At 40.3% G+C, this 57,671-nt stretch carries 56 protein-coding genes and 1 other RNA gene (2 of these 57 only partly in view); 35 read left to right on the top strand and 22 right to left on the bottom strand.

Annotated elements, in window-relative coordinates:
• Nucleotides 1–1,319 carry the 3' portion of a saccharopine dehydrogenase family protein gene (locus ACEQZT_RS10830; RefSeq protein WP_370089443.1) on the top strand. 28 nt of this gene lie to the left of the window's left edge, so only the last 1,319 of its 1,347 coding nucleotides appear in the window; its start codon lies beyond the left edge, outside the window; the stop codon is at nt 1,317–1,319.
• 2 nt (nt 1,320–1,321) lie between these two features.
• Here the strand turns inward: ACEQZT_RS10830 and ACEQZT_RS10825 are convergent, their stop codons facing one another.
• From ACEQZT_RS10825 to ACEQZT_RS10815, 3 genes are read right to left on the bottom strand one after another with little or no spacing between them, the layout of a single operon-like run.
• Entirely contained in the window at nt 1,322–1,951 is a 630-nt protein-coding gene (locus ACEQZT_RS10825; protein WP_370089442.1) for a hypothetical protein, read from the bottom strand.
• A 34-nt stretch (nt 1,952–1,985) separates the two neighbouring features.
• Nucleotides 1,986–2,441 (bottom strand): ribonuclease HI, encoded by a 456-nt coding sequence (gene rnhA / locus ACEQZT_RS10820; RefSeq protein WP_370089441.1) that lies wholly within the window; start codon nt 2,439–2,441, stop codon nt 1,986–1,988.
• Nucleotides 2,438–3,007: a MarC family protein gene (locus ACEQZT_RS10815; protein WP_370089440.1), complete on the bottom strand. Its 570-nt coding sequence runs from the start codon at nt 3,005–3,007 to the stop codon at nt 2,438–2,440. The genes rnhA and ACEQZT_RS10815 overlap by 4 nt, the downstream gene beginning before the upstream one ends.
• A 180-nt stretch (nt 3,008–3,187) precedes the next feature.
• Here ACEQZT_RS10815 and ACEQZT_RS10810 point away from each other — a divergent pair, with 180 nt between their 5' ends.
• From ACEQZT_RS10810 to ACEQZT_RS10800, 3 genes are read left to right on the top strand one after another with little or no spacing between them, the layout of a single operon-like run.
• Nucleotides 3,188–4,495, top strand: coding sequence for a tetratricopeptide repeat protein (locus ACEQZT_RS10810; protein WP_370089439.1), 1,308 nt, complete (start codon nt 3,188–3,190; stop codon nt 4,493–4,495).
• Nucleotides 4,496–4,551: 56 nt separating this feature from the next.
• On the top strand, nt 4,552–5,460 hold the full coding sequence (locus ACEQZT_RS10805; RefSeq protein ID WP_370089438.1) for an MBL fold metallo-hydrolase: 909 nt from the start codon (nt 4,552–4,554) through the stop codon (nt 5,458–5,460).
• A 33-nt stretch (nt 5,461–5,493) separates the two neighbouring features.
• Nucleotides 5,494–5,901: a BLUF domain-containing protein gene (locus tag ACEQZT_RS10800; RefSeq protein WP_370089437.1), complete on the top strand. Its 408-nt coding sequence runs from the start codon at nt 5,494–5,496 to the stop codon at nt 5,899–5,901.
• A 26-nt stretch (nt 5,902–5,927) separates the two neighbouring features.
• Here the strand turns inward: ACEQZT_RS10800 and murA are convergent, their stop codons facing one another.
• The 5 genes from murA to ACEQZT_RS10775 form a co-directional block, all read right to left on the bottom strand.
• Entirely contained in the window at nt 5,928–7,235 is a 1,308-nt protein-coding gene (murA, locus tag ACEQZT_RS10795) for a UDP-N-acetylglucosamine 1-carboxyvinyltransferase (protein ID WP_370089436.1), read from the bottom strand.
• A gap of 84 nt (nt 7,236–7,319) precedes the next feature.
• Nucleotides 7,320–8,015, bottom strand: a complete 696-nt coding sequence (locus ACEQZT_RS10790; protein WP_370089435.1) for a DUF4290 domain-containing protein — start codon at nt 8,013–8,015, stop codon at nt 7,320–7,322.
• A gap of 40 nt (nt 8,016–8,055) precedes the next feature.
• The gene (locus ACEQZT_RS10785) at nt 8,056–8,475 is read right to left on the bottom strand and encodes a DUF5362 family protein (protein ID WP_370089434.1); all 420 of its coding nucleotides are present in this window, start codon (nt 8,473–8,475) and stop codon (nt 8,056–8,058) included.
• A gap of 1 nt (nt 8,476) precedes the next feature.
• On the bottom strand, nt 8,477–8,890 hold the full coding sequence (locus ACEQZT_RS10780; RefSeq protein WP_370089433.1) for a RidA family protein: 414 nt from the start codon (nt 8,888–8,890) through the stop codon (nt 8,477–8,479).
• A 63-nt stretch (nt 8,891–8,953) separates the two neighbouring features.
• Nucleotides 8,954–10,246, bottom strand: a complete 1,293-nt coding sequence (locus tag ACEQZT_RS10775; RefSeq protein WP_370089432.1) for an aminopeptidase P N-terminal domain-containing protein — start codon at nt 10,244–10,246, stop codon at nt 8,954–8,956.
• Between the two features lie 38 nt (nt 10,247–10,284).
• On the opposite strand from ACEQZT_RS10775, the gene ACEQZT_RS10770 reads away from it, so the two are divergent.
• Together ACEQZT_RS10770 and ACEQZT_RS10765 are read left to right on the top strand one after the other, a co-directional pair.
• Nucleotides 10,285–11,475 carry a S8 family serine peptidase gene (locus tag ACEQZT_RS10770; RefSeq protein ID WP_370089431.1) on the top strand — a complete coding sequence of 397 codons (1,191 nt, stop codon included), beginning with the start codon at nt 10,285–10,287 and terminating at the stop codon, nt 11,473–11,475.
• Between the two features lie 13 nt (nt 11,476–11,488).
• Nucleotides 11,489–12,208: a hypothetical protein gene (locus ACEQZT_RS10765; protein ID WP_370089430.1), complete on the top strand. Its 720-nt coding sequence runs from the start codon at nt 11,489–11,491 to the stop codon at nt 12,206–12,208.
• Here the strand turns inward: ACEQZT_RS10765 and ACEQZT_RS10760 are convergent.
• Entirely contained in the window at nt 12,186–12,779 is a 594-nt protein-coding gene (locus ACEQZT_RS10760; RefSeq protein WP_370089429.1) for a DUF2179 domain-containing protein, read from the bottom strand. The two genes, ACEQZT_RS10765 and ACEQZT_RS10760, sit on opposite strands and share 23 nt — an antisense overlap.
• Before the next feature lie 128 nt (nt 12,780–12,907).
• Here ACEQZT_RS10760 and ACEQZT_RS10755 point away from each other — a divergent pair, with 128 nt between their 5' ends.
• Entirely contained in the window at nt 12,908–13,237 is a 330-nt protein-coding gene (locus ACEQZT_RS10755; protein WP_370089428.1) for a YciI family protein, read from the top strand.
• Nucleotides 13,238–13,401: 164 nt separating this feature from the next.
• On the top strand, nt 13,402–14,634 hold the full coding sequence (locus ACEQZT_RS10750) for an RNA polymerase sigma factor (RefSeq protein WP_370089427.1): 1,233 nt from the start codon (nt 13,402–13,404) through the stop codon (nt 14,632–14,634).
• Nucleotides 14,635–14,653: 19 nt separating this feature from the next.
• Here ACEQZT_RS10750 and ACEQZT_RS10745 read toward each other — a convergent pair whose 3' ends face one another.
• A complete protein-coding gene (locus ACEQZT_RS10745; protein WP_370089426.1) occupies nt 14,654–15,925 on the bottom strand; it encodes a hypothetical protein in 1,272 nt (423 codons plus the stop codon).
• 127 nt (nt 15,926–16,052) lie between these two features.
• On the opposite strand from ACEQZT_RS10745, the gene ACEQZT_RS10740 reads away from it, so the two are divergent.
• Genes ACEQZT_RS10740 through ACEQZT_RS10730 form a run of 3 tightly spaced genes read left to right on the top strand, consistent with a single transcriptional unit; the run spans nt 16,053 to nt 19,743 of the window.
• Nucleotides 16,053–17,291: a M16 family metallopeptidase gene (locus tag ACEQZT_RS10740; protein WP_370089425.1), complete on the top strand. Its 1,239-nt coding sequence runs from the start codon at nt 16,053–16,055 to the stop codon at nt 17,289–17,291.
• A 17-nt stretch (nt 17,292–17,308) separates the two neighbouring features.
• Nucleotides 17,309–17,947 carry an O-methyltransferase gene (locus tag ACEQZT_RS10735; protein WP_370089424.1) on the top strand — a complete coding sequence of 213 codons (639 nt, stop codon included), beginning with the start codon at nt 17,309–17,311 and terminating at the stop codon, nt 17,945–17,947.
• Entirely contained in the window at nt 17,944–19,743 is a 1,800-nt protein-coding gene (locus tag ACEQZT_RS10730) for a LysM peptidoglycan-binding domain-containing protein (RefSeq protein ID WP_370089423.1), read from the top strand. The genes ACEQZT_RS10735 and ACEQZT_RS10730 overlap by 4 nt, the downstream gene beginning before the upstream one ends.
• Here ACEQZT_RS10730 and ACEQZT_RS10725 read toward each other — a convergent pair.
• The gene (locus ACEQZT_RS10725) at nt 19,737–20,309 is read right to left on the bottom strand and encodes a hypothetical protein (protein ID WP_370089422.1); all 573 of its coding nucleotides are present in this window, start codon (nt 20,307–20,309) and stop codon (nt 19,737–19,739) included. The genes ACEQZT_RS10730 and ACEQZT_RS10725 overlap by 7 nt on opposite strands.
• Before the next feature lie 53 nt (nt 20,310–20,362).
• On the bottom strand, nt 20,363–21,481 hold the full coding sequence (gene dnaX / locus ACEQZT_RS10720) for a DNA polymerase III subunit gamma/tau (protein WP_370089546.1): 1,119 nt from the start codon (nt 21,479–21,481) through the stop codon (nt 20,363–20,365).
• An 87-nt stretch (nt 21,482–21,568) separates the two neighbouring features.
• On the opposite strand from dnaX, the gene ACEQZT_RS10715 reads away from it, so the two are divergent.
• The 3 genes from ACEQZT_RS10715 (at nt 21,569) to ACEQZT_RS10705 (ending at nt 24,050) form a co-directional block, all read left to right on the top strand.
• Nucleotides 21,569–22,081 (top strand): hypothetical protein, encoded by a 513-nt coding sequence (locus ACEQZT_RS10715; RefSeq protein WP_370089421.1) that lies wholly within the window; start codon nt 21,569–21,571, stop codon nt 22,079–22,081.
• Between the two features lie 73 nt (nt 22,082–22,154).
• Nucleotides 22,155–22,555: a transfer-messenger RNA gene (ssrA, locus tag ACEQZT_RS10710) on the top strand.
• 256 nt (nt 22,556–22,811) lie between these two features.
• Nucleotides 22,812–24,050 carry a site-specific integrase gene (locus ACEQZT_RS10705; protein WP_370089420.1) on the top strand — a complete coding sequence of 413 codons (1,239 nt, stop codon included), beginning with the start codon at nt 22,812–22,814 and terminating at the stop codon, nt 24,048–24,050.
• Here the strand turns inward: ACEQZT_RS10705 and ACEQZT_RS10700 are convergent.
• On the bottom strand, nt 24,040–24,255 hold the full coding sequence (locus ACEQZT_RS10700) for a hypothetical protein (protein ID WP_370089419.1): 216 nt from the start codon (nt 24,253–24,255) through the stop codon (nt 24,040–24,042). The two genes, ACEQZT_RS10705 and ACEQZT_RS10700, sit on opposite strands and share 11 nt — an antisense overlap.
• Nucleotides 24,256–24,379: 124 nt before the next feature.
• Here ACEQZT_RS10700 and ACEQZT_RS10695 point away from each other — a divergent pair, with 124 nt between their 5' ends.
• The 4 genes from ACEQZT_RS10695 to ACEQZT_RS10680 all read left to right on the top strand — a co-directional run bounded on the left by ACEQZT_RS10695 (nt 24,380) and on the right by ACEQZT_RS10680 (nt 26,834).
• Nucleotides 24,380–25,135, top strand: coding sequence for a hypothetical protein (locus ACEQZT_RS10695; protein ID WP_370089418.1), 756 nt, complete (start codon nt 24,380–24,382; stop codon nt 25,133–25,135).
• Nucleotides 25,125–25,748: a DUF5675 family protein gene (locus ACEQZT_RS10690; RefSeq protein WP_370089417.1), complete on the top strand. Its 624-nt coding sequence runs from the start codon at nt 25,125–25,127 to the stop codon at nt 25,746–25,748. Before ACEQZT_RS10695 ends, ACEQZT_RS10690 begins: the two co-directional genes overlap by 11 nt.
• Nucleotides 25,741–25,941, top strand: coding sequence for a hypothetical protein (locus tag ACEQZT_RS10685; RefSeq protein ID WP_370089416.1), 201 nt, complete (start codon nt 25,741–25,743; stop codon nt 25,939–25,941). Before ACEQZT_RS10690 ends, ACEQZT_RS10685 begins: the two co-directional genes overlap by 8 nt.
• Nucleotides 25,942–26,123: 182 nt before the next feature.
• Nucleotides 26,124–26,834, top strand: a complete 711-nt coding sequence (locus ACEQZT_RS10680; RefSeq protein WP_370089415.1) for a hypothetical protein — start codon at nt 26,124–26,126, stop codon at nt 26,832–26,834.
• A gap of 415 nt (nt 26,835–27,249) precedes the next feature.
• Here the strand turns inward: ACEQZT_RS10680 and ACEQZT_RS10675 are convergent, their stop codons facing one another.
• Nucleotides 27,250–27,717 carry a hypothetical protein gene (locus ACEQZT_RS10675; RefSeq protein WP_370089414.1) on the bottom strand — a complete coding sequence of 156 codons (468 nt, stop codon included), beginning with the start codon at nt 27,715–27,717 and terminating at the stop codon, nt 27,250–27,252.
• On the bottom strand, nt 27,717–28,709 hold the full coding sequence (locus ACEQZT_RS10670) for a helix-turn-helix transcriptional regulator (RefSeq protein WP_370089413.1): 993 nt from the start codon (nt 28,707–28,709) through the stop codon (nt 27,717–27,719). Before ACEQZT_RS10670 ends, ACEQZT_RS10675 begins: the two co-directional genes overlap by 1 nt.
• Nucleotides 28,710–28,800: 91 nt before the next feature.
• On the opposite strand from ACEQZT_RS10670, the gene ACEQZT_RS10665 reads away from it, so the two are divergent.
• From ACEQZT_RS10665 to ACEQZT_RS10630, 8 genes are all read left to right on the top strand, one after another.
• Complete coding sequence (locus tag ACEQZT_RS10665; RefSeq protein ID WP_370089412.1) at nt 28,801–30,039, top strand: DUF2130 domain-containing protein; 1,239 nt, start codon at nt 28,801–28,803, stop codon at nt 30,037–30,039.
• 124 nt (nt 30,040–30,163) lie between these two features.
• Entirely contained in the window at nt 30,164–32,647 is a 2,484-nt protein-coding gene (locus ACEQZT_RS10660; RefSeq protein WP_370089411.1) for a site-specific DNA-methyltransferase, read from the top strand.
• The gene (locus ACEQZT_RS10655) at nt 32,644–36,282 is read left to right on the top strand and encodes a BPTD_3080 family restriction endonuclease (protein ID WP_370089410.1); all 3,639 of its coding nucleotides are present in this window, start codon (nt 32,644–32,646) and stop codon (nt 36,280–36,282) included. The genes ACEQZT_RS10660 and ACEQZT_RS10655 overlap by 4 nt, the downstream gene beginning before the upstream one ends.
• Nucleotides 36,282–40,250: an AAA domain-containing protein gene (locus ACEQZT_RS10650; RefSeq protein WP_370089409.1), complete on the top strand. Its 3,969-nt coding sequence runs from the start codon at nt 36,282–36,284 to the stop codon at nt 40,248–40,250. The genes ACEQZT_RS10655 and ACEQZT_RS10650 overlap by 1 nt, the downstream gene beginning before the upstream one ends.
• The gene (locus tag ACEQZT_RS10645) at nt 40,247–41,608 is read left to right on the top strand and encodes a hypothetical protein (protein WP_370089408.1); all 1,362 of its coding nucleotides are present in this window, start codon (nt 40,247–40,249) and stop codon (nt 41,606–41,608) included. The genes ACEQZT_RS10650 and ACEQZT_RS10645 overlap by 4 nt, the downstream gene beginning before the upstream one ends.
• Entirely contained in the window at nt 41,601–43,040 is a 1,440-nt protein-coding gene (locus tag ACEQZT_RS10640) for a phosphatidylserine/phosphatidylglycerophosphate/cardiolipin synthase family protein (RefSeq protein WP_370089407.1), read from the top strand. The genes ACEQZT_RS10645 and ACEQZT_RS10640 overlap by 8 nt, the downstream gene beginning before the upstream one ends.
• A 10-nt stretch (nt 43,041–43,050) precedes the next feature.
• Nucleotides 43,051–43,629: a hypothetical protein gene (locus tag ACEQZT_RS10635; RefSeq protein ID WP_370089406.1), complete on the top strand. Its 579-nt coding sequence runs from the start codon at nt 43,051–43,053 to the stop codon at nt 43,627–43,629.
• Complete coding sequence (locus tag ACEQZT_RS10630; protein ID WP_370089405.1) at nt 43,626–44,732, top strand: Card1-like endonuclease domain-containing protein; 1,107 nt, start codon at nt 43,626–43,628, stop codon at nt 44,730–44,732. Before ACEQZT_RS10635 ends, ACEQZT_RS10630 begins: the two co-directional genes overlap by 4 nt.
• 31 nt (nt 44,733–44,763) lie before the next feature.
• Here ACEQZT_RS10630 and ACEQZT_RS10625 read toward each other — a convergent pair whose 3' ends face one another.
• The 4 genes from ACEQZT_RS10625 to ACEQZT_RS10610 form a co-directional block, all read right to left on the bottom strand.
• Nucleotides 44,764–45,408: an ATPase gene (locus ACEQZT_RS10625; protein WP_370089404.1), complete on the bottom strand. Its 645-nt coding sequence runs from the start codon at nt 45,406–45,408 to the stop codon at nt 44,764–44,766.
• Complete coding sequence (locus ACEQZT_RS10620; protein WP_370089403.1) at nt 45,405–45,803, bottom strand: hypothetical protein; 399 nt, start codon at nt 45,801–45,803, stop codon at nt 45,405–45,407. Before ACEQZT_RS10620 ends, ACEQZT_RS10625 begins: the two co-directional genes overlap by 4 nt.
• Nucleotides 45,804–45,842: 39 nt before the next feature.
• The gene (locus ACEQZT_RS10615) at nt 45,843–46,115 is read right to left on the bottom strand and encodes a helix-turn-helix domain-containing protein (RefSeq protein WP_370089402.1); all 273 of its coding nucleotides are present in this window, start codon (nt 46,113–46,115) and stop codon (nt 45,843–45,845) included.
• Nucleotides 46,116–46,203: 88 nt separating this feature from the next.
• Entirely contained in the window at nt 46,204–47,025 is an 822-nt protein-coding gene (locus tag ACEQZT_RS10610) for an RteC domain-containing protein (RefSeq protein ID WP_370089401.1), read from the bottom strand.
• Between the two features lie 221 nt (nt 47,026–47,246).
• Here ACEQZT_RS10610 and ACEQZT_RS10605 point away from each other — a divergent pair, with 221 nt between their 5' ends.
• The 3 genes from ACEQZT_RS10605 (at nt 47,247) to ACEQZT_RS10595 (ending at nt 49,491) form a co-directional block, all read left to right on the top strand.
• Entirely contained in the window at nt 47,247–47,825 is a 579-nt protein-coding gene (locus ACEQZT_RS10605) for a hypothetical protein (protein WP_370089400.1), read from the top strand.
• An 80-nt stretch (nt 47,826–47,905) separates the two neighbouring features.
• On the top strand, nt 47,906–48,220 hold the full coding sequence (locus tag ACEQZT_RS10600; RefSeq protein WP_370089399.1) for a helix-turn-helix domain-containing protein: 315 nt from the start codon (nt 47,906–47,908) through the stop codon (nt 48,218–48,220).
• Nucleotides 48,221–48,222: 2 nt separating this feature from the next.
• A complete protein-coding gene (locus tag ACEQZT_RS10595; protein WP_370089398.1) occupies nt 48,223–49,491 on the top strand; it encodes a type II toxin-antitoxin system HipA family toxin in 1,269 nt (422 codons plus the stop codon).
• Nucleotides 49,492–49,600: 109 nt separating this feature from the next.
• Here the strand turns inward: ACEQZT_RS10595 and ACEQZT_RS10590 are convergent, their stop codons facing one another.
• Entirely contained in the window at nt 49,601–50,428 is an 828-nt protein-coding gene (locus tag ACEQZT_RS10590; RefSeq protein ID WP_370089397.1) for a lysophospholipid acyltransferase family protein, read from the bottom strand.
• Between the two features lie 139 nt (nt 50,429–50,567).
• Between ACEQZT_RS10590 and ACEQZT_RS10585 the strand changes: the two genes are divergently transcribed.
• The 4 genes from ACEQZT_RS10585 (at nt 50,568) to ACEQZT_RS10570 (ending at nt 54,259) form a co-directional block, all read left to right on the top strand.
• Nucleotides 50,568–52,130 carry a capsule assembly Wzi family protein gene (locus tag ACEQZT_RS10585; RefSeq protein WP_370089396.1) on the top strand — a complete coding sequence of 521 codons (1,563 nt, stop codon included), beginning with the start codon at nt 50,568–50,570 and terminating at the stop codon, nt 52,128–52,130.
• 65 nt (nt 52,131–52,195) lie between these two features.
• Nucleotides 52,196–52,927 carry a class I SAM-dependent methyltransferase gene (locus ACEQZT_RS10580; RefSeq protein WP_370089395.1) on the top strand — a complete coding sequence of 244 codons (732 nt, stop codon included), beginning with the start codon at nt 52,196–52,198 and terminating at the stop codon, nt 52,925–52,927.
• Between the two features lie 97 nt (nt 52,928–53,024).
• Complete coding sequence (locus ACEQZT_RS10575) at nt 53,025–53,798, top strand: AMP nucleosidase (protein WP_370089394.1); 774 nt, start codon at nt 53,025–53,027, stop codon at nt 53,796–53,798.
• 71 nt (nt 53,799–53,869) lie between these two features.
• Nucleotides 53,870–54,259, top strand: coding sequence for a hypothetical protein (locus ACEQZT_RS10570; protein ID WP_370089393.1), 390 nt, complete (start codon nt 53,870–53,872; stop codon nt 54,257–54,259).
• 44 nt (nt 54,260–54,303) lie between these two features.
• Here the strand turns inward: ACEQZT_RS10570 and ACEQZT_RS10565 are convergent, their stop codons facing one another.
• Together ACEQZT_RS10565 and ACEQZT_RS10560 are read right to left on the bottom strand one after the other, a co-directional pair.
• Nucleotides 54,304–55,188 carry a DUF72 domain-containing protein gene (locus tag ACEQZT_RS10565; RefSeq protein WP_370089392.1) on the bottom strand — a complete coding sequence of 295 codons (885 nt, stop codon included), beginning with the start codon at nt 55,186–55,188 and terminating at the stop codon, nt 54,304–54,306.
• A gap of 109 nt (nt 55,189–55,297) precedes the next feature.
• Complete coding sequence (locus ACEQZT_RS10560; protein WP_370089391.1) at nt 55,298–56,161, bottom strand: SDR family oxidoreductase; 864 nt, start codon at nt 56,159–56,161, stop codon at nt 55,298–55,300.
• Nucleotides 56,162–56,176: 15 nt separating this feature from the next.
• Here ACEQZT_RS10560 and ACEQZT_RS10555 point away from each other — a divergent pair, with 15 nt between their 5' ends.
• A complete protein-coding gene (locus ACEQZT_RS10555; RefSeq protein ID WP_370089390.1) occupies nt 56,177–56,740 on the top strand; it encodes a nitroreductase in 564 nt (187 codons plus the stop codon).
• Nucleotides 56,737–57,671, top strand: partial view of an aspartate aminotransferase family protein gene (locus tag ACEQZT_RS10550; protein WP_370089389.1) — the 5' portion only. 394 nt of this gene lie beyond the right edge of the window; the window shows 935 of its 1,329 coding nt (coding positions 1–935); the start codon lies at nt 56,737–56,739; the stop codon falls past the right edge of the window. The genes ACEQZT_RS10555 and ACEQZT_RS10550 overlap by 4 nt, the downstream gene beginning before the upstream one ends.

Genomic DNA, 57,671 nt, shown 5'->3' with positions numbered 1-57,671 from the left:
GCAAATCTTCAACCGCACTTATCAATTATTTACTGGATCATGCCAATGAGCAACAGTGGAAAATCACCATTGCTGAAAAGGATCTTGAGCTGGCAACTTCAAAAATTAAAGGGAACTCACAAGCCAAGGCTGTACCCTTTGATGTATTTGATGCAGAATTACTAAATAATCTGGTAGGTGCGAATGATTTAATAATCTCGATGCTTCCGGCCTCTCTACACATTCATGTGGCCAGAAAATGTGCCGAACTCAAAAAACATTTTCTTACAGCATCCTACCTCACTGAGGAGATCAAAGCTCTCCACGGTCAGTTTGAATCTGCCGGTAAGCTAATGATAATGGAAATGGGACTTGATCCGGGAATTGACCATATGTCTGCCATGAAAGTGCTGGACGAACTCCGCGCCGAAGGATACGAACTTACAGGCTTTGAAACATTTACCGGGGGACTTGTAGCAGAAGAGTCTGTCGGAGACAATCCATGGAAGTATAAGTTTACCTGGAACCCTAGAAATGTGGTTTTGGCTGGTCAGGGTACGTGCAAGTTCATTCAGGAAGGAAGGTACAAGTACATCCCTTATCAAAAACTTTTCAGGCGAACCGAAGCAATCTACATTCCCGATTATGGATATTTTGAAGGGTATGCAAACAGGGACTCACTGGCTTACCTTGATGTTTATAACCTGAGAGGAATTAAGACTTTATATAGAGGAACACTACGCAGGCCAGGATACTGCGCTGCTTGGGATGTTTTTGTGCAGCTGGGCGCTACTGATGACACTTACCAAATGGAAGGTGTATCTGAGATGACCCACCGTCAATTCATCAATTCCTTTCTATCATACAATCCAAAAGATTCCATTGAGCTGAAGCTGGCACACTACCTGAATTTGGATTTGGATAATGGGATCATGTTCAAACTGAAATGGCTTGGAATGTTTGAAGATCAGCTGGTTGGATTAAATCAGGGAACACCGGCGCAGATTTTGGAGCACATTTTGAAAAAGAAATGGACGCTGAATCGGGAAGATAAAGACATGATCGTGATGTGGCACAAGTTCAACTTTCTTTCCGATGGAAAGCCACGTCAGATCGAATCCAGCATGGTAGCTCTTGGCGATGACGATTTAAATACTGCCATGTCAAAAACAGTAGGCCTGCCTCTGGCCATAGCAGCCAAACTAATTCTTCAGGGAAAAATCAATTTGAGTGGGGTGCATGTGCCTATCAAGAAAGAAATATATGAGCCTGTATTGGACGAGCTCACAACTACAGGTCTTGTATTTAATGAGCGTGAAGTAGAACCTACGTTCTATTGATACTACTTGATTACGTGTGCCTTCACAACTGAATCAATCTCAGCCATAACCAAATCAATTTCGGAAATGTCGTTTTCCAAATGATTATCTATTAAGCGCTGAAGGTGCGCAGCGATCTTGATTTCATCTTCCTTCTGCTGACCTCTGGCAAAGCGAATGGAATTTTGAAGGTGATCCATGGCATGGTGGATGGTTATTCTCGCTTCTTCTTTCTTACCCTCCCGAATAAATTGTTCTGAAACCCTCAACGAAGCAAATGCCAAAGAATTCATTGCATCGGCAAAAGCCTCATACATAAGGTCATCATTGATATCCTCAGCCTTGATGTGACTTTCCACTATTTCCAGATCACTTATAGCCACCTCAATCGCTCCAGTACTGATGCTATCTCCATCCTTTTCCAGAAGCTTCATCATTTTGATGGCATCTTCCAAAAATTTGATTGCAGTTAGTGATTTATGATCCTGCAGGGTTCTATCTGCTGTGTTCATTAGCAAGTCGGGTTCAGTTGCTAAATCAGTCAAATTTGGATTTTCCATTTTCAAGTCGCGCTGTACTTTAAAATAGATAACCATTGACCCTACAACGATCACTGCGAACAGGAAATAAAAACCACCTTTGTTAAAATTCATGATGTCTGGATTATGCTCTGACTAAAATAAGAGATTATGTTTTATCTTTTTCAAACGCTGCGTCTACTTTCAGGTTTTTTCGTTCAGCGGCCTCTACAGCCAGTTGATCACAGCGCTCATTCTCCGGATGACCGGCATGTCCCTTCACCCATTTAAACCGAACATCGTGAGGAGCAGACGCTTTTAGGTATCTCTCCCAAAGATCCCGGTTCTTTTTTCCTTTAAAATCTTTTACCACCCAACTCTTCAGCCAGCCCTTTGTTACTGAGTCTACTACGTATTTGCTATCAGACACTACGAGCACCTTCCACCCCGGCTTTTTGATAGCCTCCAACCCTGCTATTACTGCTAGTAGCTCCATTCTATTATTTGTCGTTAGACGAAAGCCTTCCGATAGTTCTTTTTCCTTATCTCCAAATCGAAGGATTGTACCATAGCCACCAGGGCCAGGGTTGCCCTTTGCTGCACCATCTGTATACATCGTAATCATGCCAAAAGGTGATTTTTGAAGATTTTGATTGCAATGGCAAGCAACACAATACCAAATACTTTTCTCAGGATATTAAAACCCGCCTTACCAATCTTTCGCTCTAGCCAACCGCAGGTCTTCAACACTATGTATACAAAAACCAAATTGACCGCTATACCCACCAAAATATTTGCTGTGCTGAATTCTGCCTTTAAGGAAACCAATGTAGTCATCGTACCCGCCCCTGCTATCAATGGAAAAGCAATCGGAACAATAGATGCACTTTTAGACTCTTCAGGATCAGCTCTGAAAAACTGACGCCCTAAAATCATCTCCATCCCTAACAGAAACATAATTATAGCTCCTGCTATGGCAAATGAGTTGATATCAATCCCAAAGAGTTTCAGAATGCTTTCGCCCAAAAAAAGGAAGATCACCATGATAATCCCGGACACGAGAGTGGCCTTTTCAGACTGCACATGACCAAATTTCTTCCTCAAGTCAATGATGATAGGAATACTCCCTAGAATATCTATCACAGAGAAGAGAATAAGCGAAACACTAATAATTTCTTTAAAATTGAACATTCGATTGATTTAATAAGATGATATTTAACACAAAACTAATGTGATCGATAGCCGTAATAGCATAAAAAATTATTCATTTTGCAAATCATTTTTATGAGCGCCCTGCAAAAATCAATTGGCATTGTTTTCGCCTGAATAATTTTGACTAAAGGCAAAATCTGAAATACAACTCAAAAGGACATGATTAAATCTACATTTTTTGCACTACTCGTGCTTATATCTTCTTTATCCCTGGCACAGGAAGGCTGGAACTGGCCAGAAGATCCGAACATGAAAAGCCAGGCAATGGAAAAACAAGCATACTATAAGCTTTTAATTGCTCAAAGCAAATTTGCTGAGGCAATGAAGCCTCTAAACTGGCTATACGAAAACAACCCCAACCTTAATCCTTCTATATACATCCAGGGTGTAGATTGTATTGAAGATATGCTAAAGAAGACTACAGATAAAGGTCGGAAGGAGCGTCTACAAGACTCCTTACTTTGGATGTATGACCAGCGAATCAAGTATTTTGACAATGCTGCATCCACCATGGACAGAAAAGCATACGAAGCGTTCAAAATGCACTACAGAACACCATCAAAGTACCCAATGCTTTATGATCTCTATTCCAAGGCTTTTGAAATGAATGGACCTGAAATTTCAACTTTCAACTTAAATCCATTCATGCTGTTAGCTAAGAATTACCATGAGTCAGCCCCGGATAAGATGCCAGCAGAAAAAGTATTGGATATTCACACCCAGATATCAGACATCATCGAACAAAAAAGAAAGAATGGTGAAAGTCCGGATAAATTAGACAAGGAACAGGCAAAAACAGATGCATGGCTAAGCTCAATCCCTGGCATTCTTACTTGTGAATTTATAGAAGCTCAGCTGGTTCCAAAATTTAGAGCGAATCCAACCGACCTAAATACAGCCAAAAAAATATTCAAGTATTCTGTAGAGGCGAAATGCACAGATCAGCCTTACTTTCTGGAGGCCAGTGAGCCGGTATTCAAGGAGCAACCCTCATTTGCGTTGGCTAGCGCAATAGGCAACAAATACCTGGCCAGCGGTGAAGTGAATAAAGGGCTTCAATACCATGAAGAAGCTGCAAAGCTTGCCTCTTCAAATGAGGGAAAGTATGACGCCTTGATGGGGCAAGCCGTAGCACACAGTAAGCTTGGCAACAAATCGAGAGCAAGATCACTAGCGTACGAGGCACTGAGTGCAAAGCCCGGAAGCTCAGAAGCTTATAATCTGATAGGCAACTTGTACTTTACGAGCTACGATGACTGTCGTGGTGACAAAAGCAAAGTTCGAGACAGAGGTGTATTCCTTGCCGCTTACAAAATGTATGAGAAAGCTGGTAACAAGTCTCAAATGGCTGCATCGAAAGAACAGTTTCCATCCATTGAAGAAATTTTCAATGAAGGAATGGAAGAAGGGCAGTCCATTACCGTGGGTTGCTGGATCAACGAGTCAGTCGCTCTGCAGCGGAGATAAAATCTTTTCTTAAATGAGAAGTCTCGCCTCTGGTGGGGCTTTTTTATTTTTATTAAATGAAAGCATTCGGAGTTGCAATTCTTCTCGTACTGTCTCTGACACTACCTGGCCAACATATCATCGTGCTGGGCACTGCTCAGGATGGAGGGTTTCCGCACATCGGATGTCAAAATGAGTGCTTGAGAGCGCACAGCAACCCTAATCTTTCCCGATACGTGACTTCACTGGCGTTGGTAGATCCCGAGAGCAAACAATGGTGGATGTTTGAAGCCTCACCGGATTTAGACAAACAATTCCAATATTTTCGTAACCTCACCGATGGACAATATCCCTATCTACCATCAGGCATATTTGTGACTCATGCGCACATCGGCCACTACACCGGACTCATGTTTCTAGGAAAAGAGGCGCTAGGTGCCAGCGGGGTAAAGGTCTATGCCTTACCAAAAATGATTGAGTTTCTGAAAAATGATGGGCCATGGAGTCAGCTGGTAAACTTTGAAAACATTGACCCTGTTTCCATGGTCGAAGATCAATCCCTTGAATTGGGTGCATCGATTGAAGTCACAGCCTTCACCGTCCCTCATCGTGATGAATATTCAGAAACAGCCGGCTTTAAAATCATCACTCCAAGAAAAGGGTACATTTTCATTCCCGACATTGATAAGTGGCACAAATGGGACAGAGATATCGTGGAAGTGGTGAAAGATCCTAAAGTGGACTATGCATTTATAGATGCCACATTTTTCAAGGATGGGGAGCTACCCAACCGTCCGATGAGCGAAATGCCACATCCGTTTGTTCAGGAGACCATGCTCCTGTTTGATAAACAACCAGATAGCATAAAAAGCAAGATTAAATTCATACACCTCAACCATACTAATCCACTTCTGTTTGACAAACGTGCAAGAAATGAAGTCAACAGAAATGGCTATGGGGTGGCGGAACAGGGAAAAAAGTATTAAATTAATACTCATACAACATCACCACCGCCTATTATGTATGAGTTAGTTTACCATTCGATTGCTAAACCAGGGATCACAAATATTGACATTGCAGACATCCTGATTATCTCCAGAGCCAGAAATAAAGATAATGATGTGACTGGATGCCTGATTTTCTTTGATGGGAGATTTATTCAGATCCTGGAGGGTGATGAAGTTGCTGTTCGAGAAATCTATGCAAGTATAGAAAAAGACCACAGACACTTTAAGGTGACTCTTCTATACCATGGCACGAAAAAGAACCGTGATTTTAATGACTGGAATATGGGTTACTTTAAAGGTGAAAATTCGAAAATGCAATCAAAATTCAACCTTGATAAAAAGCTGCTAGATGAAAACTCTGAAACTACAATAAAGACCGTAAAGGGATTTTGGAAGGACATTAAGCCCATAATGGAATAAAATCATAGATAGCCCTTTCCCAAAAACTAGCTCACCCGTTCAATCTTAGCTCCTAGAGCATTTAGTCGATCATCAATAAACTGATACCCACGATCGATCTGATCAATATTATGAATGATGCTCACGCCCTCGGCAGACATAGCTGCAATCAGCAATGAAACCCCAGCACGAATATCCGGTGATGTCATGGTGATACCACGAAGCGGGTATGCCCGATCCAGGCCTATCACGGTGGCTCTGTGCGGATCACAAAGGATGATCTGTGCGCCCATATCAATCAGCTTATCTACGAAGAATAACCGACTCTCAAACATCTTCTGATGAATTAAAGCTGTGCCTCTGGCTTGAGTTGCTGTCACCAAAATCACACTTAAAAGGTCAGGTGTAAGTCCCGGCCAAATTGCATCTGCAATGGTAAGAATAGACCCATCGATGTAAGACTCGATTTCATAATGATCCTGCGCCGGTACATGAATATCATCCCCTTTAAAGTCCATTTTTATACCCAACCTGCGGAAGGTATCAGGGATGATGCCCAACTCTTTGATTTGGGCATTTTTGATGGTAAGGTCTGAGCCCGTCATGGCGGCCATACCAATGAAACTCCCCACTTCGATCATATCCGGAAGCAGAGTATGCTCTGTGCCGTTTAGTGACTTGACACCTTCGATCCTTAGTAAATTCGATCCCACACCTTCGATGTTTGCTCCCATCCTGTTGAGCATTTTGCAGAGTTGCTGTATGTATGGTTCACAGGCAGCATTGTAGATGGTAGTCAACCCTTCAGCCATCACGGCTGCCATAATGATATTGGCAGTTCCGGTCACTGAGGCTTCATCCAGCAGCATATATGCACCCTTCAAATTGGTGCCATCCACGGTATAGAATGAAGTTTTTGAATCGTAGTTGAACTTGGCGCCCAGCTTTTGAAAGCCTACAAAGTGCGTATCCAGTCTTCTCCGGCCGATCTTATCACCACCGGGCTTGGGCATTCTACCGGTTCCAAATCGAGCCAACAGTGGCCCCAGAATCATGATCGATCCTCTAAGTGCCGATGCTTTTTCCTTAAAGTCGTTAGTGTTTAAAAAGTCGAGATTGATATTGGCAGCCTTGAATGAGTATGACTCACCTCCAAGATCGGAAACCTCCACGCCTAAGTCTGCAAGTAGTTCGATCAGTTTCAGCACATCCCTGATTTGAGGGATTTTATTGATCACGACTTTCTGATCTGTCAGAAGTACTGCTGAGATTATTTGAAGCGCTTCGTTTTTAGCTCCCTGAGGGATTATTTCACCGTTTAGCCGGTGACCGCCTTCTACCCGAAAAGATGACATTATCGATTTGAAAATTTGATGATTTACTAATTGTTTCGATTGGGCAACTAAGCTATCGAAACCATCCTCAAATCAAAAATGGAATTAATTTCTTCTTCGATTATTTCCGCCTCCTCTATTGTGAGGACCATTTCTTCGCTGACCGCCTTTTCCACCTTGATTGTTTCTTCGGCCTTTATTATTGTTATTGCTGGTTCTTCTGCCAGAATGTTTCTTGTCAGAATCGAACAGGCCTAGCTCCTTCACCGTCTCAATATTGATGTCTAGTTTATTATCAGACATTCTTTTGATGTTTTTCAGGATTTGCTCGTCCTCTATGCTTTCTTTATTCCATGTCTGGAAAAATCCTTTCATCAATCGACCAATCGCTACCACAGCTCCTTCTTGCTCCTTAGGGTCTTCCATGGCAACAGCCTGATCAATCAGCAACTCAACACTTCGACCATAGTGACGAAATTTGATTTCGTTTGAGTAGTATTTTAATCGCTCAGGTTTTCTATCTAAAACAGATGGATCCGGCTTAGGAAACGGTCCTTCTATATCCAACTCGAAGTTGGATATAATGTGAAGGTCATCCCACACCTTTTGATCACTCTCGTTATCATTACCCAAATCAGGATTGATCATCTTCATCAGCTCTACCAGCGTAGCTGCCTTCTTGTTCCGCTCTTCCTTCTCTTTGATAGTTTTAAGGTGTGCAACAAGGTTCTGCACATTCCTTCCGTATTCTCTCAATTTCAGCTGCACTCGCTGAGTGTTGTATTCCAATGATGTTTCCATAATTCTATTAAGCCTCAAAAATAGGTAATTCAGGGTTAGGTCAAAGCATTCCGCCCATTACACCTCCCATAATCATAAACAAAATGGCTAGTGCGTAAAGTGAAAGTACCACAATGGTCAATATGCCCATGAAAACAAACAGCCTCTTCATGTTAGCATAAGCCTCTGAACATTCCGATTGATCATTGGCCTTTATGCCGTTCCTAACTTGTGTACTAAAGCGAAACAAGTATAGTGACGGGAAAATATAAAGAAGAGAAAATAAAATGTAGACAATGCCTACACTTCCTCCAAGACCTGGATAAACCCCTCCAAATGCTCCTCCAAACATGGCAAGCCCTGCTAAAACGATAAAGCCACTCATAACAAAACCAACTATCGAGAGGAATTTTCCCCATCTGGCTGTTTCTAAAAAATTGGCTTGATCGGCGCTAGTAAGTTTCAATTGATTTTCTTCCATTTTACTCTTTTATTGTTGCTATACACTTCAACTCAATCGCGATGGGTGTGGGCAGTGAACTGATCTCTACGGTCGTCCTACACGGCTGATTGTCTTTGAAGTACTCAGCGTAGATTTTATTATAGATTTTAAAGTCATCTTTCATATTGGTGAGGAAAACAGTCACATCCACCAAATCATCCCAGCCTGCACCTGAGGCCTCCAGAATAAGCCTTACATTCTTAAATACAGAGTGACACTGCTCAGCTATATCGTAGCTGATAATTTCTCCATTTTCGTCTAACTCTACGCCCGGGATCTTTTTAGTGCCTCTTTCTCTCGGTCCCACTCCTGACAAAAAAAGTAAATTTCCTACCTTTCTTGCATGAGGGTAAAGTCCCACAGGCTCTGGTGCCTTGTCTGAATCAAATTTCATTTTCAAGTTTTTTAGTTTAATAGTCAATAGTCGACAGATCACCTATCGACTGTAAACTGTGGACTATTTGCTATTCATTATCTCCTCAATCTCCTCCGCCTCGATCGGAATGTTTTCCATCAAGTTGATGTGACCATTCTTCGTGATCACAATGTCATCCTCCAAACGAATGCCGATGTTTTCCTCTGGGATATAAATCCCCGGCTCCACCGTAAACACCATCCCCGGCTCAAACTTTTTGTAAATAGACGCCACGTCATGAACATCTATTCCGATATGATGAGACGTGCCATGCATAAAGTACTTTTTGTATGCTGGCCACTCCGGGTTTTCATTTTTGATGTCCTCAGTGGTGATCAACCCTAGATCAACCAGTTCCTTCTCCATCAACTTTCCAACCTCAGCATGATATTCAGGAATTCGATTTCCGGGCTTCAACAATTTTGTTGCACCATTCTTCACCCGAAGAACTGCATCGTATACCGCTCTTTGCCGATCGGTGAATTTCCCATTCACAGGAATGGTCCGTGTCATGTCGGAGCTGTAATTGGCGTACTCCGCTCCGACATCCATCAGCAAAACATCCCCATCTTTCAACTGCATTCTATTTTCAATGTAGTGAAGCACGCACGAATTACCTCCACCACCGATTATAGGCGTATAAGCAAATCCTTTCGATCTGTTTCTTACAAACTCATGAAGGTACTCAGCCTCCACCTCGTATTCCATCACTCCCGGACGCACAAACTCCAGCACACGTCTAAAGCCCTTCTCTGTGATCTCGCAGGCATGCTGCAGTAGATCTATTTCAATTTGTGATTTCACACATCTCAGGTCAGTCAAAATCGGGGATAGCCGCTCATATTGATACAAAGGATATCGCTCCTTGCATTCCTTGATGAATCGGGCATTCCTCGTCTCCACCTCACTGGCATTTCGAATGTGCTCATTGCTATCCAGGTAGATGTGATCACATTCTGCAAGAATCGTGTAAAAGACCTTTTCAAATTCAGACGTCCATTTCACATTTTGGATGCCCGTCATTTCTGTCCCTTCTTCTTTGGTCAATTTATGACCTTCCCATACCGCTATCTCTTCATTTGTCTCGCGCACAAACAAAATCTCGCGCATGCTTTCATCCGGAAAATCCGGTGCGATGAGTACGATGGTTTCCTCCTGATCCACACCTGTCAGGTAAAGCAGGTTTGCGTTTTGCACAAACGGCATGGTGCCATCAGCATTGGTAGGCATGATGTCATTGGCATGCACGATAGCTACTGAACGTGGCTTCATTCGCTTGGCCAGGTTCTCTCTGTTTTGAATAAACAACTGATTGTCAATGGGATCGTAGCGCATGGATTATCTTAGTTCCGTTTTACAAAAAAAGCCTGTCTATGAGGTGGCTAAAATTAGCATTTCTTTTTCTCTATCTACCGCTATCTGCTCAGCAATTGGGATTTGCGTTGGAGCAAATCAATGGGCGGGCCATCATTGATGCCGGGCTTACCGGCAAGGGGGTAAAAATAGGCATTATCGATGGTGGATTTCTGAGAGCCGATGAAAGCGAATCCCTCAAAGCGATTTTTGAAAATGGTCAGATAGCAGGGTATAAAGACTACCTCGATCCGGAGGCAGCACCCTATACGGGTAGTGCCAGTTTTGACGATACGCATGGCACGGAAGTTTGGGAGCTGATTGGAGGGTATAATGAGGTAAAAAAAGTACAATACGGGCTGGCAACTGGAGCAACCTACTACCTGGCTCGCACGGACCATGGTGGCTATGAGCGCAGACAGGAGGAAAAGTTTGCCATCGAGGCGATGGAGTGGATGGCAAGCGAAGGTGTGCAGATCATCAACCTCTCGCTCGGGTACAATTTTGGATTTAACGATAAGCGAGAAAATTACCAACCTGAGCAGATGGATGGGAAGAGTACCATCCTCACTCAGGCTGTGGATCGGATTTCTGAGGAGTACGGGATACTTGTGGTGGTTGCAGCGGGCAATGATGGCGATCACAAGTGGCAGATTGTGGGGTCACCCGGAGATGCCAAAAGTGCCCTGACCGTAGGCGCCACGAAGTACAAGGTGTGGGACGAGATGAAATACAGTTCCAAAGGCCCGGAGTGGTTGGACTATGTGAAGCCCGAAATTTCCTGCTATTCATCGCTGGGTACTTCCTTTTCTGCGCCGATTATTACCGGGCTGGCAGCATGTCTGCTAGAGAAAGACCCGACTGCCTCCGCTGAGCAATTGAAATACGCGATCATAAATGCTGGCAATCTCATATACCCCAACAACTACATTGGGCATGGAGTACCTAATGGGGAGGTAGCAGTGATGACACTAGAAGGAAGTGAAATGCTATGGGAGGATGTAGAGAGAAATGCCAAAAAAAGCCTAATCGTAGAACTAGACAGACCCTCCATCTATATCACGATATATCACAAAGACGGCTGGAAGGTGATGAGAAAAGAAAGCATCCGAACCGACAAAACGAAGATCAAAATCAAACGGAGAGAAGGTGCTGAAAGAAGCACGGTGATTTGGGAAGGTGGAAGTTTGGAGGTTGTGTGGGTGGAATGATTAAATTTATTACATGAATAACGCTATAGTGAAAGACATTTTACTAATAATTGGAATAGTATTTATCTGTTTTTTGTCCGTTTGGTTATTTACAAGACCAGCGATTTTACCAATTTTCGATCTTAGCAATTTTGGAACTATTGGTGATGCTATTGGCGGAATAACAGCTCCTGCAATAGGTGGATTGGGGGCATATCTTGTATTCAAATCATTTAAGGCTCAACAAAATGCCAATAAAATACAATTTGAAGCACTTTCACAGCAAAGAGAGTATGATATGTTATTTGCAATTTATTCTGAATTCAAACTCGATTGCAAAAAAATAGACCAATCAATGACTGGATTAACTGATTATAATCACACTAAAATACCGACTCTAACCTTCTTTTATCGAGAAATCAACGGAGCATCTGAGTACTCAAAGATTACGAATCAATTGATCCGAGACTTAAGGGGCCTTACCTTTCATGTTTGGAGTTTTTACGATCCAATCGAAAATATTCTGAACCAAAAAAAATATGGCGAAAAAATTGAAGATACATCTTTATATATCTTGATTTCAAAATTCTTAAACAGTTATGATACATACATTAAAGAAATCTTTAGTGAAATATCTAAAGCAGATCCATCTCTTTTAGATGGGAAAGTTCTAAAGAAAGATGTTGATACTGCAATTAATCAAGTTGAATCTTTATCTAATCATGTGACAATCACCTACTCCCCACTCCTCTAAAAATCCTTCTGGAAAAGCCTTTGTCGTCCATCACCTCCCCATCACTCACTTTCTTCACGCCCTCCACGGTGTAGAGTGCCTGAGGATTGTACTTCTTGATGGCTGATACGGTATTCGGTAGTTTTTCACGCTTAATCACCGTAAATAGCACATTCACAGGCCCATCACCGGAGGTAGCCTCCAGATTGGTAAATCGCATATTTTCATCCTTGAAGAAACCAATGAGATCATCTGCCGGCTTGGCCGTGATCACACGTACCACCACATTGCCAATAGCTAGACGCTCCTCGATCATCATCCCAACGAAAATACCAGATGCATAACCTCCGGCATACGCCAGGAATGTCTGCCAGCTACCTAAGTTTTGAAAGATCTGACTAATAGCCATTAACCAGATAGCCGCCTCGAAAAAGCCCATAACAGTGGCCACATATTTTTTGCTCTGCAGCATAAAAATAATCCGTAGTGTATTGATAGACACATCGCACACCCTGGCCACAAAAATCAGGAGCGGGATCACCACATAGTTCAACAATTCAGGGTCGATATCGAAGATTTCGGATAGGTTCATGGGGTAAAAGTATCTCCTGTGTCTACCCACTCCAAGTAGGTGACGGATAATTTAACCTGATTGTCCATTTTCTAATTTCCTCCTCGTCTTAGAGGAAATAATTATCTTAACTAAAACTCAACAACAAGATGAAAAAGTATTTGTACGTATTCCGAGGTGGCGATGAAGGCTATGCTGACCAATCTCCCGAGCAGATGCAGGCGCACATGCAACGCTGGGGCGAGTGGATGGCCAAAGTAAAAGCAGAGGGCTACCCCCTTCAGGCAGAAGGCAAAGTAGTAGGCCCGGGAGGTAAAATCGTAACGGATGGGCCTTTCACTGAAGGCAAGGAAATCGTTGGTGGCTATGTGTACCTGGATGCCAAAGACATGGATCATGCAGTAGAGCTATCCAAGGACTGCCCGATTTTCGAGTTTGGTGGCACTACAGAAGTGAGGGAGATTATTACAGATTTTTAAACTCACTCCCTTCCAATAAGTGTCATCCTGAGTGAAACGAAGGAATCTACCTTTAATGTTGATGATCCTTTACTGCGTTCAGGATGACACTCAAAAATTAATTGTCACCCTGAGCCTGTCGAAGTGACTATCTTTCGACGGGCTCAAGATGACACTCCTCAAGCATGAAAACCTCTCAACTCGTCGATCACTTTTTCCGAACGGAATATGGTAAGGCCGTATCTCACCTGACCAGCAAGTTTGGGTCTGTACACCTAGAGCTTGCTGAGGACAGTGTACAGGAGGCGTTGATCAAGGCGATGCAAACCTGGCCTTACTCGCAAATTCCAGACAATCCTACCGGATGGATTTTACGTGTGGCCCGAAATAAAATGATCGATCAGCTACGGAGAGATCAAAAGACTACCAAGCAAGAAGTACCTGATGCAGCAGAAGAAATGAAAGATGACTTATCGCTTGACTCCATCAATGATGATATGGTGCGAATGATGTTTGCCTGCTGCCACCCCTCACTTAGCCAGGAATATCAAATCATCCTCACACTTAAAATACTGGGTGGACTATCTATTCGTGAGATATCCAGTTCACTGCTAAAAAAGGAAGAAACTGTAGCTAAAGCATACACTCGCGCCAAAAAGAAATTCAAGCAAGATGAAATCAAGCTGCTCATGCCTCCTGCGCATGAGATCGAAAAAAGGCTGGAGATGGTGCTTAAGATTATCTATCTCCTCTTCAATGAGGGCTACAAGTCCGCAGAGGGCGAAACGCTCATACGAAAGGAGCTATGTGATGACGCCATCCGACTCAACAAGGTGCTGTTGGAAAGTGAGCTTTGCAATACTCCAACCGCTAATTCCCTAATGGCACTCATGCACTTTCACGCTTCGAGGTTTGAGGCTCGCACAGATGAGAGTGGTAACATCATCAACCTTGAAAATCAAGATCGAAATCAATGGAACAGAGACCTGATTGATCAGGGGTTGGTTTACTTGGAGCATGCCTCTGAAAGTGATGAAATCAACGAATACATCATTCAGGCGGCTATCAGCGCAGTGCATTGCCAGTCGCCCACTTTTGAGGATACAAATTGGGTAGAAATCCTTCGTCTGTATGATCTTCAGCTCCAGATCACCCCCTCTCCAATCGTTCGTCTAAACCGGATTGTACCGATGGAAAAGGTGCATGGCTCACATGTAGCCTATACCGAAATAGAGGAACTAGAAGAAACTTCTTTCTTCGATGAATATTATCTCTTCTATGCCATCAAAAGTGAGATACTCCAAAACATGGGCGAAAATCAGGGAGCAAGAGAAGCCCTCCACAGAGCCATTGAACTGACAAAGAATGAAAGAGAGAAGGATTATTTGAAGGGGAAGCTTTCTTCAATTATTAGCTAAATACATACTGTACTTAAAATTAATCAGGGAAAAAGCTCTTGCCCACAATGATCCTTTCATTAACACCCTGAGACTTTAATGTTTTCAATATCAAATCTTCTCCACTTCTTAATTTATTGTCTAAAAAATCCTGTACTGAGTTTTGTCTAAAAATATATCTGTTAACCCGAACCTCATCTCCGATGTATTGGCTCAAATCTGTTTTTAAATATGGAAATGAATTTTCCATTTCTTCTGGAATTGTAGGAAAGTAGACTTCCCCACTTATGGAGTAGGCAGCCCAGCCCGAGGTACCATAAAAGGAAACCTGATCCAAATCTGACTCTCCCGTAGTTTCCATCTCAAAATCCTTCACAGAAGCATCAAATACATCAAACGAAAGGTCTATCTTCTCAAATTCGGAGTTTAAATCTTTAGCAACTCTGTAGTTAGTATGTCGAAATCCATCAAATTCACCATATATTTCTGTTGCATAATACTCTGTTATTTGATTGGTAGGGATCCATGCATACAGGTCAGAGGGTTGGATTTCAGACCCATTGACAAGTTGATAGACAATTCTATCATAAGAAGCTTCAAAATCCTCCAAATCAAACCCATCAACTTTCAAGAACAAGTTTGACAACCCATTTAGTCCGGAGAAGATTACTTTTTCCATTTCATTATTCATCACCTCCAGATCTATTTCATATTCTGAATCTCCGATTTCATTGGCAGTAAAGGAGTCATAATCAAAAACTTTAAAGGAAGCACCTTCTTCATTCTCCAATATAATGTAAGCTGCATTTTTATGATTCTGGTTTTGATATTCATACCAGATAAATGGTTCATTCAACCCATTAGAGTGGACTAAGCCCCAATTTCCATTGTATCCAGAAGTTATGGCTAGAGAATGGGCTGGAGTATTAACTGCCTTAATAAAAGAAGTTTTAATAAGTTCACCTCTTCTGTCACCACCTTGGTCACTCAATTTTAAAACTATTGGCTCTGGCTTTATTCCAAAGTATGATTCAATTAAGAACCACCCATCATCATATAGATTTAATTTATGCAGATCAATAGACTCTAAACTCTTGGGCAGATCAATGAAAGAATTTCCTTTTTCAGCCTTTATCCATCCAATCAACTCATGTGTAGAAGGAGAAGTAACAATAAAATAAAGTGATTCTGTTGAGTACCCTTCTCCAATTTCAATTGATAGTTGTGAGTCTGTCTTCAGACTATCATCTTTTGAACACCCAACTATTAAGCTAAAAAACAGGAGTCCTAGGATTAATTTTGTTTTCATCATTCCTTTAAATGTCATATATCAATATACAATAATAGCGAATTGACATCAGCATCGAACTTATCATGACTCATCCAATTTTATACATTCAGCTTACATCTAGCCACTTAATCCCTACCTTTGCGCTCCAATGAGCAAGAAGGAATACGAGCTGATCGAGTTGCCGAATGGAATTCGGATAATCCACAAGGAAGTCAACCACACCAAGATCGCCCATGTGGGCATCATGCTGGATATTGGCAGCCGGGATGAATCACCCGAAGAGCAGGGACTTGCTCATTTTCTGGAGCACATGGTGTTCAAAGGCACCACCAAGCGGAGCTCTTTCCACATCATCAACCGGCTGGAGTCCCTAGGTGGTGAGCTCAATGCGTACACTACCAAGGAAAAAATTTGCTTCTACGCCTCACTACTTGACATCCATCTGGAAAAAGCTGTAGAACTGCTATGCGATATCACTTTCAATTCCACTTTCCCGGAAAAGCAGATCGAGAAAGAACGATCCGTGATTCTGGAAGAGATGAGCATGTACCGGGATACACCGGAGGATTCCATCCAGGATGATTTTGATGAGCAAATCTTCCCTAACCATGCACTTGGCAGAAATATCCTGGGTACCGAAAAAACCGTCAACTCTTTCAAACAGGGGGATTTCAGAAAGTTTTTGGATAAAAATCTGAATACCGAAAAGATCATTCTTTCCAGCGTGGGTAACTACTCAGCCAAGAAAATTCAAAAGCTGGCAACCAAATACCTCAAGGACATTCCTCACAAAAACCATACACCCAGCCGTACTTGGTTTACGGGATATAGTCCCACCAGAAAGGAAATCAAAAAACCAATCACCCAGGCACACATCGCCATGGGCATGCCTTCACTGAGCATCAAAGATCAAAACAGAATCCCATTCTTTTTCGTGGTAAACCTACTCGGAGGGCCAAGCATGAGTTCCAGGCTTAATCTTTCACTTCGAGAAAAACACGGGCTGGTTTACGGTGTAGACGCCAGCTATGCACCCTATTTGGAGACAGGTCAGTTTAGCATCTTCTTTGCTACCGATCCTAAAAATCTGAAGAAAAGTCAGCGCATCATTCTGAAAGAAATCGAGCTGCTTAAGTCTAAGCCACTAGGGAATATGCAGCTTCACAAAGCGAAGAATCAGATCAAAGGACAGATGGCATTGTCTGAGGAAAACAAAAACGCCACCATGCTGATGATGGCCAAAAGTCAGCTGGACTTAAACAAAGTACCGGATATCGATAGTGTATTCCAGAAGATCGATGGGATTACTGCTGCAAACATTCAGGAGCTTTCTACCAGATACTTCCCAATAGATCAGATGAGCTCATTGGCATATCTGCCGGAATAATTTCTATCTTTACATACATGGAATTTCTACCCGACGATCTTCAGAAGTATGTAGAAGATCACTCCGAGCCTGAATCTGATTTGCTTCAGCAGATCAACAGGGAAACTCACCTCCATGTTTTAAAACCACGAATGCTCTCCGGTCACCTTCAGGGACGTGTGCTTTCCATGTTATCTCACATGATTGCACCTAAAAACATCCTCGAAATAGGCACCTATACCGGATATGCTGCGCTTTGTATGGCAGAGGGGATGCAAAAAGATGGCAGACTCATCACCATTGATAACAATGAAGAGTTGGCTGTTCGAACAAAAGAGTACTTCTCTAAGTCTGAATATGCTGATCGTATGGATATGCGAATTGGGAATGCACTTGAGGTGATACCAACGTTGAAAGAAAAATGGGATTTGGTTTTCATAGATGCAGACAAGGAGAATTATGCCAACTATTTTGATCTGGTGATTGAGCGGGTAAATAAAGGTGGATTTATCATTGCTGATAATGTACTTTGGAGCGGCAAAGTATTTGACATGTCAAAGAATGATAAGGATACGGAAGCCATTCGGACTTTCAATAAAAAAATGCACACGGATTCCAGAGTTCAGAACGTTTTATTCCCCATTCGTGATGGGTTGATGATATTGAGAAAATTATGAAGCAATTAGCTAAAAGTCTTAAGCTGCAAGTTACAAGTCTGTTTTTTATTACTATTTCCACAGTCGGTGCTTTGGCTCAGACCGTACCGAGTGAAATGATGCTTGGAGATCTGAGGCTTACGATTAATGAATCTACGCGAAAACAAATTCAAAAAGATGTAGACAGACTCACCCAAAGTCAGACATATTTCAATATTCTGGTGGATCGAATGAATTTGTACTTTCCTATCATCGAACGAGAGCACGGTGGCGCTGGGATTCCCGATCAGATCAAGTTTCTGGCAATCCAGGAAAGTGCATTGATTTCAGATGCAGTTTCTTCAGCCAATGCCGTCGGCTTCTGGCAGTTCAAAGATTTCACCGCACGTGAGGTAGGTCTTACGGTGGATAGAAATGTAGATGAGCGCCTGAATATCGTTTCTGCCTCGAGAGGTTCAGCCAAGTACCTTAATAGTCACAATTTCTTTCTAAAAAACTGGGTGTACTCAGTAATGGCTTACAACACCGGACGTGGTGGCGCTCAAAAGTATGTGGATGACTCCAACCTTGGTGCTAAGCGAATGACCATCAATAACCAGACGCACTGGTATGTCAAGAAATTCATTGCTCATGTAGTGGCATTTTCTCCAGCTGTTGGGCGACCTCATTCTGAGGGGATCTGGCTGGATGAGGTGACGAATGCAGGAGGCAAAAGTTTGGAGCAGATCGCAAGGGAAGAGAAAGTAGATCTGGAAGAACTTAAGAAATACAACAAATGGCTGAAGCGAGGATCAGTACCAAAGGATAAAACATACGCAGTTCTGATTCCTAGAACCGGCACCCCGCCCAAGCGCGCTATTGCTGAGAATTCACGCAGAAACAAAATTTCAACACCACAGACAAAAATTTATCCTACCGAACTTAAGCCAGGCATAACTGAGAAAAATAAGTCTACAATCATTCCTTTGAACGGCATTCCTTCCATCCTATCTCGTGAAAATGATGACGTTCATACTATCTCTGCGCGTGCTGGAATTTCTGAAAAGAAGTTTAGAAAATACAACGACATGGCAGATGCTGACAAGGTCATTCCCAATGAGTTTTACTATGTGAAAAAGAAAAAGGGAAAGGCTAAAATCGGTTTTCATGTCGCTCAAAAAGGGGAATCTCTGTGGGAGATATCTCAGCAGTATGGTATCAAAATTTCTAAACTAGCAAGCAGAAACCGGATGAGCATAACCGATGATTTGAAGCCAGGTCGAGTATTATGGATGGATAAGACCAGACCATCGGATGAGCCAATTGCTTATCATGAGCTTAGTGCGCCAGTCATCACAAAGCCGGTCGCCAAACCAGTAGCCTCTACCAATGGAGTCAATGATGCGTTGATTTCAAAAGAATCTGTAGAAGAGCCTATCGATGAAGAAATCATTGAAGAAGAAGTTCCCGATATCATTGTTCCTGTGGTTGATACGAAGGAGGAACGGTTAAGCAAAGTGAAAATTCACACAATCGCTGCTGGTGAGACACTGTGGAGCATATCCCGACTGTATGAAGTGACCATGGATGATCTCCTTCGATGGAACGAATTACCAAATCCTGATGCTGTAAGTATTGGGCAAAACATTCAGGTGAAAGCACCTATTGAAGAAGCTTCGGTTGGTAAAAACATAATCAACCACACTGTACAGCCCGGAGAGACTGTGTATGCAATTTCACGCAAGTATGGCATGACGGTGGATGAGGTAGTAGACCTGAACAATCTGAAAGGATTTGACCTGAGTGTGGGGCAGGATTTAAGGGTTTATAATCAATAATCAAAATCCAGTCCTAAACGATCTTTGAGGTCTTTGAGATCAGGGTTTTGCTTCACCATATAGTCGAAGATATCGGTGCTGGTGTAGAGTTTTTTCTCAGTTTCAATCTCAGCTATTTCCGTGCGAATGACAATGTGATCGTTTTTGAGTTGGTTGCGCAAAAATTGAACAAGCTCAGTGTCAAACTTTTCGAGAAAGCTCACCTCCAACTGACTACCCAGCATAATGATTACGCTGTGATCCTCCCCTTTTTTCACCGCTTTACCCATCACCAGCCTATCCGTGTCTCCCGCATCAGTCTTATGATCTGAAAAAGCAGCCCAGGCTTTTTGTAAATCCTCCTCTGAATAATCAGTTTCTTTCTTATCAACAACCGGAGAAGCTTCCTCAGTTGCATCCTTTGACTTTTTCTTCCCAAAAATACTTGGTGTCTCCTTTGGCTTATCCGATGAGGATGGCTTTACAACCGGGCTAGGTTTGGCTTTAGGAGCACTTGGGGTGTCTTGATATCCAGTATCCAAAGGCTCTTCCGTAGGTGGGGGAGGCATATCGGGTTGAGAATCCACTTCTGTTTTTGGATTCTCTTTAGGCTTTTGTACCGATGGTGTGGGAGACTCCTTTAATTCGTCACTGTGGGCTCTTTTTTTTTTGCTCCATTGTCAGAGGAGCTGAGCGTAAGCGCATTGGTGAGGTGAGCCAGCTTCATCAGACACAGCTCCACATGCAATCGCTGGTTTTTGCTCTGTTTGAAGTTAAGCTCAAACTGATTGGAAATATTGAGTGCTGAAAGCAGAAAAGAAGGGCTGCATTTGGATGCCTGTTCCCCATACTTTGCTTTGAGATTGTCAGTTACCTCCAGCAGGGTGATCGTCTTTTCATCTTTTGAAATCAACAAGTTTCTCAGATGCTGTTGGAAGCCATTCAGGAAGTTATTCCCATCAAATCCATTTCTTAAAATCTCGTCAAAAAGCATGAGGGCTCCAGACATATTCTGAGCAAGCAGATCATCTACCAGTTTGAAGTAGTAATCATAATCCAGAATGTGCAGGTTCTTGATGGTATCCTGATAAGTGATTTTCCCGTCAGAGGAAAACGTAGTGATCAAATCGAAGATTGAAAGTGCGTCTCTGAGCGCCCCGTCTGCCTTCTGCGCAATCAGATGCAAAGCTTCTTTCGCTGCATCCACCTTTTCACTTGTGGCAATCTTTTCAAGCTGTTTTACAATATCGGAAACTTCAATTCGATTGAAATCATAAATCTGACACCTTGAAAGGATTGTAGGAATCACTTTGTGCTTTTCCGTGGTAGCCAAAATAAAAATGGCATATTCTGGTGGCTCCTCCAGTGTCTTCAAAAAGGCATTGAAAGCCTGAGTGGAAAGCATGTGAACCTCATCGATGATGTAGACCTTATATTTTCCTTGCTGGGGTGGATACCGTACCTGATCGATTAGATTTCGGATATCCTCTACGGAGTTATTGGAGGCGGCATCCAGCTCAAAAATATTGAAGTTGTTCGTGCTGTCGCCGGATTCACTTTCAAAGTTGTTGATGGTTTTTGCCAGAATACGAGCACAGGTGGTTTTTCCTACACCTCTTGGCCCACAGAAAAGCAATGCTTGCCCAAGATGATTTGACTTAATCGCATTTTCCAGCGTGGTGGTTATGTGCTCCTGCCCCACTACCTCCTCGAAACCGAGGGGCCTGTACTTCCGCGCCGATACCACAAAATTTTCCATCCGCTGGCAAGATACAGACATGATCAATTATGGAGAAATCTTAATAAGGGTTTTTGAATATGACTGGGTTTTAACTCCCAAAAAAGAATGAACCGAAGTACTTACCTAACACTAATCATCACCTTATCAAGTTTCCTCGTAAAGGCTCAATCCATTAATAAAAAAGAATTACTAGGGAGCTATACGTTGAAAGAAATCAACTACATCTATAAGGACACCACTATCCGGGTCAGCCCATCTCAAGATGGTTTTTTGATCCTTTCACAACTAAGGTATGCGATTGCTTACAATCCCGGACTGAATCCAAGAGTCCCGTTTCAAAACCTATCCAATCCAGCAGAAGAAGAAATACTGGCTGGCTTTCGTTCATTTGCGTTCAACAGCGGATCTTACAAAATTGACAACAACAATCTCATCGCCACACCGGATTTTGCTAAAGTTCCGGGGTTTGAAGGTGGTGAACAGATCTATTCTATTGCGATATCCAATGATCAACTTTCACTCACCATGTTTGATGAAACCTACCCAAGTGGTGAAAAGCCATCCTGGTTTGGTAAGCTTGAAATCCAACTAATATTTGAAAAAGAAGCTCGTCCTTAGAACTATTTCTTAAGATCGAATGTCTTAATGTCTCGCAAGGTTATGACTACCTTTGTGATAGTTCTTTTTATATGGGGTCGACCGGAATCGACAGGAAGTGCAAAGCATATGCTAGCATGCCGGGTGGGGAGTGTACATCCGTAATAAATGCGCTCAAAATTGTAATTGGCGAGTCTAACTACGCTATGGCAGCCTAATCTCGAACTATAAGTAGAGATTACTAAGGGTTGAGCCACATAGGTTCCCCCTGTCACATCCTACCACGCTTTTGTCCTTAGGGCGAGGAATTGGGGTGTCGAACATAAGGAATAGCTTAGGGCAGTGTTGTGGGTTCTGAGTGAAATAAAGCAACTGGTTTTTCAGGTAGGTAGTTATTCGCCAGCCTGGGATTCGAGATTAAAAGAATAACTAAGCATGTAGAAGGTCTATGGTTTCCTTAGCTGGACGAGGGTTCGAATCCCTCCGACTCCACTTAGTGATAATCAAATCACACCAAAACCCTTCATACGATATGTATGGAGGGTTTTTTATTTCTCATCATTTCAAATAATTCAATCATTATCATAATTTAGGTGCGTGATTCGGTGCGTAATTACAAAAATTCAATTACGCACCGAATTGTTTATAACTAATTGATATACAGTTTATTATGTGATAATAAATTACATCAATTCCTTCCAAATTAGCTCATTTTTGATTAAATTAAATGAGTATTTAATACAAAACGGTTATGAATCACACCTTTAGCCTACTCTTCTACCTCAAAAAAGACACTCGAAGCTCCTCTAAAAAAGCACCCATACATCTCAGAGTCACTGTGAATGGGAAAAGAGCTGAGCAATCGGTTAAACGTTCAATTGAACCAGAAAGGTGGGACGCCAAGGCTGGACGTGTAAAAGGAAATAAGGAGGATGCCAGGACAATCAATTCGCACCTGGATATGATACAAGTAAAAATCAACAGAATTCATTCAAAGCTTGAAGATTCAGACTCAGTAATCACAGCTAAAAAGATCAAGGATCTATACAATGGCATTGATGAAAAGAAGAAGACTATTCTTGAAGTCTTCAGATATCATAATGAAATGGTTAAGCAGCAAGTTGGAAAGGACTTTGCGCTCGGAACCTATAAACGATTCGAAACAACTTTAAAGCATATCGAAGAGTTCATCCTGCATCAATACAAACTTGATGATATGTTTTTGAATGAGATCCGATTTCAGTTTGTAACTGATCTTGAATTCTATCTCAAAACAGTGAAGGAATGCAATCACAACTCCACTCTCAAATACATCCGGAACTTTCGAAAGATCATTAACCTGGCGGTCAAGAACGAATGGATGGATCGGGATCCTTTTATGAAGTACCAGGTGAAGCTCAAAGAAACCAAACGAGGATTTCTTGACAAAGAAGAACTAGAGCGACTAGAGAACAAAGAACTAGGAGTCGAACGACTGGATCAAGTCCGAGATGTATTTGTTTTCTGCTGCTATACAGGACTGTCCTATGCAGACATTGAGAAGCTTTCACCTAAAGACATATCGAAAGGAATTGATGGAGAGTACTGGATATTCACCGAACGAACCAAAACGGGAACAGACAGCAACATCCCCCTTCTACCCAAGGCATTAGAGATCATTGAGAAATATGAGGATAATCCAGCTGTCCTTAATTCAGATTCAATCCTTCCGATCATCTCTAACCAAAAGATGAATGCCTATCTAAAGGAGCTTGCCACGATCTGTGAAATTGAGAAACATATCACATTTCACATGGCAAGGCATACTTTCGCCACTACAGTAACTCTTACCAATGGTGTATCCATAGAAACTGTAAGTTCAATGCTAGGGCACAAGAACATCCGAACTACACAGATCTACGCGAAGGTGGTCCAGCGAAAAGTAAGCGATGACATGCTTAAGCTAAAAGGACTACTCACCGAGCAACCAAAGAAGGCGGCTAATCAATAAACTCTTCAACCAGCTCTTGGTCTATTCCGGTATAAAGCGAAAACTCCTGGACGGTCACCAAATGGTGATCGTCTTTTTTTAGATGCTCTTTGATTCGTTGAATCATAAGTCTCCCAAAACGCTCACTTTTCCCAGTAATGCGCTGGATATCCTTCGGGTAAATTATGATTCGTTTTAGTCTCATTTCGTATTCCTCATACTCCATCTATGCTTTACCCATACGGCATCTATGGCAAATCCCTGCAAATGCTACCGTTATCGGAAATGCATAATTGTAGAGCATTCCTAAATATGCTTCATTTCAGCCATAAACCAAATTTTAAGGACTTATGGCAAGACAAAAAGGAATCATTAAACTGAAAGGAACCATCGGGGATGTGTCCTTTTACAAAACGAAAGATGGCTATTTAGCCAGGGAAAAAGGAGGTGTCGATGGAGATCGGATTAAGAACGATCCAGCCTTCCAGAGAACCCGTGAAAACGGATCTGAATTCGGACGTGCTGGCAAGGCCGGGAGGATTCTTCGGAATGCCTTTCGATTGATGCTGCAGAACGCATCTGATAGTAAGGTGGCTAGCCGCCTCACTCGGGAGATGCTGAAGGTTGTACAATCTGATGCGGCGAATGCTCGAGGAGAAAGAACGGTTCAAGATGGTGACCTGGATCTATTGGTTGGATTTGATTTCAACAATGATGGCAAGTTGAGCGCTACCATGTACACTCCTTTTGCTTCTGTGATTGATCGAGGAGCTGGGACGCTAACCGTGACCATTCCTGATTTCATTCCGAGTAATACGATCGCCTTTCCGCAAGGAGCAACTCACATGAAGATTGTAGCCGGTGCTGCAATTGTGAATTTCGAAACTGAGGAGATTGAATTCAATCGGGCTGAAAGTGCAGAGATCGTATTGGGTCCACAGAACGAAGCAACATTTGACCTGGTGGCCAATGTGACAGCTGGATCCCCGGATGATCTGTTCCTGGTACTTGGATTGGAATTCATGCAGGAAGTGAACGGTACCATGTATCCATTGAAAAATGGAGCATACAATCCACTCACATTAATTGAGGTCGATGAGGCTTAAGCTCCTTCGAACCTATCACTCAAATGGGACTAATGGGAAGCTCTACCATGGTGAGCAGCTGGTCTGCTTTACCATCGAGCTTCCCTGGCTCCATAATCGAAGAAACGTTTCATGCATTCCGGAAGGAACCTATGAAGTAAGCAAGCGCTACACCAAGACCAGAGGAACTCATTTGATCCTAGAGGATGTGCAAGGAAGGTCAGGCATCCTGATCCATCCGGCAAACAATGCCTTGAAAGAATTGAAGGGATGCATTGCGCCTGTGAGCAAATTGGATGCTCCGGGTATTGGCTCTTCTTCTAAGAAGGCCACAGAGAAACTTCAAAACCTCCTCTTTGAAGTTTTGGACCTTGATGAGGAGGTATTCATAACCATTCAAAAGCAAATCGATATGAACGTCGTAGATAGAGTGAAAGCACCCACTCCAAAATTCTTTAAGGTGCTAAGAACAATTGGGTTGAGTATTGCTGCAGCTGGTGGCGCTATTCTGGCTTCACCTATTGCCTTACCAGCCGGGATTGTTGCAGTCGGTGGTTACCTGGTGGCCGGTGGAACGGTTCTAGGTGCTGTAAGTCAAACAGCTGTCAAGGATCAATGTGAGAAAGATGAGTGATCATCAAATAGCATCAGGTACGAAAGCCGGTACTGTTGGGGGCACATTGTTAAGTGTGGCAATCAATCTTGATTCCTCTGACATTTTACGAACAATCATTCTAGCAACTGTTGGGGCTGTAGTGAGCTTCAGCATATCTGTATTGCTAAAATGGATGGTGAAAGCTTTCAAGCGGAATCGAGACCCCAGCTAATAAAACCCCAAAAGAAAAAAGAGAAAAAAAGAAAGCAATCAAAGAAGTGGTGAGGGTAAAAAGCAAGGCTTTGGATCAGCAAGGGATCGGGAGGCCTTGCTTTTTAATTGGTGCGGCTGGACGTGGGGAGCCACTTAACTTTGATTGGTTTTTTATAAATTCTCTAACAAACAAGTTACTTTATGAAATTAGAAAGAGTGCTTGCAAGAGGAATAGGAAGCTGGTTACAGTTTGAACATGCATGTCATCGGGCATCTGTTTTTTCAGAGAAATACTTAACAGTTCCAATAGCGCAAATTTTAAATACCAAGTTTGGCGAAAGAGTTCACTCAGAAGTTAAACATCCTGTTTTAGGTGATTTATCACCTGGGAGAGGCAGACCACCAGAATTAGATTTTGTTGTATATGATCAAAAACAAAATATTCAAATAGCAATCGAATCAAAATGGATTGGACCCAATGTAACTAAACAAACAGTTGAGAAAATTATATGGGATTTAGTAAGGCTAGCTATGATAGGGAACAACGATCATGTTAAATGCTACTTTGTTCTAGCTGGGAAAAAGAAGTACCTGACAACACTGTTTGATAACAAACATTTCAACGGAGAGAAGGATAAAAAGGGGAGAAATAGGCCAATCTTGAAAATTAGATCCAATGATTACATGGATGTACGGATTGACGCGCCAAAGGAGGATCGAAAAAAACTACTAAAACCAATTCTTAAACTATGCCAAGATGTAGAATTGCCAATGAGGCTGGGTACTGGCCGAACCCAAGTTTATCCAAATTCTGCCTATAATTATGAATACCAAGCATATGTTTGGGAGATAATGCCGAATAGACAAAAGATTGTCTTTAAACCTAAAAATCATAAACATTATAAAGCCTAATGCAGGTAAAACAGCCTTGAGCTAGCGTTGGGCTTGCGCCGCGAGCCGTTTGCGAGTGCGAAGGAAGCCTGCCAGGAAAAGGCTGAAGGATGAAGCCGACTGGTGGTGTGGATCAGCTTTGGTTGTGGGTTGGACGTGGGGCTGATCCTATCTGACTGAGCCCGCAGGCGAGCACAAACACAGGCAGTGGCCGGACGAGTGGTGGCCGCAATGAAATGAAGTGACTGAAGGAACGAAATGGAATGAGGCGGCCATGAGGACGGAAAGAACTGCCGTGAGGAAGAAGGCAGGCAAGGCAGCCTACATGACAGGTGGCCATAGCCACTATGAAATAGCTTGAGGCTCTAGGAACTAGTGCCGATAGCCTGGCATGAGAGATGCAAGCCAACTGATGACGAACACCGCTTTACCTGCACTATTTATTATTGCTACCCTGCTTCCCAAAAGCTGGCTTTAGATTATGGGAAATTGAATCTTCAATAATTTGAAGTACTTCAATGGGTACATCGAATTCCAGTACATCTACTTTGTAGCTTCCAGAAAACCAATGCTTCATATGTAAGGCATAAGTTCGGTTTGGACCTTCATATAAATGTTGCTTCAAACGATTTTTTATTCCTGTAGTAGATGAGCCAACATATAAGACCATTGAAGGGGTGTTGAGTTTTGCACAAGCTCTTTCTTTTCTAGACTTAAAATCTTCAAAAATTGAGTACGTCCTTTCTGGATTACCATCAACTTCACTGATTATATAAATAGCATTACCTACTTTATCCAATTTCACTAAATCTGATAGTGATGTAATGACATACTTATTAACTGGTTTGGAGACCTTTGCCATTTGGCAGGACAATATCAGTTCATCTATATAAGGATGGTTCATTACTTGTAATTATCAACTGTACAGTTAATTCTATTGGCTATTTTTTTTCTTAATGACTCTGGCTCTAACACTATACAATGCTCACCGTACCTAAGAATCACTTGCTCTAGTTCAATATTGGGAATTACTTCGATCCGTACTTCTGCAGATCCATCTTCAAGCCAATCAAGTTTTTGTGTAAGGTGTAGAGGCTTGGTATCAATGTATGGTGCCTGATCTTTTGAAAACCATAGTTTTATGTTCATAGATGTTTCACCGTCGGTTTTGGTTACACCAATCATATCATCAAAGTATTCCTCGAAATCCCAATTATTGCCAATGTAAGTTTCATCCTCAACCTGATTAAAATCAATGATCCTATCTAATGGAAGATTACTAAGGGTTGCTAATTCTTGATTATGACCAAATAGGAACCATCTATTATTGAACTGCTTCAGATAGTATGGATGAATGATCATCTTGACCGGTTCTTTGTGCTTGAAGGATTTGTATTTTACAGATAAAACCTGATGATAAAGGATAGAATTGAATAATCCTCCAAAATGTTCCATTCCTTTTAAATCTACATTCTGATCAAACCCAATGACGTCATTGGTTTTGTCATCAAGACCAAACTCTTTCTCGATTTTAGGAATAATTTCATGGACCCACTCGAACTGAGGCATTCCTTTGAAACGGCTCAAAATCATTAAAGCAGACTTAATCTGCTCTGCTTCCAGTTCATTTAATCCCTGCTTACGAAAAGAATAATCCGGGTCGGTGTAGTAATAATAGGATTTCCCCTCTTCCTTAAATGTATCGATCGGCGCAAGATGTGGTGGCCGTTTTAAGGTTTTAATATCATTGTAGAACTGGGTCTTTTTAATGGGTTTGAAACCTTGTTCTTCTAGATCTTCATTCGCTCTTTCCAACAATTCATCCCAAGTGTATTTTTTTACGGGATTCGTAAGACATCTGTCATAGGCCCAAAAGCGAATCAAATCTTTGCTCATACATATAAATCTAATCAAATCATGTCAGTTCACTCTAACTGAACTCACTAAGAGTAAGATTGCAATAGAACTTAAAATGATTTGAAGACTAATGGAAAAGATTATGATCACATGTCCCGAGTGTAAGCACGAATTTTCACCGGACGATTCCCTAAAACATCAGCTTGATCACATGCTCAAGGCTGAGAGACAACAAATGAAAAATGACCTTGAGATAAAAGACAATGCTCTCAAGGTTAAGCAAGCTGAATTGCTTAAGAGGGAATCAAAAATCGATGAGCTGGTGAATCAGCGTGTTGATTCTGAGAAATTGAAGTTAGCGGGTGAATTGGAAAGTCAAGTCCGTAAAGATGTAGAGTTAGAAGTTAGGTCCTTGAAAAAGGAGATCGAAGACAAGCAAATGAAGCTGAATCAAGCCAAAGAGCTGGAATTAGAAAATGAACGGATCAAACGGGAGGCAAAGGAACGTGAGGACAATATCCGATTGGAGTTTGAGAAGTCTCTTACACAAGAGCGATCTAAGATCGAGAATATGATAGTAGAGCGTGAAGCGCAGCGACATGAAATGAAGCTGGCTGAGCGAGATAAGAAGCTTGCTGACCTGAAGAAGCAACTGGAAGCAGCGCAACGGAAAGCCGAGCAGGGGTCTCAACAACTTCAGGGTGAAGTACAAGAGTTGGCAATAGAAGAGTTACTCATTGTTAAGTTTCCAATAGATGAAGTGGTTGAAGTAAAGAAGGGTGTAAATGGTGCAGATATTCTACAACACGTCAGAAACACACAGGGCCAAGATTGTGGACTAATCACTATCGAGAGCAAACGAGCTCAAAATTGGAGTGACAAATGGATCACGAAGCTCAAGGATGACATGAAGATCAACAATGCTAATGTTGGTGTGATTGTTACTGAAACCCTTCCGAATGGGATGACCGGATTTGGTTTAATAAATGGTATCTGGGTATGTTCACTTAAAGAAGTGGAAGGACTGATCGCAGTATTGCGCGAGAGCTTACTCCAGATTCATAATGCGAATCAATCTCTGGTTGGGAAAGAAGAAAAGATGGAGCTGTTGTACGAGTATCTCTGTAGTACAGAGTTCAAACATCAGATTGAGGGGATAGTAGATGGATTTTCTTCTATGAAGGTTCAACTGGATAAGGAGAAACGCGCGATGAAATCCATTTGGGCAGAACGAGAAAAGCAGATCGATCGGATTATCGATAATACGCTTGGTATGTACGGGGCCATTAAGGGGATAGCCGGCAAGAATGTAATTGAGATAGAGCAGTTGGAGTTGGAAACGGGATTATTAGAAGAGCCTGAGAACTAGTTTCTCAGGTTTTCCTTACTATTAATTCTATTCGATACTCTTTCTACTATATTTATGAAAGATAACTCAATTTGAATAAAAATGATGTCTATCGGTAGGCTTCATTCTTTCAAAACGATAAGAAATGGCTAAAAAGAAATCTTCACCGAAAGCAATTAAGCAATATGAGCATTCCGACAAGGAACGGCTTAACAATCCGCACATTGGATTGGTCAATGAAAGTACGGATACAGAGTACGGTCAGAATAAAAAGACTTACTCTTATGACCCTCACTTAGACCCACAACTGGTCTGGAGTGGAAAAGCTGAACGTACTTCTTTCGAGGTACCAACTGTAAGCCTTCACGTGCATGAGCGGATTGACCCCAAGAGCATCATTGACACGGTTAAGAAAGAAGATACAAGCGGTGAGCAGCTTTCCTTTTTCGATCAAGAAAAGAAACCACTTCGGGAGGCCATAGAATTCTACAAGCATAAGGAAGGTTGGACGAACCGATTAATAGCAGGAGATTCACTTCTGGTAATGAATTCCCTGATAGAGAAAGAGGGTATGGCTGGAAAAGTGCAGACAGTATATTTTGACCCTCCATATGGGATAAGTTACACTTCAAACTTTCAACCTTTTGTCAACAAAAAACAAGTTAAAGATGGCAATGACGATGACCTAACTCAAGAGCCTGAAATGATTAAGGCTTTTCGAGATACCTGGGAATTGGGCATACATTCTTATCTAAGCTATCTGAGAGATAGACTAACAATTGCAAAAGAAATATTGAGTCAAAGCGGTAGTGTTTTTGTTCAAATATCAGATGAGAATTTGCACCATGTTAGAGAGCTACTTGACGAGACATTTGGTGCTGAGAATTTCATTGCAAATATCAATTTTGTTAAGACTAGCGGACTTCAGAGTAAACTTCTTTATGGTGTTACAGATTACATACTCTGGTATGCAAAGTCAGCTAAAGATGTTAAATACAGGCAACTATATTCGGATAAAATCGCTGGTGAAGCAGGGGCCGCCAAGTATACCCGTATTGAGCTCAAGGATGGGAAAAGGCGTGTGTTGACAGAGGAAGAAAAGGAAGATCCAAATCTCATTCCAAAGGGTGCGAGATTTTGGGTTGACGACAATTTGACAAGTCAAGGTAATCCATTAATCGAGTTTGAGATTGATGGCAAAAAGTATAGTGGGACTTATAAAACAACACACGCTGGACTTACAAATCTCTTGAAAGCTAACCGAATTTATCAAGCCAAAGACACCATACGTTTTGTTCGATACCTGGATGATTTTCCAGTTGTTCCTTTGAATAACACTTGGACTGATATTGGAGGTATTCAAAGCAGATCGGATCCAAAAATTTATGTTGTACAAACCGCAAAAAAGGCAATTCAAAGATGTATACTAATGACTTCTGATCCCGGGGACTTGGTATTAGATATTACAGCCGGAAGTGGAACTACTGCAATGGTTGCTGAGGAATGGGGGCGAAGATGGATTACTTGCGATACGTCAAGAATAGCGATTGCGTTAGCCAAACAAAGATTATTGACTTCAACCTTTGATTTTTTCAAGTACGCGAGACCTGAAGAAGGAATTTCAGGTGGGTTTGATTATCGTACAGTACCCCACATTACTTTAAAGAGTATTGCGACTAAACAACAACCCGCAGATGAAATATTGTATGATCAGCCAAAATCAAATAATTCTGTGACTAGAGTCACTGGTCCATTTACGGTAGAATCAATACCCGCACCATTTGTTAAAAGTTTGGAGGATTCAATTGCTGAGAATCAAGAGGGTGATGCTTCTTCAGCACGATCTGGTGAAACTTTGCGGCAAGATCAATGGAGGGATGAGTTGATGCGAACTGGTGTTCGCGCCAAAGGTGGTGCCATGATGGAGTTTACGAGAGTGGAACCACAAGAAGGTACCAAATACATCCAGGCACAGGCTGAGACCAAAAGTGATAACCCGGAAAATGTGCTCGTTGTATTTGGGCCCGAGCATGCACCACTTGAAGCCAGAATAGTGGCTTTGGCAATGGATGAAGCACGGTTGTTGAAACCGGATATACTTCTCTTTTGTGCATTTCAGTTTGAGGAAGAAGCTGCGAAAGACATTGACGATACTCCTGAAAAGCTAGTCGGCTTCAAGATGCTGAAAGCCCATATGAATATGGATCTTCAGACAGACGATCTGAAGAAGAAGCGAAGCACGAATGAGAGCTTTTGGTTGATAGGCCAACCTGATGTTAGAACACTGCAAGCTGAGGATAATAAGATACAAATTGAAGTTGCTGGGTTTGATTACTATGATCCTAAGACTGGAAACATTCGAAGCGGAGGAGCTAAAAACATTGCCATGTGGATGTTGGATTCTGACTATGATGGTAGGAGCATTTTCCCAAAACAAATCTTCTTCCCCATGGCCGGAGCAAAGGATGGCTGGGCTAAGCTGGCAAAGAGTCTGAAAGCAGAGATCGATGAAGAAAAAATCGAAGCTTTCAGAGGAACGAAATCACTTCCGTTTGAGCCCGGAAAGCAAGTCGCAATTAAGATCATTGATGATCGAGGTATCGAAAGTCTCAAAATATTGAACCCATGAGACAGATTGACCAGCTGATCATATGCTCACCGTTTCGTGAACCAGATAAGCACTGGAAGCAGGACAAGGAATCCCAGGAGTTTTACCAGGAAGATGGCAGACGACCAGCAGGATACAACATTGCTGCCGGTGCATCCGGTGGTGAAGATACTGGTCGGTTTATCGAACTGGAGCTGGCTAACACGATTCGAAAAAGGGTTAGTGAATGGCAGGATAAAGGCAGGCCTGGTTTGACTGGTGTATCGAGAGAACTTCTCAATCACTGGTATAACCTGACTGAGCCCTACCGGTTTTTCTTTTGTCAACTCGAAGCGATTGAGACTATCATTTTCCTGAATGAAGCACCTGCCCATTATACCAATGGGATTGAAATCCCCGGTGATGGTGGGCCATTTGAACGATGGTGTAGTAAGATGGCCACTGGTTCCGGAAAGACCATCATCATGGCCATGTTGGTCGCGTACAATGTACTGAACAAGGTTGCATACCGGCAGGATAATCGTTTCAGTAAATACATTCTTGTCGTAGCTCCAGGGCTCACAGTAAAAAGTAGATTGAGTGTGCTTGATCCATCAGATGAAGACAATTATTACAAAGCATTTCAGATTGTTCCAACCGGAATGATGGAAAAGCTTCATGAAGGTAAAATCAGGATTATCAACTGGCACCTCCTCGCTTGGGATACCCAGGAAAAACTTAATGAGAAAGCTAGCAAAGGCCAATTACGTAGTGTGGACAAACGGAAACGGATGGAGATCAGTGATACCGCCTATGCAAAGCAGGTTCTTGGAGAAATGGCAAATGCCAATAATCTACTTGTCTTAAATGACGAAGCACATCATGCCTGGAGAAGTGCCGCGGAAAGTAAGGTGAAAGGTGTCAGCAAAGATGAAATTGACAACACAGTTTGGGTTGGTGGATTGGATAAGCTAAACACCAAAGTTCCAATATTAAGATGTCATGATCTTTCAGCAACACCATTTGCACCAACAGGAAAAAAAACTACTGGTGCTGGACTATTCGAATGGATCATTAGTGATTTTGGATTAAATGATGCGATTGAATCCGGATTAGTCAAGACTCCTAGAGTGGTGCTACGAGATGATGGTAAGCTGACATCAGAATACAAATCCAGGTTGTATCATATCTACATGGATAAAGATGTGAAGGATGATATCAATCAAAAACAGATACCCAAGGAAACTCAGCTTCCTGATCTGGTTATCAATGCTTACAATCTTTTAGCTACAGACTGGTTGAAAACCAAGAATGAGTGGAGTAAACATAAAATACAGATTCCTCCAGCTATGATCACTGTAGCTAATACCACGGTAACAGCAGATCGAATCAAGTACTTCTTTGATTCAGGTGGATGTTCAATTAAGGAAATCTGTGAGTTGGATAAGACTTTGCAGATTGATAGTAAGATCCTAGGCAAGATTGAAAATGAGGATGATACTTTGAAGGGATCTCAGGCTGAAATGGCAAAAGAACTCCGTGATAAGGTTGATTCTGTTGGGAAGATTGGAGAGCCGGGTGAGCAAATCCAAAATGTGATTTCGGTGGGAATGCTCTCCGAGGGATGGGATGCCAAGAATGTGACCCAAATCATGGGATTAAGAGCCTTTTCGAGTCAGCTTTTGTGCGAACAGGTAGTTGGTAGAGGATTGAGGAGAGTGAGCTATGAGTTTGATGAGAATGATATGCTTTCACCTGAATACGTCAACATCTTTGGAGTTCCGTTTTCATTTATTCCTCATGAAGGTGGAGGAACAGCACCACGACCACCGAAACCAGTTTACAAAATTGAACCCTCACCTGATAAAGAAGATCATAGAATCGTATTTCCTAATATCCTAAGGGTTGACACTATCTATCAATCCAGGCTAGTGTTGGATTACAATCAAATTAAGCAGATTTCAATTGATCCATCAGACACGATTACCCAGGTGGATTTGGGCGGTGTTATAGAAAACAATGTGACACCAGCTGCTCTAACTGATGTGGCACTAGGAAATTATGGTGAGCGGTTTCGATTGCAGTCTGTCATATTTCATGTGGCTACCAAAATCTTCAATTTGGAGAAGCCAAACTGGAAAGGGAACCAATATGACTTCCTCGCTCAATTGTTCAAACTGACTGAAGAATTTATCCGATCAGATAAGATTGTCATTACTTCCAAAGTCTTCAACGACGACCCAACCAAAAGAAGCATTCTTATTACGCTAAATCTATACAGGATCATCCAACATTTCTGGGTAGCAATCAAAGATCAGAATGCAGCAGTATTGTCCCCAGTATTCGACAAGGAGAAACCTGTTCGATCCACGTCGGATATGCCTACCTGGTACACATCTAAGCCAAACGAATGGCACAAAAGATCTCATGTAAGTCATACTGTTTTCGATAGCACGTGGGAAGCCAACAATGCCAAGATCTTGGATACGCATCCTTCGGTAAAATCCTTCATTAAGAATGATCATTTAGGATTTGTAATCAAGTATCAATTCAAGGGTGTAATCAGGAATTACTATCCAGATTACATCATCCAAATGACAAACGATGAGTACCTAGTATTGGAGGTAAAGGGTCAAGACAATGATGAGAACCGGGCGAAAAGAGACTTTCTGAATTTATGGGTAAAAGCTGTCAATCAGAATGGGCAATATGGAAAATGGAATTGGGCTGTTGTCTTCAACTCAGATGAGATCCGGGACATCTTAAATACTTACAAGGAATTTCCAACGGAAGCATTTAGACCTGTTGATTCGATCAAGTCTGAATCAGAAGCAGAAATCACTGATGCTGAAATACTAGAGATTAATAGCTCAAAACTTGCCAGCTTCTATGCTGTTCCAATCGAAGAACTAAGGAAAGAAAAGTCCCTGGATGCGATGGTGAACAGAGTCATCAAGGCCATGCTTTCCAAAAACATTGAATCCATATTCAATACTGTCAAAGAAGCATCTAAAGAGTCCGGTGAGGATTTTATTGATCAGGAAGAATTCCAAGAGAAAATATATTCCAAATTGGATGGAATATCAGTTTCGGAGAAGAAGGTTTTTGATGGACGTGTCCGTAATATGATCAAAGATGCTAAGTTCCTCAAAAAGCAAAGTTTTGATTTCCTACTCTCTGCAGAACACCTGAATGACACCATTGTCACACAGATGATCGACGATTACTCACCTTATGTACTTCAAATGTCGAGAGCAGTTGAGAGTGAATTGCTTCTTAATGTCTTTGAGCCATTTACAGTGCACATCAGGACTATTCATCCACGGGTTGAGGAGGTATATACTTATGAGTTTAATAATAAGGACTTCAAATCAATGGCTGAAATGCTGAGTCAGAACAGAACTAACTATACTTTGGGAGCAATGCACCACTTTTTGCGAAAAGCGGGGTACCCGGATTTCAGCAACTCACAGCTCGGGCAGGACTTTTATGAGTTTACTGTAGAAAGCTTTGACAAGGCATTATTTGAAGCTGATTTTCTTGATGATGTAATCGAGTTGATCAAAACCTATCGGAATAAATCCGCACATGTAGACGTGCTTACTAAGGAGCAGGCACAGGATTGCCGGCACCTAATTAAGAAGATTCTTACGAAGTTTTTAGGAATGAAAAGGTGATGGCTGAGTATAGACTATCACAAGTTGCTAGAAAGTTGAATGTTGGGAAAAATGCCATCATCGACTTTTTGCGTGCTGAAGGTTTTGAGATTGATGCCAATCCGAATTCTAAGATTCCTCAAGAACAATATGATTTACTTGCAGCATCTTTTGGTTCAGAAGTTGTACCAAAAGATCCACTAGCTAATTTCAAAAAAAACTACGAACCAGGAACCATTGTAGAGTCTACAATTACCAAAGTCATTCCTCCATCTCAAATAGTCACTCAATTTTCTGACGGTTTTTATGGCCGACTTTCTGCATTAGATATATCTCATTGTATACCTGAATCTGAGAACCAATTCTCAAAACTGAAAGAAGGTCAACGGATCAAGGCAGTGGTCTTGGATTTGGATTTGAAAAACAGACAAATTCGATTATCTCAAAAACATTTACCAGAAGTAAAACCTCTTAAAGATTCCATTATTTGGGCAAGATTAAACAGAGGTGATGAGCTTTTCGGAAAAGTTATTGAAGAGTATTATGATCACAGATTATTAAAGCTTGAAAACGGCTTATATGGAGTTCTCCATAAATCCCATTCAATTGATGGTGGTGATGAAATCAAAATAAAAGTAAACTCCAAGCTTTCAGTTAGTGATCTCATCTCTTTAGTTCCTTCTGGGTTTGATCTTGGAAAATCGGGTAAAACATCTGATCGAGGACGTGAAGAATTTTCTTTTATTGAAGAGGATTTAAGATCCTACAGTAGATTTAAAAAATCCTTGCTTGGGACTAATGCGAGCAACGATGACCATACACTGATAAAGAAGGGGTTTGAAAAAGATTCCATGATCTTCTCCCAAACCCTTCGAACAGAATTTGAATTATATATTCAGTTTGAATTGAATAGTTCAGCTTACGAACAAATGTTCAAGGCGAACGCAATTCCCTATTTTTTTAATGAGGGATATACTAATGAAAACGAGCTCAGACTTTTATCAGAATTGTCTGATCAAAAATATTGGTTTCGGCTTAGTAAAAGTAGAGATGATATTCCACGATTTACTTTATACAATAATGACATAAACATCTATGGACAAATCAGCAATTCAGATGACCCTGCAGAATGTAAGTTTATTATTGAAAAATTCAGTTTTGGTAATGATGATATTCATCAAAATAAAAAGAAGAATTTAAGATACGGGTCCTTTCTTTTAGCTAACAAACTATCCATTGTAAATCCTTTCAATTCTATACCCCTAGATTCTTCTCAATTCGAATTTTTTCGATTAGCTGATTTAAAAACTAAGTGTTTTCAAACGATTTACAGCCTTAAGCGGGATGCTGGAGAAATTCTTAGGCAAGAGGGTAAAACGCTATCAATTAATGATAAATTTCTTGAATATCAGATTAACCTGATTAACAATGATCAGAAGTCAAGTTCAAAACTAATAACAGAATTCAAACAAGTTGAAGGTTCCGGTGCAAACGTAGCAATAGCAATTAGCAGCAGCGAAGGAGATCAATTAGAACTTGATGAAGATTCAGTCGTCAACATACGACTTAATGCCGATAGCTCTAAAAATACAGATGAAATTAAACTGATGATGTTGACCAGAGGTAAGATCAAAGAGCTGAATGGATCTTACATAATTAATTTCAACAAAGCCATAGATATCGATTTGTTAAAAGATGGTTTCTATCTGGATAAAAAAATCCCAAAGAATCAATTTGAAATTCAAAGACAAATTATTCAGGATTTCATAGAAAAGAAAATAGACATAGACCATATCGAAAAGTTATTGGTGAGTCCTGAAAAGATTAAAAATCCTGAGATAAAAAATTTTGACTTTCAAAACCCTATTTTCCAAAAATCCAATGAAAGTAATAATCAGCTCACTGCTATTAGAAAAGCAGTTGGAAATCAGAACATATTTCTGATTCAAGGCCCACCAGGTACAGGAAAAACAACTGTTATTGCAGAGATAATATATCAGCTCACTAAAAATGGAGAACGAGTACTAGTATCAGGGCAAAACCATGTAGCTGTTGACAATGTGCTGAAAAAAATATCTGAATTCAGTCATTTAAATCTTCTTCGCGTAGGCAGTGAAGACCGAATAGATGAGGAGTTGGTTCAATATAATATAGATCATTTGGTAGATGCATTGGAAAGTGACTTTAATACCTTCCTAAGGAATCATATCGGACTTGGTAAGGCCTATCTAGACTTTAGAGAACTTGAATTGAGCAGAAGTGAGATTAAAGAAAGATTTGCCCAAAAGGTCCAAAAGTATGTTAGTGAGTATGGAAGACTAGGAGAACTATTTAAGCAAAGACATTTTCAATTGCTAAATGGTATTAGGAGAATGGAATCTAAAGAAATCATTGATTTATTAGATGCGCTAGAAGAGTGGATAGATAAAGAAAGTAACGATTTTCAAGTCTTATTAAAGCCGTTTATTTACAATTCACTAGACGTAGTTTTTGCAACTTGTATAGGAATTAGGACAGATCGTGTATTCAGAGAATCGGGTTACAAGTTCGATACAGTAATTATTGATGAAGCAGGTAAAGCTAACATTGCAGAAACTCTTGTTGCAATTGAGCAAGGTAAGAAAGTGATACTTGTTGGCGATCAAAAGCAGCTCCCACCATACATCAATAATGAATATTTGGATGAGCGAATCCCAGGATCTTTCCCGAAATCACAATATGGATCTGATTTTAGCAAAGATGAAATTAATCATGCATTAAAGACCTCCTTTTTTGAATTCATTACTGATAGAATCAGTAATGAAGAATTTCCTGAAGAGAATTCAATTCTACTCAACTATCAGCATCGAATGCATCCCAATATTGGTGAATTTGTTTCTGGATCCTTTTATAACAATATGGTGAAAATGGGATCAGATACAGAAAAGAATGTACTTAACCTTCCTGCACCATTAGCCCATCAGGTAATATTTTTTGACACAAGCAACTGCAAAAATCCATACGAACAGCATGATGGTTATTCTGCAAAAAATGATACAGAAGCGATGTTCATAGCAGAGCAAGTCCTACCCAAACTAGCTGATGGTGGCGTTGAATCTGATCAAGTCGCAATTATTGCACCTTATAAGTCTCAAGTAACAAACATCCGTAATCATATCGGGCAGCTCAAGGAATTGAATTTCAGATCAGTGAACGTCTCAACATTGGATTCATTTCAAGGGAGAGAATACGATGTCATTATTTTCAGCTTCACAAGGTCTTCTGATTTTTCGAAGAATAATAATTCTAAGGTGGGTTTCCTTGATGACGCACGGAGACTAAATGTTGCATTTAGTAGGGCCAAAAAGAAACTGATTCTTATTGGTAATGAAAAGACATTAACGGATAAGCGCTCACATTTTGATAGGCTTTTTAATTATACAGGCTTATTCAAAAAGCTTGTAAGTCTGAGTAAGAAATCCGGTAAGGGAAGTTTTATTAATGTATCAGACTACTATGATGTTGAATCTCCATTTGAAAGGATAAAAAAGAAGTACTCAACTGGTTCTGTTGTTCTTGGAGCGTATAAGACATCATACAAAGAATCCGGAAAAACCCTTGGGCACTTTATTACTATTGAGGGTTTTGATTGCTTTATGCCTGAGTCATTTATTCCTAGATCGTATAAAGAACAGTTCAAGTTACTATCATCAGGAAATAGAATCGAGGTTGAAATCCATCATATTGACTTAGGCAAAAAAAGGGTAACGGTTAAACCAGAAACTTGGTTTAGTAATATCCTTACATTAAAAGGAAAAAATCGCACGAAAGGCTATGTTTTAAGAAAAATTCATAGCGGTTTTCTAATCGAACTCGATTGCGGCATAACTGCACTACTTCCTCAAAACAAAATTGGCAATAGACATGACCTAAAATTGGCATCTATTCATGACTTCAAAATCTTAAAGATTGACAATAACAATAAGCGAATCCTCCTATCAATGTCATGAGTATATTTAGCCTGAACATAGAAAAACTACATGAAGTCTATAGATCTAAAGGGCTAGATCTAAAGGGGATTTTCGCAATTCAATACCCAGTTTATTGCATTCACTCTAGAATAGTAGATAGCACACCAGAACCTCTTGATAACTTCGATATGGGTCTTGTGAAAATGCTACTTGCGAAAAATGATTTAACGTACTTACAACTTGCCTCACTACTTGGAACAACTAAGAAGCTTATCGAAGCGAGGATAATTAAGCTGATAAATGATGGGTTGCTTGTCCAACAAGACAAGTCATTTTTTCTCACTGAAGAAGGAATTAAAGTTTTTCAGGAAGATACTCTTAAGAGAAAACATAGGATATCGTATGATTTCTTTATTGACGGATTGACATTCGAGCCACTTTCAAAAGTTTTTTATGAAAGCTATCGACTGACTTTAATTAGTCAACATGATAAAGAGTACTATACAGATAGAAGAGATGGTAGTACCAAAAGTAAGATTCCATTTGGCCCTGATATAGTTCATAGGCCTCCTGATGATGAAACAATAATAGATAGCATATTATCAATTCCGGTTGAAGACAGAGAAAAATTCAAAATACCAGAGGGAATTGAAACAATTGAAGAAATCTCTTACACGCAAATGAGTTTTAGACTATTGGTGAGCGCTTGTTCTTCTGAACTAGGGATGGTTAAAGAGCTTATTGACGGCTATTCGGTATATAACTTGAATGAACCGTACTATGAAACACTTAGGCGGAATGTTAAATGTTTTGAGGATAATATAAGAGATAGGTTATCTCAACTAGTATTTAAAATTATTACCCCAAGACCCAGGATGGGTAGTAGCAGAAAGCCTCCTCCAATTATTATTACTAACTGGAATCAAGCTGATCCAACCGAAGATTATAGTAGTAGTTGCTTTGTTTTTAGTATTCAAGATTTAATGGATGTTATAGACAGAGTATTTAGCATAAAGCATGTATCTGAAGACTCTATTATTAACAATGACCGAGAACTTCAAATCAAAATTGATTACGATATCCTAATGGATTCTCCCTTCAGATATAAAATCATAAGCGACCTTATAAGAGGCAGGGATTATAAGTTTGGTTCTCTGGATAATAACGTGTTTTTACTTTATCTGAATTACATCACAAATGATGAACTAGTACTTAAGGTGGTAGAATTCAGTAAGGCAATAAATAAAGCAGACAAACATAATATTTCCCTAAAACAGTTTGAAAATGAGTTTTCAGAATACAAAGACAACTATAGGAAACTATTAATAGCGTGTGGTGAATTCGAACTTCTAGAAAGATTTGATATTGAGAGTTGTATGAACAAAGGAGATGAATAAAATTCTTAGAAATACCGACCGAATAAAGAATGGGGTTTTTTGTCTCAACAATGAAAGTCCCCAAGACTATTTCTCAAATGATAAGTCAGGGTTGTATTATATCAGTGGGGATAATCTTGGATTGAAAGAGCAAGTCATACAACTTATTGATGAAGCTAGGGTGTGCATTAAGCTCTGTAGCTTTATAATAACTGATGACCAATTATTTCATGCGCTTTACAATAAAGCAAAATCAACTGATGTACGAATTTTCATACTTACTCAGCTTGATCCTAAGAAACTCGAGAATACAGATATTCTGAGTAATAATTTAACTGAGGAAGAAATGAAAGGTTCATCAGTAAATGTGCATCTAGCAAAACTTAAGAAGCTATATGATCAAGGTGTTCATGCAAGAGCTTCACTAAATGTACACGCAAAATTTATATTAACAGATCATGAAAAAGGAATGGTCACCAGTGCTAATTTGACCAAACCATCATTGAATATGAATACAGAATCAGGGGTAATGATTAGTGGGTCTACAGCGAGTGATCTTGAAAAGATTTTTGATTCTATCTTCTTAAAAGGAACAGAGTACCGGAGATTTATTGGTGCTAGAAAAAACAAGATGCTTGTAACCAGCACAGAAAATACATTACAAGGTGAAGATTTGAATTTCAATAAGGACTCGAAATTGTTGATTACGTATGAAACTCACGAAAACCGTATTTATCAGGCTATTATTCGAATCATAGAGGAGGCGCACGAGGTACTCTACCTTTCAACTTATAGCATAGTTCAATTGAAGAGGTTGAAGGAGTTTATCGATGCGTTGCGATCAGCTAGGAAACGAGGAGTGAAAGTAATGATATTCTGTAGGGGCATGAATTATAGATCAGATCATTTAATTGGATGTGAGGAGTTGTTCGATATGGGATGTGAGATTTATGGTGATTTGTACAATCACTCTAAAGGTGTAATTAATGAAAAAGAGGGCCTATTATTTACTGCCAATATCGATGGGAATCATGGTTTAAAAAATGGATTTGAAGTTGGTGTAGTACTCACAGAGGAGCAGCGAAAGGAATTTTTAAGGTTCCACATTCATTTAATTCGAAATAGCTTCTACCGGTATTCAAAAGATGTCACTTACCTTGAGTTTAGCGAAACTTATTCGACATATGAAAAATTGAAGAATCTCAAGCCACACCCCATTCCATCGAAATTAACTATCAAATTTCCTCATTCAATATCTGGACAAGTCGAAATGGAGGGCAAACCGATATTTTATGGATTAAATAAGAAGGATAATTCAGTTTATATAATTTCAGGCAATAGACATTTCAAGGGTCAGCTAATAAGGAGTGTTATAAGTATCGAGGATTCAGTTTCACCAATTTATGAACTTGAGAAATACCTTTTAAAATTTGAGGAAATACACCTCAATTAATGAAGAAGAAATGAAGAAGAAAATACCTTATTTGGAGGAATGGTTGGAGTTAGCTCAATCGGGCAATTTCAAAAAGGCTCAGACAATCTACTATGAAAATCTATTTCCGGTTGTCATAGATAATTTCATAGATGAGCATAAAGGATTGATTAGCGAGGGTGGAACATTGTTCTCCATACTAGGTTTCTCACCTGAGCCAATAATCTTGACCGCAAGAACTGTCAGACCAACAAAACATGTGATTTTCACATCAAATCAAACAAGTGAGGGACTTGAATACCTAGATAAATTTCTAGAAACCCCATATGAAGTTGTCAATATTGAGAATGAAACATTTATCACTCTCTATAAAGCATTGAAGGAAAAACTTGTTCTTAATCCAGATTCCCAATTAACACTGGACATCACCGGAGGAAAGAAATCAATGGTGGCCAGTGCTTCGATATTCGGTAAGGATTATGGCTGTAGAATAGTTTATGTTGATTTTACCGATTACATCAAAGATTTGAGGAAGCCTAAGCCCGGATCTGAAGTTTTGAACCTGGTATATGATCCATTCCGTGATCAACCTGAAATCATATTGGAATGAAGGTGATAGTCACATTGGTCGGAGGTCAATCTTTACCTGTGTACCTAGGTATTAAGGAATTTAATCCAGACAAGCTTGTCTTTCTTTCGTCAAAAGATTCAAAACAGAAATTGACGGACATTAAGTCTTTATTGCAAGGACATTCATTTCATGAATTCGAGTGTGATCCGTTTGAATTCGAATCGGTGGTAAAGCAATGTGAGAGCATTATAAGCAAATTCAAAACTGATGAGATTATCTTCAATTTGACCGGCGGCACAAAAATCATGGTACTTGCAGTGCAATCAATAATACAGAAATTGAATTTAAGCGGGTTTTATCTTAATCAAGACAACTCAGTATTGTTAATTCCTGCATACAAGAAACAAAAGATTACTTATTCAATAACCATTGATGAGTTTTTCCAATTAAGTGGTCATAAGTTGACCAGTTTTACAGAATATAAAGACATTTCAAAAACTGATATCAAGGTTTCGCATGACATTTTAACCTGGGCGACTAATGATAACAGATACACTACCGTCACAAAACATTTTAGGTCCAAGTTCAAAAACACAAATCATATTCCTTCCTCTGGAGATGAAAAGTTTGGTAATGCATTTCATGTCAAATGGGATGTGAATACTGTACAAATAGCTCAAAAGAACAAGTCAATTATCTCATTCAAATCATCAAATATTAAATCACTATTCTTCAATGCTGGTTGGTGGGAAATGGTGGTGGCAGAAGAGTTATCTAAATGGAGTGGGGCGACTCAGATTTTAATCAACTGTGAACTGCCATTTAGATCGGATGCGTCAATGATGAAGAATGAAATCGACATTCTATTAAACGCAGATAATAAATTGGTCTTTGTGGAGTGTAAGTCTGGCAATGTTGTTCAGGCAGATATTAACAAAATGAATACCATCAAAAAGACCTATGGAGGGGTGATATCTAAAGCAATCTTAGTAAGTCGCTATTTACCAAACAGTGGAATTATTGAGAAGTGCAAAGAGCTAGACATTGAGGTTTTTGCATCAACTTTTTCTAGAAAGCAACCCCCATCCTTTAAGAACCTGATTAAACAGATAGGTAAACAGTTAAAGAGATCTTCTATGTGAAATGATAGCATTAGAAAAATGGTCGAATATTTCACGCACGCTTATCGCATGTTTCTCTGTTGAATGAGATCAAATTCATCATCTCGCGTAGCCTACTCCTCACTCTACTTCCATACATTTTCTCAATCTCACCACTGTCAAGATTTGTTGTAATGTGGGTGAGCATCTTATGATTAATGTAATAGTCATACCGTGAGAGGAGGATCTCTGTCATGACATTACAATCATTTCCGAAATACTTAAGACTATTCTCAACTCCGAGGTCATCAAAGCAGTAGTGCTTTGGAATCCATTCATCTGCTTTGAATTTGAATGACCGGTCGCTATACTTCTCAATGACCTGGTATCCATTCTGTATGAAGTCGTATGAAATCTTTCGAGTGGAGATCATCAAGTGTTGTTCTTGATGAGGTCGAATAAATCTCATGATATTCATGAGAGAGGTTTTGCCGCAACCAATGGGGCCCATGAGGAGGATTCCTTTTCTAAGGTCCAGATCAAATTCTGCGGCATTTTTCTCGTCTTTAAAAAAGTAAACGAAGAGGCGAAAGATGATCGGATAATCCTCCTCAAGTACCCTGAATTTCGGACCGTAAATTTTTCGGCCTGTTTTTTCTAAAAAAGAGATACACTCCTGGAAGTGGAATACATCTGATTCGAGTTCTGATATTGTCATAGTGGTTCATCATAATTTTTTTTCAAATTGGAATCATTGTTTACCTGTTTAGACTGTTTATTACTGTTTATATAAGGTCGCAATGCTGTTGCAGTGGTTGTATCAGTAGTTGTCTTGGTAGTTGTATCGAAAGTGAACATGTTCACTCTACTTCCTTTGATCGGATCATGCGAAGGAATGTATTCCAAATAGCCCCAGCTATCAAGCTCCTTTAAGCACTTGGCATAGGTATTATTTGAACCAATTTTTGAAAGCTTCATGAGTTCTGATCTTGCTACCGAAAGCGGATTTCTAAACCTGTTGGAATTCCAAATTTGAAAGAGTGCCAGGTACAAGCTGATGTGGCTAGGATATAGCCGTTCATCCGCTTGTACTTTAGCAAACCAGTTATTCATGTGATGGATGTAGTTCATCCTTCGAGGGCCTCAGGATGCCTATTGATTATTGAATTTGTTCTCCTCCAACATTCTTAAGATGTCGTGGTAATCGTAATAGATCACCCCTCCGATCTTGGTGTAAGGAAGCGTACCATTCACTCGGAGGTTTTGTAATGTTCCCGGAGAGATCTTTAGCATCTTCCGTAGTTCACTTGATCTAAGCCATTGTTTGTTTTGAGTATTATCTTCTGATAATACTTCCCTGATATCCTGGAGAAGTTCCATCTTGAATTCTCGCAGATCATCTGCTGTAATAATTGTTGCTGCCATCTAATATTTGTTTTTGTTTTTCGATGGCCAAAGCTGGATTGCTTTGAAACGTTTTATTCACAAGATGACACCAACTTGGGTGAAACTTTTATCGATTTTCTGATTGGATTTTCGCTAACAGACTGGCTTTCAAAGAGTCAATATATGAGGTTGGATTCTTTTTTAGCTTAATATCTGTGTACAAGCGATAGAAATACCCAAGATCAACATTGAAGGATCTCTCCATCACCGAAATGATGTCTTTCAGATCTCCTTTAAGCGATCCTGATGAATGGAGAGCATAAATCAATTCAACCAGGTCTGTTTTGCTTCCTTGCCATTCCAGAGATTTCATGAATTCCCAACTTGGGTCCAAAGACGGATTCTTCAACATGTACTCTTCATTCCTCAAGAATTGAATGAAACGATCAGCTGCGAGGAGGCAAGAATAGGTTGGATCCGCTGGTGAGCTGAACTCCGGATCCACCGGATACTCGAGATTGCCATGAGCTTTCGGACAGTATTCACGATGGGTGAAGTACAAATAGTCCAGGTGATTAAGGCCCTGCCTGATATAGTTGTTGAAGTCGCAATGTTTCGTGATGTATGCTGAGACTTTATCAGAATGGCCAGCGATGTAATGCTTCTTAGCTTTGACACTTCCACGGGGCTTAGACTTGTAGAATTGGTTGACCTCAATTTGAAAGATCAACTCGGAGAAAACCTTGGGTTTGATATGTCGGAAAAAATGAATTTGTGCCTCCTCCTTATGCAGGTCTGCGTCAAGGTAGAGTTCTCTCAACTTGACTACCAGCCTCTGGCATAGCTTGATATTTTCTGCACATTTTTCAAGTCTGTTACGGTCACTGCAATCAATGGCAAGTAACCCTTGCTCCATCTCCTCAAGGAGCTCATAACATGGGTTTTCCAATGTGATTAGGTTGCTTGGTTCTTAATAGAAAGTGAAATTAGTATAAAACGGTATGATTTAGAATAAATAGCACTAATTTAGAATTTTTTAGTGTAAAAGCTGATTCTTAATGATAGCCCTTGTCGAAGATGAGGGCTTTTTATTTGCCCCATTATTTTAGATCAGCCCATAATTTCCTGCAGCTAATTCTACTTAACTTAAAGTAGATCAAAGATTTAATTATGGGAGCACACAGAAACTACAACTGGATAATTGAAACGCTTGTTCTCTTCAAAGGCTATCTAACAGGTGATAGTCCCCTAGTTTCAAAATTGATCAGTATTGAATACTCATCTACAGACGAGATGGAAAACTTGCCGACAAATCAGGATCTATCTGATGAGCTAGGTATTCCTAGAGTAAAGCTTAATAAAGAGCTAAGAGAATTGTATGACCAATTTATGAATCGGACATGGGAGAAGCCTCCGGAAATAACGAATGTTTTTCATACCATCATGATCTCCATCCCTTGGGACGAAAGAAAGAAACCAGACAAAAAGCGAATGATGTTTGAACCCGATGAATGGGCCACATACTTTCGGTTAAAGCTCACGCATGCTCCTCGCATTGGTGAACACATTGATTTGGCCTTCATCGAAGGAAACGAAAACTACAAACGTGGTTATGTCTATGATGTAAGACATTCAATCTATGGAGACTATCATGAAATCAATGTGTATGTACACCCGTTCAATAATTACTATCATCAGTGGGATAAAATGAAAAAGGATTTTGAGTGGAAGCAACGGAGAGGATGGTAGTAAAATAGTATTTATTTTATAATTATAATGTTTAATATAATAAACAATATTATATATATTTGCACAATATAATAAACATTATGTCTAAGAAGAGTGCCATATTACTTCCAAAAACAATTCATATTCTTGAAACCGTGGGTGAACAAATCAAGCTTGCAAGACTAAGACGTAAGCTTAGTGGGGAAATGGTTGCGGAGAGAGCAGGGATCGGAAGGAATACACTGATATCAATAGAACAGGGAAAGTCAACAGTAAGTATCGGTCATTACCTCAATGTACTTAAGGTATTAGGACTAGAAAACGACCTGTTAGCACTAGCAAAGGATGATGAACTTGGTAGGAAATTGCAGGATGCTGGATTATCAACAAAAGAACGTGCACCTAAGAAGAATTAGCTATGGTAAAGCAAGAAATATATGTATATGCAGACTGGGCGGAGGTTAATGGACCTCTTTTAATGGGAATGCTTTCGTCAGAGCTTCTTAGAGGCAAAGAGATATTTTCATTTGAATATGACGACACCTGGTTAAAGTCAAAACATGCTCAAACTATAGATCCTGATCTGCAGTTGTATACTGGCCCACAGTATCTAAATGAAGAAAACAAATCTAATTTCGGCCTGTTCCTTGACTCCTCTCCTGATCGCTGGGGAAGAGTACTTATGCAACGAAGAGAAGCAGCTGAAGCACGACTGAACAACAGAGATAGAAATAGGCTCTTTGAGACTGATTATTTACTTGGTGTTTATGATGGCCATCGAATGGGTGGGCTAAGATTTAAGCTAGATCCTGAAGGACCATTCCTGAGCGATGATGAAAGACAAGCTAGTCCTCCATGGACATCTATCAGAGAACTTGAACAAATAAGCTTGAGACTTGAAGAGGAGGATGCAATTGATAACCCGGAGTACTTACAGTGGTTGAATATGCTGGTAAATCCAGGATCGTCCCTTGGAGGGGCAAGACCAAAAGCAAGTGTTCTGGATCCAGATAACCATCTTTGGATAGCTAAATTTCCAAGTCGCACCGATGAAGGAAATGTTGGTGCTTGGGAAATGGTTACCTATGAAATGGCCATGAATGCCGGCATCAACATGGCGGAGTGTCAGGCTCGCAAGTTTTCTAGTAATTACCACACCTTCCTAACAAAAAGATTTGACAGAACTGCTGATGGTAAGCGTTTACACTTCACATCTGCGATGACACAACTTGGGTATACCGACGGTGCTGACGCTGCAGCTGGAGTTAGCTACTTGGAATTGGTAGAGTTTATCACCGGCCATGGTGCTAACGTGACAGCTGACCTGGAAGAGCTCTGGAGAAGGATCGTTTTTAGCATCTGTGTTTCAAATACTGACGATCATCTGAGAAACCATGGTTTCATGTTGACCAATGAAGGCTGGGTCTTATCTCCGGCTTTCGATATCAATCCGGTAGAAACCGGAACTGGTTTGAAATTGAATATATCAGAAGATGACAATGCGCTTGAACTGGATCTTGCAATGGACATACATGAATACTTCCGGTTGGATGAAGCTCGTGCTAGGACAATTATTGAAGATGTGAAGAATGCCGTCAGGCAATGGCCTGAGTTGGCGAATAAGTATGAGATATCAAGAGTTGAACAGGAGCTAAAAGCACCTGCTTTTGATGTTGCAATGAACTAATTCCCATAGGAGCTCAAATGTCAAATCGTATAATAGACATCAAAACAGTCGGTGCGTAATTCGGTGCGTAAATGCATTATCAAATCATAACTAATTGATATTCAATAGTTCAATTTGAGGGTTCGAATCCCTCCGACTCCACATTATAGCCCACCTCGGTGGGCTTTTTGATTTTACAATCCAATCTATTTGTCTTGTCCAATTCAGCTTGAATGATATTTTTAACTTCTGATTGAAATTCGTTTAGAGTCTCGATGCTGTATTTAGAAGGATCTATCGGTTCATGGATAATTATCCGATTCTTCCACTTCCATCGCATCAAATATTTTTCGTCATCAGGTAAGATTCGCCAATTATCAGCAATCGTGATCGGCACTAACTGAAAACCTGTCTCCAACGCCATCTTAAAGGGACCTTCTTTGAATTCTGATAGGTTTTTTGTGTTGGCTACATTTATTCCTCCTTCTGGAAAAACTGTAAGCGAAAAGCCTTTTTTTAGTGAATCAACACTCTCTTTAAATGCCTTATACTTACTCCTCAAACTATCTCTATCTACAGTGATATGAAATTTTCTAAAGTAATAACCAAAAGCAGGTATTTTAGAAAGTGACTCCTTACCAACAAATTGAACTGCTATGGGCATTTGGGCCATGAGTGGGATATCTAGAAACGAAAAATGATTTGGACAAAAAATATAGGTTGATTTTTTATCCAGAAGATGGTTGTTTTTAATATCGATCTTCATACCCAAAAGGAAAAAGAATACAGTTGTCCAGTGCCTTGTCAAAACAAGTCCATACTTTTTCTGGCCTAGAATAACCAAAAGAAAAAAGAATGGAAATAAGATGAAGAAGAGAAGGAAAAAGATAATTCCCGTATAGATTAAGTATGCTTTGTTTACAAACAATTTTAACTGTGTTTCCTTTTCAGTTGACATATTTTTATTTCACTCGAAGCTTTTGCCAAAAATAAACTTCTTGATGAAAGTCTGTTTTGAAACCAGTTAAATTTCATTGAATTGACATTATTAATGGGACTACTTTTGCAGTCGTTTGGTAATCAGATAAATTCAATCAATGCGGTATTTTATCATTTTTATATTCATCAGCGTAACTAAACTGAACGCTCAGGTACTTTTTCCGGGATATCATCTAAATGAATACTATGAAATCCTAAGGGTTAAAAATCCAGAATTACCAGATCCAATTTCTTACCATCCGTCAATCATTAATTCCTATGCTGCCGATTCGGCACTTTCCTGGGATATTTGGGATGGCAGATTCGACCTGTCTGATAAGGGCAATGATTATATAGAAGTGTTGGACCCCTATGCAAGATTTTCCTACATCAGTGAAGTTCCGGATAGCTACAATGATGGAGCCGTTTGGGAAGGTAAAGGATTTAATAGCTCACTCAACTTTGGATTTAGGGGCCAAAGGGGCAATTTCTCATTCACATTTGCCCCAGTAATCTACTATGCTCAAAATAAAGATTTCTATATTCCAAGTTCAACATTTCCTAAGAGCCAATTCTCCTACCCTTTTGAAAGGAAGATCGACTGGGTAATTCGGTACGGTGACAAGTCTCTTCATAAGTTTAATCTTGGCCAATCTGAAATAAGGTATCATTTTAAAAAGTTATCACTCGGATTATCAACCCAGTCAATGATTTGGGGACCTGCTCAGGTAGCTCCAATAGTTATGTCAAATAATGCTGCTGGGGTTCCTCATGTAGATATAGGAACTTCTAAGCCAATAGACACTAAACTAGGCAAATTTGAATTTAAGCTTTTTTGGGGTTTGATGGATGAATCAGACTATTTCGACAATGATGAAACCAATGACCAACGGTACATGACTGGTGCCATTTTTGGTTTTCGACCAAAATTTGCCGAAGAGCTTAGCTTAAGTATCAATCGCGTAATGTATCGGGATATGTTTGATGGTGATTTCAAACCCATTAATATTTTTGCTGCTCTTTGGGGTAATATAAGTAACCCAAATCTACCAAATGATGACTATGATCAAATGTGGTCACTAGGCGTGTGCTGGGAATTTAAGGAATATGGTTTTGAAACGTTCCTGGAATATGCAAGAAATGACTACCCAGGAGTTATAATTGATTTTTTCGAAAATCCTGATCGAACCCGTGCAGTTACGATGGGATTTGTGAAGTCCTTCGATCTTAATAATGGTAACTTATTTCGAATAGTTTTTGAACATACGAAGCTTAACAAAGTAAAACTCTCCGTTGCAGCAAGTGGTCACCCCACTTATTATGTACACTCAGTTGTTGAAAATGGATATACAAATAATGGCCAGATAATGGGGGCATATATTGGACCTGGCTCAAATGCTAACCATATTAAATTCCAACTTTACAACCCAAAGGGTCGTATGGCATTTCGTATTGATCGAGTTCGGTTCAATGATGACTATTTTATTGCCAATTTTGCGGGACAACCTGTGCAGCCAAATGATGGAAGCTACCTGATGGGATTTGACTACATGCGATTTATTAAAGACTTTACAATAGAAGCCTCTCTGAATCGTACAAATAGACGAAACTGGTATTACGAATCAGATCGACATACAGAAAATTTAAGTTTGTTATTAAAGGTAAGCTACTCAATAGAGTAAAATATCTTAATTTATTTCTTCTATTTTAGCTTCATTTAATAATACATCAACCTTCCAATAACTATATGTCATTTCTAAGAAACATTGCTGAAAAAATCGTCGACGCAAAAAACCCCACACATCAGTCAATTAGAAGGTTGTCTCGAAAAGAACTAGAGAAACGACCAACTAGAACTGATGTGATAAATTTTGTTTTAGGCACAATTGGAGGTAACCTCAACTACCTGGAAATTGGCGTTAGAAATCCTCAAGATAATTTCAATCATATAAATGCCAGTAACAAATACAGTGTTGATCCGGGTGTTGAGTATGAAGAAAATCCTGTCGATTTTAAAATGACCAGCGATGAATTCTTTAATGCATTGAGAACTGGCAAAGTACTTAATAGCCAAAAGTTTGATGCAATTTTTATTGATGGACTTCACCTGGCGGAGCAGGTAGAGCGTGATATTAATAACTCTCTAGAGTTTATAAAAGATGATGGATTTATTTTCATGCATGATTGCAATCCACCATCAGAATGGCACGCTAGAGAAACCTATACATATAAAATGTCACCAGCAGGTGGAAACTGGAATGGTACCACATGGAAAGCTTTTGTTCAAGCCCGAAAAAGAATCGATATTTATTCGTGCTGTATTGACACAGACTGGGGAGTGGGGGTCATTTCTAAAACCAAACCTCTAGGTAAGTCAAACACAGTTGAAAACCGATTTTATGAGTATGCTGTCATGGAGGCCAAGCGAAGAGAATCTCTCAACTTAATGTCGTTTGATGAATTCAAAAAGCTTTTTTGAAGCGATTAAAAATATTTAGCAACGCTGAAAATTAGTTTTTTTACCTTCTAGTTTCATATCAAAAAACCTAAGCTTCCATGATCTAACTTTGCAGCTTATGAATACAAAAGAAGAAATAGTAGAAAACTGGCTGCCTCGATATACCGGTACCGAGCTTGATGAATTTGGTCAGTACATCCTCCTCACCAATTTTAAAAACTATGTAGAGCTATTTGCAAAGAAGTTTGATGTGCCAATCAAAGGCGATAAAGGGGCTATGCAAACTGCAACACATGAAGAAATTACCATTATCAATTTCGGAATGGGGAGTGCTATGGCTGCAACAGTTATGGATCTTTTGTCTGCCATCATGCCTAAGGCAGTACTTTTTCTCGGTAAATGTGGCGGACTAAAAAGTGAAAACCAATTAGGAGATTTGATCCTTCCAATAGCGGCAATACGAGGTGAAGGAGCATCAGACGATTATATGCCGCCTGAAATTCCCGCACTTCCATCTTTCCGCCTACAGCGTGCAGTTTCTCACGTTATAAAAGCAAAAGGATTTGACTACTGGACAGGGTCAGTTTTTACCACAAACAGACGTGTGTGGGAACATGACAGTGATTTCAAATCATACCTAAAAGAAATCAGAGCTTCAGCCATCGACATGGAAACGGCAACATTGTTTACCGTAGGTTTTGCTAATAAAATTCCAAGAGGAGCCTTGCTTCTAGTCTCTGACAACCCGATGGAACCAGAGGGTGTAAAAACTTCAAAAAGTGACAAAAAAGTTACTGCTCAGTTCGTTGAGAATCATCTGGAAATAGGGATCGATGCGCTATCAGAGCTTATCAACTCAGGTGAGTCTGTGAAGCACCTGAGATTCGAGTAATTTTTTTACTTGAGATTTTAAACCTTCCGTGATTTTGGAAATCTAATATGGAAATCAAAATTCCATAAAAGATGAAAAAACTTACATTAATAATCGGGCTACTGGTTGCCGGGAACATTCTTTATGCGCAAGATCGAAGGCAAGAGCTTAGAGAAAAGGTTGAGGTTAAAATTGAAGAATACAAGGAAAGGCTCGATCTAACCGAGGATCAAGTGGCCGACCTCAAAAAGCTAAGGGAGTCTATGAAACCTGAGCTTGATGAGCTAAGAGATGATGATGAAAAATCAAGAAGCGCAAAAATGAGAGCTCATGCGGATATCATTGAGAAAAGAGAAGCTGAGGTTGCTAAAATTCTGAATCAAGAACAGCTGGCCGAACTTGAAGTAATCAAAAAGGAAATTAAGACCAACGCAGAAAATCGACGAGAGAAAAGAAAAGAGAGACGTGGGGGTGGTCGCTAAAATGATAGTCAGTTTTAAAGCCCTCTTTTTAGAGGGCTTTTTTATTATTCAAATAAGCTCTTCTGATCCTGCCCAACAGGGATCGTAAGGTTTTGATTAAGCTCCTTGTTGAGTTTTTGGGTAAAGTAAGCTGATAAAACCGGCGATTCCTTCTCCAGGTTTTGATGAACAAAGAAGTATAGATTTTCCATCCCTGCCTCTGACCAGTTTTTGACTCTCTTCAACCACGTATCAAGCCTGGAATAATCAGTTTCGTGATTGGCTCCAACATATCTCACAAATACAGACGGGGACGTCAAACGCATATGGAGCAGGTCTCTCCTACCAGCCGTATCTGTCACGATGTTAGAAATTTTATTTTCCTCAAACAAAGCGTAAACTTCATTCGCAACCTCAGCATCATTAAACCACTCCGTATTTCGTAGCTCAATTGCTAATGGAATATCCTTCGGCCAGTACTCTACAGCTGTCACCAGTCGCTCCATGTTGGCTGGCTTGAAATTGTCATGGAGCTGCAAAAAACACATACCCAGTTTATTGCCAAAAGCTCTAATATTGGTCGTATACCTTTCGATCGGTTCTTCCACATTGTTAAGTCTTTTGATATGGCTTACCATCTGATGAACCTTGGGAAAGAACTTGAAATCATCAGGTGTTTTTTCTACCCACTTCTCGATTTGGTCTACACTGAAGTGGTTGTAAAAGGTAGCATTCAGCTCGATAGAATTGAATTGCGTAGAATAATAAGCTAGTTCATCTTTCGTCCCTCTGGGATAAAACTTTTTCAAGTCCTGCTTGTTCCATTTGGCGCATCCCACGAATACACTCTGAAGTCCACTCCCCTTTTTTAAAACTCGCTCTGTGTCATGATGATCATCGGGCAATGAAAAATCAATTTCCCCGGGGTTATCTACGCTTCCAAATTTCATGTGTGCTTGTTGTTTTCAATTGGTCACATGGAATTCGCACGAACAAAATTCACTTTTAATAATAGTGAATTACTTACATGCTCATTTCATGTGCTAAAGCTAAAAAAGTCTATTTCAAAAGGCCAATTGCTTTGCCGATGAATTTATCCACTGTGCGGGTAGGCATCAGCCGGGGCACAGTCCAGTTCATAAATTTTTGAGGCACAATCAAGTATCTGGTCTTTGATCTTTTTGCTTCAAATGCATCAAAAATGATTTTCGCCGCTCTATCAGATGTCCAGGCATTTTTCACAGCCTTTGCTACAAACTTGGTTTGAAACTTGATAAGTGCTGGGTAGAATATAGACCCCTTAAACTTTTCCTCTACCAACTCGGAAGCTCCCTTATTCCATATAGGTGTTTTAATTGGACCTGGTTCTATTAAAATCACATCAATTCCAAATAGTAGAAGCTCCTTCCGTAAACTTTCTGTGATCCCTTCCAGCGCATGTTTCGAACCCGAGTATGGTGCCATGAAGGGCATGCCATGCCTTCCTGCCACAGAAGAAATTTGCACAATCTTACCCGGATCGAATGGAGCATTTTCTCTAGCACCCAAAAGTGGCAGAAAAGCCTGAGTCACTTTGATGAGTCCGAAAACATTTACATCAAATTGATACTTGAACTCGTCAATACTCATGTCCATGAAAGGCCCACCCACAGCTATCCCCGCATTGTTTACCAACCCAGCCAATCCTGCGTCTCCTATTTCTTTGGCTAAATCCGCTGCAGCCTTATCCACAGCATCATAGTCAGTCACATCAAAAATTAGAGGCTTAAAATTTTCCCCGAGATCGGCAGAAAGGCGATCCGCATCCTTTTGCTTTCTTACACTTCCATATACTGCATAACCATTCGCAACAAATATCTTTGCCAGGTCATATCCAATACCGGTGGAAGCACCCGTGATTAATATATTTTTAGATTTAGCCATAATCAAGGTTCTAGAGTGAGTAAAATAAACGAAATCATCCGCAAACGAAGATCAGTCTATCCTATGCAATATATCGATAAGCCGATCCCCAGAGAAATTCTTGAGGAATTGCTCCAAAATGCTAATCATGCTCCGACTCATAAACTTACGGAACCATGGCGGTTTAAAGTTTTTACAGGGAATGCTAGAAAACACCTCGGTGAATTTCTAGCTAAAAAATATCGGCAAATAACTCCTGATTTTTCTCAAACCAAATTTGAAAAGATTCGCTCCAATCCTACAAAAGCTGGAGCTGTTCTGGCAATAATCCTACACAGAGATCCAGCTCAAAGTGTGCCTGAGTGGGAAGAGATTGCAGCCGTAGCATGTGCCGTACAAAACATGTGGATTTCTCTGGAACAGTATGGGTTAGGAGGATATTGGAGTACCCCGGCATTGTGTCAATTTTTAGGTGAGCATGTGTCAATAGAAGAAAATGAAAAGTGTCTTGGATTCTTTTATATAGGCTATTGCGAGCCGAGTGATCGGATAATTCTTAAAAAACCAATTGAAGAAAAGGTAGAATGGATTGACAAATGAAACTAGAAAGAGAATCAATAAAGCTGCTTACGAAAGCTCTCGAAAAGCTGGAGTCTGGATTTGACTTACCAGAAATGAGTCAATCTTTTGACTCAGAAAAAATGGAGGAAGTAATTCTGAAAACTGCAGAGCGTATGCGGGATAACTATCCATATTTTCATCCGCTCTTTGCTGGTCAGATGCTCAAGCCACCTCATCCCATTGCGAAAGCTGCCTACATGATGGCGATGTGGATCAACCCGAACAACCACGCCATGGACGGAAGCAAGGCAAGCTCTCCGATGGAAAAAGAGGTGGTAGCTGACTTAGCAAAAATGTTTGGGTGGAAAGAACATCTTGGTCACCTAACAGGTGGTGGCACCATGGCAAACCTTGAGGCTTTGTGGGTTGCAGGAAAAATTCATCCTGACAAAACAATCATTGCGTCTGATCAGGCACACTATACTCATGAACGTATTTCCGAAGTACTTAAATTAAAATTTGATAAAGTAGAAACTGATCATCAGGGAAGAATAAGTCTGAAAGCGCTTGAAGAAAAGCTAAGAAAAGGAAACGTCGGTACTGTGGTGTGCACGATGGGCACGACTGGTTTAGGTTCAGTCGATCCTCTAAAGGAGGTACTGGAGCTACAAAAAGAGTACAAATTTAGAATTCATGCCGATGCAGCCTATGGCGGATATTTTAAGTTGCTGGAAAACTTAGATACTGAAACAGTTGAAAAATTTGAGTTACTAAATACAGTCGACAGCATCGTAATCGATCCTCACAAACAAGGTCTTCAGCCATATGGATGTGGGTGCGTGCTTTTCCAAAATCCTGATGTTGCCAAATATTACATCCATGACTCGCCGTACACCTACTTCACCTCTGATGATTTGCATCTGGGTGAGATTAGTCTCGAATGTTCAAGGGCCGGTGCGTCAGCGGTAGG

Source organism: Ekhidna sp. (assembly GCF_964218185.1).
Lineage (GTDB): Bacteria > Bacteroidota > Bacteroidia > Cytophagales > Cyclobacteriaceae > Ekhidna.
Note: the sequence above shows the minus strand (reverse complement) of the source record. Positions and strands in the feature narration are given on the sequence as shown.

What these genes read in the sequence shown, in the direction of transcription:
- ACEQZT_RS10640 (WP_370089407.1), top strand. Translation starts at nt 41,601, where the DNA reads ATGAATAAAATTCTTAGAAATACCGACCGAATAAAGAATGGGGTTTTT.
- ACEQZT_RS10800 (WP_370089437.1), top strand. Translation starts at nt 5,494, where the DNA reads ATGTATGAGTTAGTTTACCATTCGATTGCTAAACCAGGGATCACAAAT.
- rnhA (WP_370089441.1), bottom strand. Translation starts at nt 2,441, where the DNA reads ATGATTACGATGTATACAGATGGTGCAGCAAAGGGCAACCCTGGCCCT.
- ACEQZT_RS10770 (WP_370089431.1), top strand. Translation starts at nt 10,285, where the DNA reads ATGAGGTGGCTAAAATTAGCATTTCTTTTTCTCTATCTACCGCTATCT.
- ACEQZT_RS10560 (WP_370089391.1), bottom strand. Translation starts at nt 56,161, where the DNA reads ATGGCTAAATCTAAAAATATATTAATCACGGGTGCTTCCACCGGTATT.
- ACEQZT_RS10690 (WP_370089417.1), top strand. Translation starts at nt 25,125, where the DNA reads ATGAGGCTTAAGCTCCTTCGAACCTATCACTCAAATGGGACTAATGGG.
- dnaX (WP_370089546.1), bottom strand. Translation starts at nt 21,481, where the DNA reads ATGGAAAATTTTGTGGTATCGGCGCGGAAGTACAGGCCCCTCGGTTTC.
- ACEQZT_RS10620 (WP_370089403.1), bottom strand. Translation starts at nt 45,803, where the DNA reads ATGAATAACTGGTTTGCTAAAGTACAAGCGGATGAACGGCTATATCCT.
- ACEQZT_RS10790 (WP_370089435.1), bottom strand. Translation starts at nt 8,015, where the DNA reads ATGGAAACATCATTGGAATACAACACTCAGCGAGTGCAGCTGAAATTG.
- ACEQZT_RS10765 (WP_370089430.1), top strand. Translation starts at nt 11,489, where the DNA reads ATGAATAACGCTATAGTGAAAGACATTTTACTAATAATTGGAATAGTA.
- murA (WP_370089436.1), bottom strand. Translation starts at nt 7,235, where the DNA reads ATGTCATCTTTTCGGGTAGAAGGCGGTCACCGGCTAAACGGTGAAATA.
- ACEQZT_RS10575 (WP_370089394.1), top strand. Translation starts at nt 53,025, where the DNA reads ATGAATACAAAAGAAGAAATAGTAGAAAACTGGCTGCCTCGATATACC.
- ACEQZT_RS10760 (WP_370089429.1), bottom strand. Translation starts at nt 12,779, where the DNA reads ATGAACCTATCCGAAATCTTCGATATCGACCCTGAATTGTTGAACTAT.
- ACEQZT_RS10570 (WP_370089393.1), top strand. Translation starts at nt 53,870, where the DNA reads ATGAAAAAACTTACATTAATAATCGGGCTACTGGTTGCCGGGAACATT.
- ACEQZT_RS10730 (WP_370089423.1), top strand. Translation starts at nt 17,944, where the DNA reads ATGAAGCAATTAGCTAAAAGTCTTAAGCTGCAAGTTACAAGTCTGTTT.
- ACEQZT_RS10715 (WP_370089421.1), top strand. Translation starts at nt 21,569, where the DNA reads ATGAACCGAAGTACTTACCTAACACTAATCATCACCTTATCAAGTTTC.
- ACEQZT_RS10810 (WP_370089439.1), top strand. Translation starts at nt 3,188, where the DNA reads ATGATTAAATCTACATTTTTTGCACTACTCGTGCTTATATCTTCTTTA.
- ACEQZT_RS10580 (WP_370089395.1), top strand. Translation starts at nt 52,196, where the DNA reads ATGTCATTTCTAAGAAACATTGCTGAAAAAATCGTCGACGCAAAAAAC.
- ACEQZT_RS10670 (WP_370089413.1), bottom strand. Translation starts at nt 28,709, where the DNA reads ATGAGCAAAGATTTGATTCGCTTTTGGGCCTATGACAGATGTCTTACG.
- ACEQZT_RS10750 (WP_370089427.1), top strand. Translation starts at nt 13,402, where the DNA reads ATGAAAACCTCTCAACTCGTCGATCACTTTTTCCGAACGGAATATGGT.
- ACEQZT_RS10780 (WP_370089433.1), bottom strand. Translation starts at nt 8,890, where the DNA reads ATGAAATTTGATTCAGACAAGGCACCAGAGCCTGTGGGACTTTACCCT.
- ACEQZT_RS10735 (WP_370089424.1), top strand. Translation starts at nt 17,309, where the DNA reads ATGGAATTTCTACCCGACGATCTTCAGAAGTATGTAGAAGATCACTCC.
- ACEQZT_RS10675 (WP_370089414.1), bottom strand. Translation starts at nt 27,717, where the DNA reads ATGAACCATCCTTATATAGATGAACTGATATTGTCCTGCCAAATGGCA.
- ACEQZT_RS10785 (WP_370089434.1), bottom strand. Translation starts at nt 8,475, where the DNA reads ATGGAAGAAAATCAATTGAAACTTACTAGCGCCGATCAAGCCAATTTT.
- ACEQZT_RS10615 (WP_370089402.1), bottom strand. Translation starts at nt 46,115, where the DNA reads ATGGCAGCAACAATTATTACAGCAGATGATCTGCGAGAATTCAAGATG.
- ACEQZT_RS10600 (WP_370089399.1), top strand. Translation starts at nt 47,906, where the DNA reads ATGTCTAAGAAGAGTGCCATATTACTTCCAAAAACAATTCATATTCTT.
- ACEQZT_RS10595 (WP_370089398.1), top strand. Translation starts at nt 48,223, where the DNA reads ATGGTAAAGCAAGAAATATATGTATATGCAGACTGGGCGGAGGTTAAT.
- ACEQZT_RS10645 (WP_370089408.1), top strand. Translation starts at nt 40,247, where the DNA reads ATGAGTATATTTAGCCTGAACATAGAAAAACTACATGAAGTCTATAGA.
- ACEQZT_RS10815 (WP_370089440.1), bottom strand. Translation starts at nt 3,007, where the DNA reads ATGTTCAATTTTAAAGAAATTATTAGTGTTTCGCTTATTCTCTTCTCT.
- ACEQZT_RS10585 (WP_370089396.1), top strand. Translation starts at nt 50,568, where the DNA reads ATGCGGTATTTTATCATTTTTATATTCATCAGCGTAACTAAACTGAAC.
- ACEQZT_RS10650 (WP_370089409.1), top strand. Translation starts at nt 36,282, where the DNA reads ATGGCTGAGTATAGACTATCACAAGTTGCTAGAAAGTTGAATGTTGGG.
- ACEQZT_RS10755 (WP_370089428.1), top strand. Translation starts at nt 12,908, where the DNA reads ATGAAAAAGTATTTGTACGTATTCCGAGGTGGCGATGAAGGCTATGCT.
- ACEQZT_RS10655 (WP_370089410.1), top strand. Translation starts at nt 32,644, where the DNA reads ATGAGACAGATTGACCAGCTGATCATATGCTCACCGTTTCGTGAACCA.
- ACEQZT_RS10685 (WP_370089416.1), top strand. Translation starts at nt 25,741, where the DNA reads ATGAGTGATCATCAAATAGCATCAGGTACGAAAGCCGGTACTGTTGGG.
- ACEQZT_RS10565 (WP_370089392.1), bottom strand. Translation starts at nt 55,188, where the DNA reads ATGAAATTTGGAAGCGTAGATAACCCCGGGGAAATTGATTTTTCATTG.
- ACEQZT_RS10625 (WP_370089404.1), bottom strand. Translation starts at nt 45,408, where the DNA reads ATGACAATATCAGAACTCGAATCAGATGTATTCCACTTCCAGGAGTGT.
- ACEQZT_RS10590 (WP_370089397.1), bottom strand. Translation starts at nt 50,428, where the DNA reads ATGTCAACTGAAAAGGAAACACAGTTAAAATTGTTTGTAAACAAAGCA.
- ACEQZT_RS10775 (WP_370089432.1), bottom strand. Translation starts at nt 10,246, where the DNA reads ATGCGCTACGATCCCATTGACAATCAGTTGTTTATTCAAAACAGAGAG.
- ACEQZT_RS10605 (WP_370089400.1), top strand. Translation starts at nt 47,247, where the DNA reads ATGGGAGCACACAGAAACTACAACTGGATAATTGAAACGCTTGTTCTC.
- ACEQZT_RS10665 (WP_370089412.1), top strand. Translation starts at nt 28,801, where the DNA reads ATGGAAAAGATTATGATCACATGTCCCGAGTGTAAGCACGAATTTTCA.
- ACEQZT_RS10695 (WP_370089418.1), top strand. Translation starts at nt 24,380, where the DNA reads ATGGCAAGACAAAAAGGAATCATTAAACTGAAAGGAACCATCGGGGAT.
- ACEQZT_RS10805 (WP_370089438.1), top strand. Translation starts at nt 4,552, where the DNA reads ATGAAAGCATTCGGAGTTGCAATTCTTCTCGTACTGTCTCTGACACTA.
- ACEQZT_RS10630 (WP_370089405.1), top strand. Translation starts at nt 43,626, where the DNA reads ATGAAGGTGATAGTCACATTGGTCGGAGGTCAATCTTTACCTGTGTAC.
- ACEQZT_RS10700 (WP_370089419.1), bottom strand. Translation starts at nt 24,255, where the DNA reads ATGGAGTATGAGGAATACGAAATGAGACTAAAACGAATCATAATTTAC.
- ACEQZT_RS10635 (WP_370089406.1), top strand. Translation starts at nt 43,051, where the DNA reads ATGAAGAAGAAAATACCTTATTTGGAGGAATGGTTGGAGTTAGCTCAA.
- ACEQZT_RS10705 (WP_370089420.1), top strand. Translation starts at nt 22,812, where the DNA reads ATGAATCACACCTTTAGCCTACTCTTCTACCTCAAAAAAGACACTCGA.
- ACEQZT_RS10660 (WP_370089411.1), top strand. Translation starts at nt 30,164, where the DNA reads ATGGCTAAAAAGAAATCTTCACCGAAAGCAATTAAGCAATATGAGCAT.
- ACEQZT_RS10825 (WP_370089442.1), bottom strand. Translation starts at nt 1,951, where the DNA reads ATGAATTTTAACAAAGGTGGTTTTTATTTCCTGTTCGCAGTGATCGTT.
- ACEQZT_RS10740 (WP_370089425.1), top strand. Translation starts at nt 16,053, where the DNA reads ATGAGCAAGAAGGAATACGAGCTGATCGAGTTGCCGAATGGAATTCGG.
- ACEQZT_RS10680 (WP_370089415.1), top strand. Translation starts at nt 26,124, where the DNA reads ATGAAATTAGAAAGAGTGCTTGCAAGAGGAATAGGAAGCTGGTTACAG.
- ACEQZT_RS10745 (WP_370089426.1), bottom strand. Translation starts at nt 15,925, where the DNA reads ATGATGAAAACAAAATTAATCCTAGGACTCCTGTTTTTTAGCTTAATA.